Genomic DNA, 57,671 nt, shown 5'->3' with positions numbered 1-57,671 from the left:
TTGATATACCCAAAGAAGACTATTTGATATGGGTCGGTCGATTTAGCAAAGAAAAAAATCCTGAACTTTTTCTAAAAGCTTTTTCGTTAATGAAAAATAAAAAAATACTTGCAGTTATGCTTTGTGAAAATAAAGCTTCGGCAGCAAAGGTTGCATGCAGCTTGGGTATAAATGATAGAGTGATTTTACCTGATTTCCAGCAAAACCCATTTCCTTGGATTGTTGCATCAAAGGCATTAGTATTAAGCTCAGATTTCGAAGGCCTGCCCACCGTTTTAATTGAGGCATTAATATGCGGTACTCCTATCATTAGCACTAGGTGCATGTGTAAAGATGATGAAATTTTAAGTGGTAGTTTATCGAGATTCCTTGTTCCTAAAAATAATCCAGCTGAGTTGTCTTGTGCTATGGACAATATTCTTCTGAATCCTCCATCAAAAAAAGAGCTGTATTCGGCACCTATCTTGAATGATATTTCTTCAATTGAAGTAGCAAGACAATATATTAGAGTAATCTATGGGGTAGAAAATGATAACAACATTAATAGCATTGAATAAAATAGACAAATTTGTTTTTGATGCGATTAATAGCATAGTTGAACAAAAGATTAATGTTCCCCATGAAGTATTGATAATTGCAAATGGTGAAAACTATGAATTAGTTGCAAAATGGTTGGAGGATAAATTTAAAGAAAAAGTTAAAATATGCTGCACACCAATTGGACAATTGTCATATGCATTAAATTTAGGTCTTTCTTGTGCTAAATATGACTTGATCGCGAGAATGGATGCTGATGATATTTCTATTCCGAATAGACTGCAATTAAATTTAGAATTCATGCAAGAAAATGATCTCGATATGGTTGGTTCATGTCTTACTCTCATCAATGAACATGATGAAATAATAGGGCATAGAAAATATCCTAAGGCGGAAGGGATAAGTAAAATATTACCTTTTAGAAATCCATTTGCACACAACACTATTTTGATTAAAAAAGAAGTTATCTTAAAAGCTAGAGGTTATAATTCTGGTTTTAATTCGGAAGATTATGACCTTTGGTTTAGACTGCATCGACAGGGTATTAAATGGGATAATATGGATTTGGAGCTTGTAAAATATAGAATCCATTCGGATGCATGTCAGCGTAGATTGTTAGGGTATGCGGAATCAACCGGGCTTGCGATGCGGGAGTTTATATTAAATAAAACATTTGTGAACTTTCTAGCTGTTTTTTACCATTTCTTTAAATCTTGTGTTAGGGCTAGAAAAGAGTAATGAACCAGAAAAAAATCGCTTTCGTTGCCAACACTGCATGGTCTGTATTCAATTTTCGCCACTCTCTTATTAAAGAGTTATTGCGCTGTGGTGTGGAGCTGTATGTTATCGCCCCTGAGGATAAATTCTCAGCAAAGCTGACTGAGATGGGGTGCCAAGTGCTCGATTTGCCTATGCAAGCGAAAGGAGTAAATCCCATCGCTGATTTGGCTTTAATGCTGCGCTTATTACGCCATTACCGTGAAATAAAACCTGATTTTATTATTCACTATACGATTAAGCCCAATATTTATGGCTCCTTAGCGGCTAAATTAGCTGGTATTCCTTCTTTAGCGATCACTACAGGGCTAGGGTACACTTTTGTTAATCAAAATGTGGTCTCTCAGGTTGCTCAGCAGTTATATAAATTCGCCTTTCGTTATCCCAAAGAGGTGTGGTTTTTAAATGAGGATGATCGCAGCGTATTTTTAGAGCATCACTTAATTGAGCCCGATAAAGCAGTGTTGCTGCATGGTGAGGGGGTGAACCTTAACCACTTTGTACCGAGTGACAAACCACAATCTGATGAAAATATTCGCTTCCTACTGATAGCTCGTATGTTGCGAGATAAAGGTGTGTGTGAGTTTGTAGAGGCGGCGCGCCAAATTCGTCAGCGCTATCCGAATGCTATTTTCCAATTGTTGGGTGATTGCAGTGTGCTTAACCCAAGTGTGATTGGGCGCGAGGAAATTGCCCTGTGGGAAAAGGAAGGGATAGTAGAGTATCTGGGCACTACAGATGATGTGCGCCCCATTATTGCCCAAGCGGATTGTTTAGTTTTACCTTCGTACTATAGAGAAGGCATTCCAAGAACTCTTATGGAAGGTGCTGCGATGGCAAAACCTATTATCACGACAGATAATGTGGGTTGTCGTGATGTGGTGCTTGATGGTCAAACGGGCTATTTATGTGAAGTGAAAAATGCTAAGGCACTGGCGCAGCGTTGCGAGCAATTTTTAACACTCAGTGATTCAGAGAAACAAGCAATGGGTAAAGCGGGCCGTAGTTTTATGGAGGCTAAGTTTGATGAGAAATTAGTCATCAAACAGTATTTCGAAACGCTTAAAAAATATAAGGTGTTGTCTGTGAAAAATGAATTGTTTGTGTAACGATTTTTTCATTTGATGTATGTACAAAAAAACACCGCCTTGTGCGGTGTCATTGTTTGTAGACCAATCATTAGAAGTTGCTGATGGACTGTTCCATCTCTTTCTCGCCTCGACCAAAGATTCTGCGCAGGAAGCGGGTGATTCGCCAAACGTACGCGAGCAGTAGCGAATACACCAAGAAGCAGAGCATAAAGCTAAAGAACATCACAGGTTCTGGGATCTTTTTCATTTCGCCGTAAATACCAAACGCAGCAAATAAAGCAGCGAACGCACAAATTACCGCTAAGGTTTGGTGTGAGCTTAACCCTAAGCGTTGGAAAATGTGGTGCAGATGTTCGCGATCGGGTTTAAACGGAGAATGTCCGCGGCGAATACGGCGGATCATAATCGCGGCCATATCCATCAGTGGAATCGCAATCAACCATAATGCGGTAATTGGGCGCATGGTATGTTGGTTTTCATTCTGGCTTAACCCAAGCAGTAACCAGATTGCGGTAAAACCAATCATCATACTGCCCGCATCTCCCATAAACACTTTGCGTTTACGGCCAAAAATGCCCAAGTTGAACATGATGTAAGGCAGCATAGCGATGACGAGCAGAGCACAGAGTTGGCTAAAGCCGACGCTTCCATTCACAAACGCCAGAATACCAATCCCGCCGAAGGTCACCATTGAAAGGCCACCAAGCAACCCGTCAATACCGTCCACCATATTAAATGCGTTTATCGCGCCAATTACGGCCAATATGGTGACGACCGCAGCAAACATGCCAAGGTGGATATCACCCATCCCTAAGAGATTGCCAAGGTAGTTTAGATCGATCCCAGTCTGATACATCATCAAAATAGAGAGTAGCGCTTGTACCGTCATGCGGGCTTTAACACTGAGATCGTATTTATCATCTAACGCACCAACCAGAGTCAAAATAATAATCGACATCAGGTAGAGCGCTTGGTGCGGGAATAGATTAGGGTTAAACAGTAAATAAAGGCACAGCGTGGAGCAGATCGATATTCCGCCGACAAGGGGGATAACGCCTTGATGGAGTTTTCTTGCATTCGGCTTATCAACGAGCCCGATTCTTTTGGCGATTTTTCTCATTACAAAAAGTAATGTAGTAGAGAGCGCAAAGATGATTGATATTTCCATGAACATCGATTCTGCCAACTGGTTTTTATAAATTTTTAAGTGGCGCGATTTTAGTCTAATGCTTTTGGTTGATAAAGAGTTTTATCATCTATTAGTTATTGATTCTGGTGTCATTTTTGTCAGTTATTTTTGGCTAAAATGAGACTATCGCTAAGTTTTTTTATTTGAACTCAAGTTTTTTTTATGAACTTGGATTTTTTAGCTCAAAGAGTGACCACTTTGACGGTCGTTTGGTTAGAACCTAGTCTAAATAATGCGATGAATTTCATTGTTTACTGTTGTTTGTACGTAAACTGTTTCAAGATGGAGTCATTAATTGGGAAATTGATTTTGGTGTTATCTGTGTCGAAAGAATGAGCATTTCTATATTCTCAGTATTCTTGAGATTAATTTGTTTGGCTAAAAATTCACCACAATGAATGATTGTTGGTTGATTTCAGTGCTGCTCTACGGATGTTTATAAATGTGGGAATTAATGGGCTTCAAAAATCGAATTTTTAATATTAACGGTTCTAAACTTGCTCGCTACCTCGGTATTCTGGTGTTGGCTGCGGTGTGTTATCTCTCCTTTTCTCCGTCTTTAGTTAAGGTGATCGATGTGCCCTACATTGATAAGGCGGAGCACACTTTGGCTTATTTGGTGCTGACGCTGCTCGGGTGTGCAGGATTATCACGCCGAGTATGGATTGCGCCGCTGCTGCTGTTTGTTTTTGGTGTGGTGGCGGAGTTTGTTCAAGAATCGATTGGGCGTGAGTTCTCATGGGCAGATATGGCCGCCAATGGCGCGGGCGTGCTGTTGGGTGTGGTGATTTACGCACTGTTTTGTCGATGGGCTGTTGCTTATCGCTGAGTTTGTGGTGATTGGCTCGCACTTTGGTAGCTCGGTGCGTTGCTGAGGCGAGCTAACCACGGCAAGGTGGCGCAAAAAGTGTGGCGCAAAACAGGAGAAACAACATGGAAGTGGTTCATCACGGAGGGAAGGCGAGTGTCACGGGTTCATGCCATGAATTGCGAGCCGATGGGCAAGCGCTGCTGATTGATTGCGGCTTGTTTCAAGGGGCGGATGGACGCCCGTTGGCGGTGGAGTTTGCACTGGGGCATGTGGATGCTCTGATCTTAACCCATGCGCACATCGACCATATTGGCCGTTTGCCTTGGTTATTGGCAGCCGGTTTTAAGCAGCCGATTTACTGTACGGCGGCAACGGCGGAGCTGGTGCCATTGATGCTGGAAGATGGTTTAAAGCTGCAGTTAGGCATGTCTCCCAAGCAGAGTGAGCGCGTACTGACCGAGGTGCGCCGTTTGCTGCGGGTGCAAGATTATCAAAAGTGGTTTGCGGTGCAGCCTAAGCGTGCTGATTCGCTCTGGGTGCGCTTTCAGCCTGCGGGGCATATTTTGGGCTCGGCGTATGTGGAAATTCGGCGTCCGAATGGTGAGGTGGTGGTGTTTTCGGGGGATTTGGGGCCAAGCCATACGCCTTTGTTGCCCGATCCGCAGTCGCCAGAGCGGGCCGATTATCTGTTTATTGAAACCACTTATGGCGATAAGCAGCACGAGGATGTGCAGAGCCGAGGGCAGCGGCTGCGCGCGATGATTGAGCGCTCACTGACTGACGGCGGTGCGATTTTGATCCCGGCGTTCAGTGTCGGGCGCACGCAAGAGCTGCTCTTTGATATTGAGCAGCTTATCTTTTCTCAGCAAATTGATGCTAATTTGCCGATTATTCTCGATTCGCCGATGGCGCAGCGAGTGACGCGTTCTTATCGTCGCTTTAAGCAGTTATGGGGACGAGAAGCCAAAGCGCGGCTGCAAATGCATCGGCATCCGTTGGCGTTTGAGCAGTGTATTACGGTGGAAGATCACCGAACCCATGAGCGTTTGGTTAACCGTTTAGCCTCAACCGGAGAGGCGGCGATTGTGGTGGCGGCTTCGGGGATGTGTCAGGGCGGCCGCATTATGGATTATTTAAAGGCGCTGCTGCCGGATAAGCGAACTGACCTGATTTTGGCTGGTTTTCAAGCTGAAGGTACGCTTGGGCGCAGTATTCAAAGTGGTCAACCTTCGGTCTGGATTGAGGGGACTGAAGTGGAAGTCAACGCGCATATTCATACGATGTCCGGTTATTCCGCCCACGCCGATAAAGCGGATTTGCTGCGCTTTATTACCGGCATTCCTGAAAAGCCCAAGCAAGTGCACCTCATCCACGGTGAAGCCGCAGCCAAGCAAGCGTTCGCGGCTGAGCTTACTCAACTCGGATATTCGGTGCTTTGAGTTGGGAGCTTGGCTTGGTGTGAAATACCCCCTCCCGTCCTCCCCCTAGAAGGGGGAGGTGTAAGATCGATGCGCGCGAAGGGAGGGACTGTGTTTAGCCTCTCAGAGCGCGAAAGTCATTGCCTGTGGGGGCTTGCGAGACGCGCAAGTCAAACTCGGGCAGTACCGCGTAGATATGATCAAAAATATCCGACTGAATACGCTCATACTCCACCCACACTGTGGTGCTGGTAAAGCAGTACACCTCTAGCGAAATGCCATCGTGAGTGGGCGCTAACTGACGCACCATCAGCGTCATATCTTGGTGAATATTGGGGTGATTCCGCAGGTAGCGCTCTAAATAAGCGCGGAAACTGCCGATGTTGGTCAGGCGGCGGCCATTGATACGGCAGGCCAAATCCCAATGTTTTTGTTGGTTGTAGCTGCTGATCTCTTGCTCTTTCTCGACCAAGTACGGCTCAAGCAGTTGCGCTTTTTTCAGCGCTTGTTTCTCTTCTTCTGTTAAAAAATGCACGCTGGTGGCATCAATCAAAATGCTGCGTTTGATGCGGCGACCGCCAGACTCTTGCATGCCTTTCCAGTTTTTAAAGGAATCTGAAATCAGAGCGTAGCTTGGAATGGTGGTGATGGTTTTATCCCAGTTCTGCACTTTGACTGTGGTTAGGCTGATATCAATTACCGAACCATCCGCGCCATATTTGGGCATTTCCAACCAGTCACCGACCGAGAGCATTTTGTTGGCAGAAAGCTGTACCCCTGCAACTAAGCCGAGGATCGGGTCTTTAAACACCAACATAAAGACGGCGGTCATCGCACCTAAGCCGCTGAGCAGAATAACCGGCGACTTACCGATTAAAATTGAGGTGAAAAACAGCGCCGCGATAATAAACACAATCAGCTTGATACTTTGCAAAATACCGCGCGTGGGTAGGTTTTTACCCACTTGAGTTCTGCTCAGCAGCGTTTCCAATACGTTGAGTACCGAATATGTGGCCAGCATGCCAAACAGCACAATCCACAACGAAGTGATGGTGTGTAGCACATCGTAGGCAAAGGTATTGGGGGTGAGCCACAATTGGTTTTGTACCGAAATTACAATACCTTGGATGAGTAGAGCGGCGCGGCTAAACAGTTGTTCTTTAAACAGAGCATTGCGCCAAACGCTTTGCTCATGGTGAGTGTGACGCTTGAGCCAAATCAGGACTCCGCGGTGTAACACCAGATGAATGGCAATCGAAATAGCGGTGATCAATCCGAGCGCTTCGGCGATTTTAACCACGCGGTCAATATCAATATCAAACTGTTGTAACCACAAGGTTAATGTTTCAAGCATGGTTTACTCCTTAAGCAATATGTGCGCCATGGTACAGCAAAGCCTGATCGCTTGCTATGTAGCACCTTTAAGACGATCCTGCCGTTGTTTAGTAGCCTTTTTCAAAATCAATCTGATTACGCAGTGGCAAATTATCGCACCAACGTTGGTAGTTATCGGCGAAGATATCGACCACTTGCTCTGGAAAGCTGACCGCCGCGATGTGCGGTGTGATGGTGATCGCCGGATTGTCCCAGAATGGGTGATCTTGAGCGAGTGGCTCTTTGATAAACACATCCAAAAACGCGTGGCGAATGTGTCCTGCTGCAATTAAATCCGGCAGATCCTGCTCTACTAACGTTTTGCCACGCCCGACGTTAAACAGCAGCGCTTGGTGGCAGTGGCGAAGATTTTCTTGATTGAGCAGCCCTTCGGTTGCGGGGGTATTGGGCAGCGTATTCACCAGTAAGTCGGCGCGCATTAAAGCGGCTGGCAGCTCACTGATGTGATAAGTGGCATCAAAATGCCCTTCTTTGGCCGGAATGCCGGTACGATTGACGCCCACTACTCGCAGCCCAAACTGTTTAGCCACATGGGCTAAATGGCTACCAATCGAGCCGGTACCCAAAATCACTAGGGTTTGATTGGCAAGTGAAGAGTAAGGGCGCGGCTGCCAAAGGCGCTCAGCTTGTTGGGTTTGATACAGGCGAAAATCGCGCTGATATTGGATAGCGTAACCCATCACATACTCGGCGATCAGGTGCCCGAAGATGCCTTTGACGTTGGTCAGCAGATAGTTTTTGCGCAGTTTGGGGTCCATTAAGGTATCGACGCCGGCATAGGCGGAATGCAGCCATTGCAAGCGCGGAAACTCATCCAAACGGCGAGCGGCCATCGGCGGTGCGGCCAACAAAATCGTGGCCTTGGCGCGATCTTCTGTTAAGGCGAGCCCTTCCAGTTGGCGCTCAAGGATCAGCTCGCGGTAGTGTTCATCATGTTCAGTCAGAATATACAGCTGGTGGAAATTGTTCATAGGCGCGTCTTTTTTCCCTTATGGTTATCCAGTACACTTCCGCTGTCTTTTTCCGCAACGATTTGAAGTGACTATGTTACAAAACCCTCTACAGCTTCGTCTTGAGAAGTTTGAACCTTGGCAACAGATTACCTTTATGGCCTGTCTGTGTGAACGTATGTATCCGAATTACGCTATGTTCTGTGAGCACACGCAGTTTGCTGAGGCGCGTATCTACCGTGACATTCTCGACAGCGTGTGGGAATTGATGACGGTAAAAAATGCCAAAGTGAACTTTGAGCATCAGCTTGAAAAGCTCGAAGAGCTGATCCCAACTTCGGATGCGTTTGATCTGTACGCCGTGTATCCCGCGATTGATGCCTGTGAAGGCTTGGCCACCCTGCTGCATGGTTTGTTGGATCGTGATGATTTAGCGGAATCTATGATCAAAGTGAGCCAGATTTCGGTACAAACCGTCGCTCAACTGGAAGAAGCACAAACCGGTGAAGCCATCACCAACGATAACCAAAAAGAGAATGAAGCCGTGTGCGCCGAGTGGGATGTACAGTGGGCGATTTTCCGCCCGCTGCGTGAAGCCGTCGAGCGCGACATTGATCTCATCAAAGACCTACGCAAAGAGCTGCGCGAAGAAGGGGTCAGCAATATTGGGGTGGAGTTGTAATTTCCTCTTTATCATCATTCCCTCCCCTTGTAGGGGAGGGTTAGGGTGGGGTATTTGGCGCTCACCGATGCCTACGTTGCTTGGTTTGGCGTGAAATACCCCCTCCCATCCTCCCCCTAGAAGGGGGAGGGGCAAGATCGGTTGCTTAGGTTGCCCTATAAGGGAGAGGTGTAAGAGCCATTCTCTTTATCAATCAGCAAGATTAAGCTTGTTTCCCTCCCCTTTTAGGGGAGGGTTAGGGTGGGGTATTTGGTGCTCACCGATGCCTACGTTGCTTGGTTTGGCGTGAAATACCCCCTCCCATCCTCCCCCTAGAAGGGGGAGGGGCAAGATCGGTTGCTTAGGTTGTCCTATAAGGGAGAGGTGTAAGAGCCATTCTCTTTATCAATCAGCAAGATTAAGCTTGTTTCCCTCCCCTTGTAGGGGAGGGTTAGGGTGGGGTATTTGGCGCTCACCGATGCCTACGTTGCTTGGTTTGGCGTGAAATACCCCCTCCCATCCTCCCCCTAGAAGGGGGAGGGGCAAGATCGGTTGCTTAGGTTGCCCTATAAGGGAGAGGTGTAAGAGCCATTCTCTTTATCAATCAGCAAGATTAAGCTTGTTTCCCTCCCCTTTTAGGGGAGGGTTAGGGTGGGGTATTTTGATGCTCGAGGATGCAAGCCTGTAAATGACGAAAGATATCCTCAATAACATCTGTGAGCTGTTGTTCTACCTCTTGGTTTGTATAACGAACAACCCGAATACCATGCCGTTTCAAGTAGGCCGTACGTTGCTCATCATGAATTTTTCCACCTTCGGAAAAATGAGAATCGCCATCAATCTCTACCGCCAACTTGTATGTAGAGCAGTAAAAGTCCAGAACGTAATTACCAACCCCAAATTGGCGACGAAATTTAACGCCTAGCTGAAAATGGCGCAGGTGTTGCCATAAACGTTGTTCAGGATGCGTCATATTATTGCGTAAGTATTGACGAAACACTTTTGAACGTTGGGGGTTGGAGTCCATCCGTTTTTTATTCCACTTCGTCGCGGCTTTCGATCATGCGATGCTGACGCTTCCAGTGCTCCCAGCGTTCGGTGGCCAGTTGCTGCATATCGGTTGTGCGATCCGCCTCATCGATAATCTCTTCGCCGAGCAAGTGCTCGAAGATGTCTTCTAAGGTCAGCAAACCCTGCACTGAGCCGTATTCGTCTACCACGACCGAAAGTTGCAAGCGTTTTTGCATCATCTGATCGAAGGCTTTTGGTAGGCTCAAGGTGTTGAGCACCACATGGATTGGGCGCATCACATCGCCCAGTAGCAAGTTTCCTTGGCCATTTTGCTGCTCTTTAAACAACTCAAGGCGGTGCACAAAGCCGACAATGTTGTCTTTCTCTTCGCTGTAAATCAGCGGGCGCGAGAACGGAGTATCGCGGTGCTGCTCGATAAATTCATCAATCGTTAGATCCGCTGAAACGCGAAACAGTACCGGGCGCGGCGTCATAACTTGCGTTACTGGCACATTTTGAATCGCCAGTAAGTTGTTCAGCATTTTGGATTCGCCTTCAGCAAACTCACCGTTTTCATTGGCCAACATCGCCATCGCGGAGATTTCGTCACGTAGCTTTGGCGCTTCGACTTTGCGCGCGAGGCGCTTAGTGATCTGCTCTGAGAACCAGACGAACGGCGTCAGCGCCCATACCATCCAACGCAGCACGAGAGAAGCTTGGGGAGCGAGTTCACGCCAGTAGGTCGCACCTATGGTTTTGGGCACGATTTCCGACAGCACCAGAATGCCTAGGGTGAGCACAGCAGAGAACAGGCCAAGCCACTGGCTACCAAACACCACCGCCGCTTGTGCGCCCGCCGTCGCAGCACCTATGGTGTGCGCAATGGTATTGAGGGTCAGAATCGAGGCGAGTGGGCGGTCGATATCCGCCTTTAGGCCTGCTAGGCGATTAGCCGCAGGGTGGCCTTGTTGGCGTAACTGGGCTAGATAGCTTGGGGTAATACTTAAGAGTACCGCTTCTAAAACTGAACAGATAAACGATACGCCAATCGCGACAGAGATACATATCGCAAGCAGAAACATAAAATTCCTTGGTTTTAAAGTGCACGTTCGAACTCTTTTCTTCTCACTATCTTCGCGGTAAAAAAGGCTGCAAAGCACAGGGAGAATATGAAGAAAAATCGCTTCGCCTGAAGGAGCCGAAAGTGCTTTTTTCAGTCACTAAATCGATTGAAATGACAGGCTTCCCAGTCGATTAGCCCTTTTTAAATAAGGTTTCTCTCACTCAATTACAAGTAAACCTGTGGCTGGATTAGTAACAAATTGTGAGTTGTTACTCAGATTACGGTTAAAAGTGCGTCATAAAAGCGAAAGTTGCGCGACAAACCTTTGCCAGAGCGGGCATTTATGTTTTAGAGTGAGCTCGATTCGATAACCTATTGAGAAGGGAAACCTAAATGAACAAGACCCAATTGATCGACTTTATCGCAGAGAAAGCGGACCTGACTAAAGTGCAAGCGAAAGCAGCTCTTGAAGCGACTCTGGGTGCGGTTGAAGGTGCTCTGAAAGACGGCGACCAAGTACAACTGATTGGTTTTGGTACATTCAAAGTTAATCATCGTTCTGCTCGTACTGGCCGTAATCCAAAGACCGGTGAAGAGATCAAAATTGCGGCAGCTAACGTTCCTGCATTCGTAGCAGGTAAAGCGCTGAAAGACGCGATCAAGTAATTGCTTTATACTACGCCGAGATTGAACATCTCGGCGTTTTTGTTTATGAAGCAGCAGTTATCCTTTCTTTTTTTGCTCTCTGGTTTATTGGCCGGGTGCTCGTCTACTCCTAATCCCAATGTAGAGCAGATCAATCAATTTACTGGTGGTAAAACGATTGGTGATGCGACCAGTTTTTACTGGTATACCGAACGCTTTCAAAAACCGAGCTCAGCCTCAGACTACGTGACCTCCGGTGACTACGGCAGTTATCAAACCAGCTATCGCTGGGAAGAGGGACAAGTGCGTGAGATTCGCCGTGAAGGTGAGCATCTGGATGGTAAGAAGTTGGTGCCGTTTCGCGTCCATATTCGTTTTAGCAAAGAAGGCGAAGCGGTGTATCAGCAGTATCGGTTGGGCGGAAAAGTACTGCCGATGAATGAAGAGCAACTGGCTCACTACGTTTTGCAAGCCAAAGCGGTGGCAGAGGCAACCAAAGAGCAGGACAAACAAGGTTTAGAGCTGATCCAAGGCTACTGGAATGGTAAAACCTTTGAGACTTGTCAGGGCGCTGAGTATCAGCGCGTCGAGTTTAATCAAAGTTTGCCCAGCTTTGTGTTTAACCGCCTAGCTTCTATCGAAAGCTATGTGGCGTTTTTAGGCAAGATCCGTAACGGCAAAGTGCATATCGACGAGCTGCTGTTGCTCGATGATGCGGGTCACGATTGTGTGAAAGAGCCGGAGTTGCTTGATTAAATCGGCCCATGTTTGCCAATCCAATCGAATAAAAAACCTATCGAATAAGAAAGCGCGAAGTTCGCGCTTTTTTCTATTGATAAGAAGATGGATGCCCGCTTACTTGGCTTGCTCGCGTGCAATCGCGCGATAACCGATATCGCGGCGGCAGAACATACCATTCCAGTGGATTTGATCCGCCAGTTGGTAAGCGCGTTGCTGCGCTTCTAATACGGTATTGCCGAGTGCAGTGGCACACAATACGCGACCGCCATTCGTAACCACTTGGTCGCCTTGGGTTTCGGTGCCGGCGTGGAACACTTTTTGTCCTGCGCTTTCTTGAGTCGGTAGACCTGAAATCACCTCACCTTTAGCGTAATCGCCCGGATAGCCGCCGGCGGCGAGAACCACACCGATCGAGGCGCGTGGGTCCCACTTCGATTCCACTTGATCCAGCTTACCCGCAATTGCTGCTTGGCACAGCTCAACCAGATCCGATTGCAGACGCATCATGATCGGTTGGGTTTCTGGGTCACCAAAGCGGCAGTTGTACTCAATCACTTTCGGTGCGCCAGTGTTATCAATCATCAAACCCGCGTATAGGAAGCCTGTGTAGGTGTTGCCTTCGGCTGCCATACCGCGCACGGTTGGGTAAATCACTTCACGCATTACGCGATCATGGACGTCCTGTGTCACCACTGGTGCTGGTGAGTAAGCACCCATACCGCCGGTGTTCGGGCCAGTATCGGCATCGCCCACGCGTTTGTGATCTTGGCTGGTGGCCATAGGCAGGACGTTTTCACCATCAACCATGACGATAAAGCTCGCTTCCTCTCCATCAAGGAATTCTTCAACCACCACACGGCTGCCTGCTGAACCAAACGCATTACCAGCCAGCATGTCTTGAATTGCGTCTTCGGCCTCTTGCAGAGTCATGGCAACAATCACGCCTTTGCCCGCCGCTAAACCGTCCGCTTTCACTACAATCGGCGCACCTTTTTCACGTACATACGCTAGTGCTGGCTCAATTTCAGTGAAGTTAGCGTAAGCCGCAGTTGGGATGTTGTGACGCGCGAGGAAATCTTTGGTGAAGGCTTTGGAGCCTTCCAGTTGCGCTGCGCCTTGGGTTGGGCCAAAAATCGGCAGACCCGCTGCACGAAACGCATCGACCACACCAATCACCAGTGGTGCTTCTGGGCCAACAATGGTCAGCTCAATCGCTTTATCTTGGGCAAAGGCAACCAGTGCTGGAATGTCGGTGATGCCAATGTTGACGTTTTGCACCTTGTGCTCAAGGGCAGTACCCGCATTGCCGGGCGCGACGTAGATGGTGTCAACTTGTGGGTTTTGTGCCACTTTCCACGCCAGTGCGTGTTCGCGACCGCCAGAGCCGATGATGAGAACTTGCATTGTGAAATCCTTACTTAAACAAGATGGGGCGCGTGGCACCCCATACCAATCATGCCAATTAATGACGGAAGTGACGCATACCGGTGAAGATCATCGCCATACCGTGTTCGTTGGCGGCATCAATCACCTCTTGGTCGCGCATTGAACCACCCGGTTGGATCACACAGGTAATGCCTGCGGCGGCGGCTGCATCAATCCCATCACGGAAGGGGAAGAAAGCATCCGAAGCCATCACGCTGCCCGCGACTTCCAAGCCTTCATCGGCGGCTTTGATTCCCGCGATTTTCGCTGAATAAACACGGCTCATTTGGCCTGCGCCGATGCCGATGGTCATGTCGCCTTTGGCGTACACAATCGCGTTGGATTTCACGTATTTCGCTACTTTCCAGCAGAACAGGGCATCTTTCAGCTCAGCGTCGCTAGGTTGACGAGTCGAAACCACTTGTAGGTCATCTTGTGCCACCATGCCTTGGTCACGATCTTGCACCAATAAGCCACCATTCACGCGCTTCAAATCAAATCCTGTGGTTTGGCCTTGCCATTCACCACATTCCAGCAAACGTACGTTTTGTTTGGCTGCGACGACGTCGATCGCGGCTTGCGAGACTTTCGGCGCAATGATCACTTCCACAAACTGACGCTCGATGATCGCTTTTGCGGTTTCGCCGTCCAGCTCGCGGTTAAAAGCAATGATGCCGCCAAATGCTGAGGTTGGGTCAGTTTGATAAGCGCGGTTGTAGGCTTGCAGAAGATCATCGCCCAACGCTACACCACATGGGTTCGCGTGTTTGACAATCACACAGGCTGGCTGGCTGAACTCTTTGACGCACTCCAGTGCGGCATCGGTATCGGCAATGTTGTTGTAAGAAAGGGCTTTACCTTGGATTTGGTGCGCGGTTGCCACTGAGGCTTCTTGTGGGTTGGCTTCAACATAGAAAGCGGCTGCTTGGTGGCTGTTTTCGCCGTAACGCATATCTTGCTTTTTGATGAACTGCGCATTGAACGTGCGTGGGAATTTACTTTTTAAAGAAAGCGATTCTTCATCGCCTTCTTTGTTATCACCATAAGAAGGCACCAGCGTGCCGAAGTAGTTGGCAATCATGCCATCGTACGCCGCGGTATGTTCAAAAGCAGAGATGGCCAGATCAAAACGCGTGGCTAAGGTCAGGGAGTTGTGGTTGGCATCCATTTCGCGGATCACACGCTCGTAATCGTGCGCATTCACCACAATGGTCACATCTTTATGGTTTTTCGCCGCAGAGCGCACCATGGTTGGCCCGCCGATATCGATGTTTTCCACCGCATCAGCCAGCGTGCAATTTGGATTGGCTACGGTTTGGGCGAAAGGATAGAGGTTCACCACCACCATATCGATCGGCTGAATGCCGTGGGTGTTCATCACCGCATCATCTTGGCCGCGACGGCCTAAAATACCGCCATGCACTTTCGGGTGCAGGGTTTTGACGCGTCCGTCCATCATTTCTGGGAAACCGGTGTAATCGGAGACTTCCGTTACCGTCAGGCCTTGTTCAGCCAATAGACGAGCGGTGCCACCGGTGGAGAGAAGTTCAACGCCGCGCTCTGCAAGCGCTTTTGCGAACTCAACAATGCCGGTTTTATCTGATACGCTGAGAAGCGCACGGTGAATAGGACGAGCGTTGTTCATGCTTCCATTTTCCTTTAAAAGATATTTGCCGAAAGTGATCTGCTGTGCGGTGTTGGGGAAGCTCGCTGCAAAGCCTCACTGCGCAAAAAACAACAGAGCCATTTGGGGAAATACCTTATCCGCCGCGATTTGAATGGCGCGTATTCTAACCAATTTATTACAAAAGATCTCGCGCAATCGTTTGGCATGGGAAAAATAATCGCTAAAAAACGGTTTTTCAAGCACAAATTTTAACGAAAGCTTAAATTTCCCCAAACTACTCCAAGTAGTCAGGGAGGAGGAGGAGTGATGTTTCAGATTGGAGAGTTAGCCAAACGCTGCGGCGTTTCTACCGATACACTGCGTTTCTATGAAAAAAATGAGCTGATTGCTCCGGCAACGCGCACCGAGTCGGGCTATCGACTGTACGATGAAAAGAGCCAGCAACAAGTCACGTTTATTTTAAAAGCCAAAGAGTTAGGGCTGAGCCTCGAAGAGATTAAAGAGCTGCTCGAAATACGTTTGGAAGCGACCGAACACAGCTGCGCCGAGGTGAAAGCGATCACCAGCGCTAAGCTGGCGGTGATCGACCAAAAGATTGAAGAGCTGACCCGTATTCGCAGCGCGCTGAAAAAAATCAATGATGCCTGCTGCGGGCATGTCGAAGATAACGCCAGCCACTGCTCGATTTTAGCCGCGTTAGAGTAGAGAAATAACACCTAATTTATATTCTGATTGATAAGGGTAATTTAGTTTTTACCACTAGGAATGAGGTTGTCTGATGGTTAAACAACCTAAGTTTGCAATTTTTAGCCTTATCAATAGTAGGTGAAATAGAGTAGTGCACTTATAATTTCGCTCTTCATCGGTGCGTACTGCCATCGCGTATTGTGCTGCTTACCGATGCTATCTTCCTGATACAAAGAGCTATTCTATGATTGGAATCTGTTTTCAAATCAATGACTGGGTTCTGTGCATTGATGAGAATAAGCTGTATCGCCAAGATAGGGAGGTCTCGGCCGAGCCGCGTCTTATTAACTTGCTGCATTTTCTTGCGGAGCATGCCGGAGAGGTATTCGGCCGTGAGGAACTCATTCAACATGTCTGGGACGGGGCGATTGTCACCGACCAAGTGGTCACTCAATCCATTTTTGAGTTGCGTAAGCTATTGCGCGACGGACGCGAAGAAAACCTCAGCTATGTGGTGACGGTGCCTAAGCGTGGCTATAAGTTAGTCGCGAATGTGCAGCGTCTCGATGGCAATCCTTACGTTTCTCGCCAAGAAGAGTCGGCAGCCAGTGATGTCGGTTTGACGGACGATATCGACGACGTGGAAGACGCCGTTCCCGAGATTGTATTTCCTGCCGGCCCGTTAACGCGCGCCGTGTGCCAAAGTCAGCAGCCGAAGAAATCAAGCAAGCCGAATGTCAGCCGTTGGCGCTTAAACCTGCTCAATGCGATCTGGATTGGCTTGGTGATTGTAGCGATGGGCTTTTTTACTGTGCAGCAGTCTCAAGTGCGCATCACCCAAGTGGTGGATACCCATCTGATTGAATTTAAGTTCCAAGACGGTTTTCATGCTCAGGCGCTCACGCATGAGCTTGCCGATGGTATCGCACAAAAGCTGATGGCCGATCTGACCCAGGTGAGTGATTATCGAGTGATTCTCGGCAAAACGGCTTACAGCTCAGGCATTTTGCCCGGTAAGTCGATCATGGTGCGAGTCAATGACAAAGATGGACATGAGTTTTTAGATCTTGAGCTTAAGAACAACTCTTCCGATGCGGTGCTGTTTAGTCGCCAATATCCGCTCGATAGCCAACATCTGGCCTCTGTGCTGAAAAGTGCCGAGTGGGATGTAATGCAAGCGTTGAAAATCCCGAATGCAGAGCAGCAAGCGCAGCGTTTGTTGGTGGATTTTCCGCGTCAACCGGCGGCATTGGGGCTGTATGTGCGCGCCAATCATTACTTGAATGTTGCCGATCGCCAGCAGTTCCAAAAAGGCATTTATTTATTGGAGCAAGTGCTGAAATTAGAGCCGGATAACCATTATGTCCAAGCCGAATTACTGATTGCCTACCATGTGCAGCAAGCGATCAGTCCAGATCAGGCGCTCAATCAAGATCGCATGCTGGTGTTGAGTGAGCAGTTGCAGCAGGTGAGTTACTCCCCCCAAACGGTGGTGCAGCCACGCATTTATGAGGCTTTAGCACTGCAAGCAACAGTCGAAAACCAAGTGGAAGCGGCCACGCGCTATTTGGCGCAAGCTCAGGGTTTGCGGGAATCGGTGCTTTCATATGTGCTGCAAGGCAAGCATGCTGAACTCAAAGGCGATCTGGATGGCGCAAGCGATGCCTACAGTGAAGCGTTTTATATGGACACGTCGCTGGAAACTTATCTGTTGTGCGAAAACTTGGTGTTCCACTCCAACTTAAAATCCATTGATTACGCCATGTACCGCTCGGTGCATCCTTCGGTGGTTCGTTTACTGTAACGCTCGTCTACGGTCAATTTCATCTCTCTATCCCCAAACGACTTGGAATGACTGGTAAGAAGGGTATAGAGCGAACTTGCGCCTTTTTTCTCCGAACTGGCTTTAGCACGGTTTAAAGGGGAGGGCGCGCCGCTTTATCTCTCGAATCCTTCTGACTGAAAAACGCCCGCTAATGACATCGAACGATGTCTATGTACTCACTAACCGTTTAACTTCTCATGGCCATTAATGGCCATTCGTTTGAGCCTATTCTCCAAGCCAAATTCAGTGAGCGTCATTGGCATTCTCTGCCAATGGATATCGCTTCATCGAGCGTCTTGCCAGTGGAGTGACAAATCTTATGGCAAGACCAACCGTTTTTTGGCGATAAACCTTCCTCCTGATACTTCCTCAGAGCAGCATTTAGCGTGATGTTTTCACCTTGATATTTTTAGTTGTCTCTCCTGATATTTTTAGGTTTTTTATTAATGATATGAAAATAAAGAGGTTTATTGGTGGTGTTTATCAGGTTGATATCAAGAAACTCATGCTTGGCTCATCATTTTATTGATAAGCGGAAGTTTATTTTTTTTCGTTTTTTTGGGCGTACTCTGCACTTCGAAATTTAGCGAGGTAGCGCAGGTGATTGCACTCATGACATCTCGCTAACCCATTCAGTTTGAGTTTTGTAACTTAAGTATCCCCTGGCTACTTGAAGCTGCAGCGGTGTTGGCTACGTTCGTTCACCCCAATCACATAGTTTATCTATGCTCATGGGGATGAACTCACTTGCCGCCTACCTGCAACTCCAAGTCGTTTGGGGATAGAATCGATTTGGAGATGTTATGTCATCAAATGCAAAAAAAATCGGCCTGATCGCCTGTACGGGTGTGGTGGCTGGCAACATGATGGGCAGTGGTATTGCGCTGCTTCCTTCTACGCTAGCGAGCGTAGGTTCAATTTCCATTTATAGCTGGCTGATCTGCATTGTTGGCGCACTCAGTTTGGCGTTTGTGTTTGCTCGTTTGGCAACCAAAAACCCGCAAGAGGGTGGCCCGATTGCTTATGCAGGGGAAGTGTCACCGGTGTTTGGTTTCCAAACGGGCGTGCTTTACTACCACGCTAACTGGATTGGTAATTTGGCGATTGCGATTACCGGTGTTTCTTACCTTTCGGTGTTCTTCCCGGTGCTGAATAACCCGATCCCTGCTGGTTTAGCGACCATTGCTTCGGTTTGGCTATTTACCTTAGTCAACTTGCTTGGTGGTAGCTGGGTAAGCCGCTTATGTACCATTGGTTTGGTGCTGATTTTGATCCCTGTAGTCGGTACGGCTCTGTTTGGTTGGACGCACTTTGACAGCGCGCTCTACAGCCAAAACTGGAACGTGTCTGCTGGTAGCGATGGCCATGCGGTGATCACCGCAGTGCTGATTTGTCTGTGGTCTTTCGTGGGTGTCGAATCGGCAGCGGTTTCTTCCGGTATGGTCGAAAACCCAAAACGCACGGTGCCACTGGCAACCATGTTAGGTACTGGTCTTGCGGGCCTTATCTATGTGCTATCAACTCAAATGATCAGCGGCATGTTCCCTGCGTCTGAAGTGGCGGCATCCGGTGCACCTTTTGCACTGGCGACCACTGCACTGTTTGGTAGCTGGACTGCGCCATTCGTGTCTGCCTTTACTGCACTAGCGTGTTTCACTTCACTTGGCTCTTGGATGATGCTGGTGGGCGAAGCGGGCAAACGTGCCGCTAACGATGGCAACTTCCCGAAAGTGTTCGGTGAAACCGATCGCAACGGTGTGCCGAAAAAAGGTCTGCTGATTGCCTCCAGCATGATGACACTGCTGATGCTGGTGCTGATGTTCTTCAGCTCAGAAACTGCGCACGCTTCCGATCTGTTTAACCAACTGACTACCGATGCGGTTCTGCTGACCATGCTGCCTTATTTCTACTCCAGCATTAACCTGATCCGCTTCGAAGGCATGACCACTCGCAATACGTTTGTAATGCTGTTCTCCGGTATTGCCAGCCTGTTCTGTATGGTGGCGCTGGCGGGAGCTGAAGGTTCAACCCTGACTGCAACCTTCATCATGTCGCTGATTATTTTGATGTTCTACAGCAAAAAAGCGGGTCTGGATAAATATCTTGAGACTCATCCACAACAAGCTTCGGCTCAGTTCTGATTGACCTTGCTGGCGTCTGCCACGCCAGCGTTCTGAATTCACTATGGCGCTCGTCTTACTCACTGTGCAGTGCACAGAGAGCGCCTTTTTTCGCCTTGGAGATGTCCAAATGAATATTTTCGCTATCTTGAACCACATGGGTGTGTTCTTTAAAGAAGAGCCTGTTCGCCAACTGCATGCAGCATTAGAAAAAGCCGGTTACGACGTGGTTTATCCGGTGGATGACAAAGATCTGATCAAGATGATTGAGATGAACCCACGCATTTGCGGCGTGCTGTTCGACTGGGATAAATACTCGCTAGAGCTGTGTGAGCGCATCAGTAAAGTCAATGAAAAACTGCCAGTGCACGCCTTTGCTAACGAGCAATCGACGTTAGATATTTCGCTAACCGACCTGCGCCTCAACGTGCATTTCTTCGAATACGCTCTGGGCATGGCCGACGATATCGCCATCAAGATCAACCAAGCGACTCAAGAGTACAAAGACGCGATCATGCCTCCGTTTACTAAGGCGCTGTTCAAATACGTGGAAGAGGGTAAATACACCTTCTGTACTCCGGGCCATATGGGCGGTACTGCATTCCAGAAAAGCCCTGTTGGCAGCATTTTCTACGATTTCTACGGTCCAAATACTTTTAAAGCGGACGTATCGATTTCGATGCCAGAACTCGGCTCGCTGCTCGATCACTCCGGTCCACACAAAGAAGCGGAAGAGTACATCGCGCGCACGTTCAATGCCGATGCCTCTTACATCGTGACCAACGGCACATCGACTTCGAACAAGATCGTCGGTATGTTCTCCGCACCGGCGGGCAGCACAGTGCTGGTGGACCGTAACTGCCATAAATCATTGACTCACTTAATGATGATGACGGACGTGACCCCCATTTACTTCCGTCCAACCCGTAACGCTTACGGCATTCTCGGTGGTATTCCACAGAGCGAATTCAGCCGTGAAGTGATTGCAGATAAAGTGGCAAACACTCCGGGGGCGAGCGCGCCAAGCTACGCGGTGATCACCAACTCGACTTACGATGGCCTGCTGTACAACACTCAGTTCATCAAAGAGTCTCTGGATTGCAAACACATCCACTTCGACAGTGCATGGGTGCCTTACACTAACTTCAACCGTATTTATGAAGGCAAGTGCGGCATGAGTGGTGAAGCGATGCCGGGTAAAGTGTTCTACGAAACGCAGTCAACCCACAAACTGCTGGCGGCGTTCTCGCAAGCCTCGATGATTCATGTCAAAGGTGAGTTTGATCGCGAGTCGTTCAACGAAGCGTTCATGATGCACACCTCAACCTCACCACAGTACGGCATTGTGGCATCAACGGAAACCGCTGCGGCTATGATGCGTGGCAACACCGGCCGTAAGCTGATGCAAGATTCGATTGATCGTGCGATTCGCTTCCGTAAAGAGATCAAACGTCTGAAAGGCGAGAGCGAAGGCTGGTTCTTCGATGTGTGGCAACCCGAGAACATTGAGACTACTGAGTGCTGGAAACTCGATCCAAACCAAGATTGGCATGGCTTCAAGAATCTTGATGACAACCACATGTATCTTGATCCCATCAAAATCACTCTGCTCACTCCGGGAATGAGCAAAGATGGCGAATTGGAGCAGAGCGGTATTCCGGCATCACTGGTCTCTAAATACCTTGATGAACATGGCATCGTGGTTGAGAAAACCGGCCCTTACAACCTGCTGTTCCTGTTCTCTATCGGTATTGATAAGTCAAAAGCAATGCAGTTGCTGCGCGGCTTGACGGAGTTCAAACGCGGTTATGATTTGAACCTGACCATTCGTACCATACTGCCTTCACTGTATCGTGAAGACCCAGCTTTCTACGAAGGCATGCGTATTCAAGAATTGGCGCAAGGCATTCACGATTTAACCCGTAAATACCAACTGCCAGAGCTGATGTACAAAGCGTTCGATGTGCTGCCAGAGATGAAAGTCACGCCACACGTGGCATGGCAACAAGAGCTGCGTGGTCAAACCGAAGAGATCCTGCTTAACGAGATGGTGGGTCGCGTGAGCGCCAATATGATCCTGCCTTATCCTCCAGGCGTGCCATTGGTACTGCCAGGTGAAATGGTGACAGATAGCTCTCGCCCTGTGTTGGATTTCTTGGAAATGCTGTGTGAAATCGGCGCGCATTACCCAGGATTTGAGACCGACATTCACGGTTTGTATCGCCAAAAAGATGGCTCTTACACCGTAAAAGTGCTGAAAGACTAAGCGCGCTTGAATCACCCTATAAAAACAGCGTAATTCCCCAATGGACGCTGATACACAGAGAGAGCCTCACGGCTCTCTCTTTTTTCATGGTGCAATCTGGGCTGAAAAGCGTGGTCGCGGTGTCAGATTTTAAACACCGCTAAGCTGCGAGCTAGATGCTGGCCATTTTCCATCAACTGTTCACTGGCGGCTGCCACTTGGTTGGCTTGAGCTGAGGCTTGGGTGCTGTGCTCGGCAATCTGGGTGAGGTTACGGGTAATTTCGTCGGTAGCCTCGGATTGCTGGGCGCTTGCGCCTGCGATATGTTGGTTGAAGGACAAAATGGTTTTGATCTGCGCTTCAATCTCATTGAGCATCTGCTGTGCTTGCTCGGCTTGCTGTTGCGTCACCCTTGATTGCTGCTGGGTTTGTGTCATGGATTGGCTGACGCTCTGCGCTTTTTTCTGTAACTGAGCAATGATTTGCTCAATCTCATTGGTACTGGCTTGGGTGCGAGTGGCGAGGGTGCGCACTTCATCGGCGACCACAGCAAAGCCGCGGCCTTGCTCACCCGCGCGCGCGGCTTCAATCGCTGCATTCAGTGCCAGTAAGTTGGTCTGCTCGGCCACACCACGGATCACTTCCAAGACCGCACTGACCGATTGCGTTTCACTGGCCAGCACTTGAGTTTCTTGTTCGGTACGGGTCAGTTGATCGCGCAAGCTCTGCATTTGAGTTGAGGTGAGTGTGATCATTTCGCGCCCTTGGCTGGCTGCTTGATTGGCACTGTGCGCCGCTTGTTCAGCCTGATGGGCAGATTGCGCGACTTCTTGATTGGACGCATGCAACTGATTCATGGCGGAAGCGACGGTATCCACCGATTGGTGCTGGTCATACGCTTTGTTGGATGCGCTTTGCGCTACTTGAGTCAGCTCATCGGCAGAGCCCGTCACGCTCTCGGTGATTGGAGTAATTTCTTGAATAATATGTCGAATTTTATTGGTGAACAGGTTAAAGGCTTGCGCGATTTGTGCCAGCTCATCTTTTCCCGTCACGGTTAATTGGCGAGTGAGATCCCCTTCACCTTGGGCGATATTTTTCAGCGTTGCGAGTGTCTCTTCGCAAGGTTGAGTGATGCTGCGCCCAATCAAGCTGGCAAGCGCAATCAATACCAGCAGCGTGCCCACAACCCAAACCAGTATTGAGCTCAGGCGCTGCATCACCAGCGCATTCACATCATCGACATAGATGCCTGTGCCGATAATCCAACCCCAAGGTTTAAACAGTTTGACGTAAGAGACTTTATCGACAGGTTGCTGGGCACCCGGTTTAGGCCATTGATATTCGACCACACCTTGTTGATTTCTTTGGGTGACATTGACCATTTCGACGAACAAAGCTTTACCGTTCGGGTCTTTAAAGTTACGTAAACTCTGGCCGTCCATCTCTGGTTTCATCGGATGCATGACCATGTTGGGCTGTGCATCATTAATCCAAAAGTAGTCGTTCGCGCCGTAACGCAATTGAGCTATCGCTTGTTTCGCTGTGTTTTGCGCTTGTTCGGTCGTGAGTGTGCCTTGGGTAGCTTGCTGAGCATAGTGCTCAAGCAGCGTGTAAGCACTTTCGACTAAATGCTGAGTTTGAACTTGCTTTTCTAGCATCAAGTCGTGTCGATAATCTTTGACCATAATGGCAAACGGTATCGCCAGCAGTACCAGAATCACCACAGTGAGCAGAAATAAGCGATTACGGATTGAAAGGTGGCGCAGGCTAACGGAAGTCATAAACATCACTCCTTGAGATATGACACCCATGATGAGTATTTCATGGTACGCAAGACTGTAACAGATTGTTTTCAGAGCGGTAAATGCGACCAAAGAAGCAAAGTGGTGAAGTTGTGCACGATGTCGAGTTTCGCTTCAAATCCGCAGCAGAAATGTGAAAGCGCGCAGTCAGTGAGCGCCAGCGTCACGAAAGGTTACAGCGACGTGGGCTGCAACCTGTGTGGTTAGATTGTCGGGTGCGACGAGGTCGCCGAGGGTTGTCAGTTAACCAAAGATGGCGAACAGTGTGGTCGCGACACTGCCACCTATCAATAGCCATCCTGCTCGTTTCGGGGAGCCGTGGAGTTTGGTCCACATCAGTAAACTGGTCAGGGCAAGCAGGAGCATGGCAACCGCCGCAAGGTCGGAAAACAGCTGCCAGCCAAGACCGGTTCCCATTCCGCGATGTAAGCGGTTGAGCACAGCGGCCCAGTTGGCTTTTTGATGCTGAGCTTGAATGACTAAGGTACCGGGTACGTATTGGGCGCTAAAGGTATCGGTCACGCTGGTGGCGCGCGCTTCCCAGCGGGCTGGGATCAATAACGGCTGTTGTGGCGTGGGCAACTGCTGCGCGGCGATTTCGCGTATCGTCCACTCATGTTTGCCATATTCGGTATTGAGCTGTGCTTGAAAAGTACTGACTGAATCGATGGGTTCAGTGAGCGAGAGTTGCCATTCACTTTTGCTGGTGTGTGGCCCGGGCAGTGGCCAGACTGCACGGTGAGATAACCAAAGGCCAGTGAGGCCATACAACAGCATTAAGAGTAGGGTGAAGAAGCCGCACCATGCATGAAGGCGGCGGATCCATTTATTGTTATGTAGAGGCAGGCGTCGACGTTGCATAATCAAGCTGGCCGTTAGGCCAGCTCTCCTGTGGTTATCCCCTTTGACTTGCCGCTGCATGCCAAATGGGGATCAATCGTTTAGAACTGGTAAGACGTAGTGAGGTAGAACTCACGCGGTGCACCCGGCTGAATTTGTGTGCTGCTAGTGGCACTCAGGTAGTAATCCTTATCGAGCAGGTTTTCTACGCTCAGTTGAGTGCGCCAAGCTTGCCATTGGTAGCCGAGACGTGCATCAAAACGGGCATAACCGGGCAGTTTGGTGGTGTTAGTACGATCGGCATAGCGATCGCCGACCGCCACAAAACCGGTCTCACCAAACCAGCCATCGCTTGCTGATTGATAAGCGACAAACAGCTCACCATTGAGGCGCGATACGTTGGTTGGGCGTTTACCTTGCTCACTGGCATCAGCTTCGACGTATTTTGCATCTTGCAGGCCAATGCCGCCACGCAGAGAAAATTCATCGGTGAGAAGCGCACGGCTGCTCAGCTCAATACCATCGGTACGTTGTAATCCGGTGAGAATAATACGCTCCTGATCATTCGGATCACGCATACGGCGGTTATACATTTCTAAGCGATAGACGGATAAAGTGGTTGAGATGCGCCCCTCTAGCCAATCGCTTTTGACGCCAGTTTCATACAGGCGTGAGTGCTCAGGATCGAGGTGGTTATGTTTGTCTCCCGGCGTAATGCCAATAACGCCACCACCAACCGGAGAATAGGTTTGTGAGTAGGAAGTGTACAACGCATGCTCTTGCACAGGGGTCCATACCACACCTAAACGTGGGCTTAAGCTGTTGGATGAGATGGTCTCTTCTTTATGGGTATCGTGGCGATGAGTCGTGACGGTGAAATCATCGTGACGCAGACCTGCCAACACAATCCAATCTCCCCATTGCAGTTGATCTTGGACATAAATACCGTAGCTCCGCACTTTATGAGTGGCATCACTAGATACTGACATAGGTCCGTTGTAGGTCGGCAGTGACTCAGGTTGGTACAGGTTGCCACTCGGGATGTTGTTGGCGTTGCGATACAGTTTCGGCGAACGCTCTTGCCAGCCCTGCTCTAGACCGAACAGAATTCGGTGAGCAATCGGGCCTGTGTTGAAGGTGCCTTCTGTTTCGGTATTGCTGATCAGGTTGTTGGCTTGCAGATCTTGTTGGAAGCGTTGACGCGTGACTTGGTCGCCACTGACGCGAGCTATGTAAGTGTTATCAAACTGACTATCGAGCTTGGTGTAGCTTAGTTGTTGGCGCAGTTGCCATTCTGGGTGGAAGGCCCAAGTAATGCGCGAACGCGTGGTGGCCACATCATCATCAATAAAGTCGCGGCTGGTATCGCTGTAAACACTGCTCGCAGGAACCTCAGCAGGAGAGCCGTTCACCGCCGGAATACCACGATCTGGCACGCGATTATGAGAGTGTTGCTCATACTGGATAAGCCAGCTCACATCATCATTGATGTCCCAGTTCAGAGACGGAGCAAGCAAAGTGCGTTTGCCTTCCACGCCATGGCGGAAACTGCCGTAATCTTCTTGAGCAATATTGAGGCGAACTTGTACTTGCTGATTGACCTCACCATTGAGATCCGCGGCAAGGCGTTGGTAATCATGGCTGCCAATGCGTGCAGAAACGCTCGCGGCATCACCTGCGTGTGGCACTTTGCTGACGCGGTTGACGATACCCCCTGTACTACCACGGCCATACAACACCGCCGCTGGGCCTTTGAGAACTTCGATACGTTCTATGTTGCCGAGATCGCGGGTGTACTGCATATCATCACGAAAACCATCGAGGTAAAAATCGTTGCTGGCGGAAAATCCACGAATATTGATGCCGTCAAAACGGGTATCGCCGTTGGCGTTGACCCCAGGTACCCCGGCTAAGGCTTCGCTTAGGCTGGGAGCGCCAAACGCGGTCAGCTCTTCCGCTGAAAGTGAATCAATGGTTTGCGGCACCAGTTTCGCCGGTGTGGCGGTGCGGGTTGCAGTGGCGACTTCCGGCAGTTGGCTTTGTTGACTGGTGATGACCAAGGTTTCTTGTTCGGCATGGGCGGGGGCACAAGCGGCGAAAACGGCCAGACTGACCCAGGTTCTTGAGCGAGTAAAATGAGACATGAAGGATTAACTCTATTTATTATTGACGAATAATGTCAGTGGCAAACATTCGCCACAAAAATGAATCGCAAATGATAGTAATTTTCATTATTGATTCAAGTATTATTTGTGCATTTCATCCTTGTAGGTGATATCTCATTCTGCTCAACGAGTTAACGCGCAATATAAAAAAAGACCAAACGGAGCGTTTGGTCTTTGGTGGGGGAACGAGCCGAAAAGGCTTATACGTTGCGTACGAGTTCGGCGAGGGTGTCCCAGTCGCCTTTGTCCATCAGGTCAGTCGGTACCATCCAAGTGCCGCCACACGCGACAACCGATTTGAGCGCCAGATACTCTTGCGCATTGTTTGGATTGATACCGCCCGTGGGCATAAAGCTCACTGGGTACACCGCGCTCAGCGCTTTCAGCATCGCAATGCCGCCAGATGGCTCGGCCGGGAAGAACTTCAGGGTACGCAGACCCATTTCCATGGCCTGTTCCACCAAACTTGGGTTGTTGACGCCCGGAATGATCGCGATATTGCGCTGCTGACAATATTTCACTGTGGTCGGGTTCAGACCCGGGCTCACGATGAAATCAGCTCCCGCCGCAATCGCTTCATCCACTTGCGCTGTCGTGAGTACAGTGCCTGCGCCAATCAGCAGGTCTGGATACGCCTCACGCATGATGCGAATCGATTCCGCGGCCGCAGCGGTGCGGAAAGTGACTTCTGCACAAGGCAAACCGTTTTCAACCAGCACTTTGGCCAGTGGCAGTGCGTGGGCGATATCATTAATCGCAATAACAGGGACAATTTTGATCGCTCGTAAGCGTTGTTCAATGGTCATGAGTCCATACCTCTACAGAATAAAGCTGAGTGTTGCCACAATCAGGAAGGCGATACCGCCCAAAAGGGTTTCCATCACAGTCCACGTTTTTAGAGTGGTTTTCTCATCCATCTCCATCAAACGCGACACCAGCCAGAAACCAGAATCGTTAAAGTGTGAAAGCACAGTAGCACCGCCGGCAATCGAAATCACGATAAAGCACAGGTCAAGCTCAGACAGGCCGGTGGTCGCCGCCACCGTCGGTGCAATCAGGGCGGCCGTCGTGGTCAGAGCGACCGTGGCCGAACCTTGCGCGACGCGTAAACAGGTCGCAATCACAAACGCGGCGACCACAACGGGCATACCGGTATCCGACAGCACGCCAGCCAGTGCGCTACCAATGCCGCTCGCGCGCAGTACGCCACCGAACATGCCGCCCGCACCGGTGACTAAAATCACCGCGCAGATGGGGGCAAGCGAATCACCACATAGTTTTTCTAGGCGTGCCATGCCGTAATCTTTGGCGAACGCTGCGATACAGACGAGCAGAGTGATCAGCAGAGCAATAGGCGTTTTACCCAGCATACGCAGGAATTCGACTGCGGGAGCTTTACCATCAATCATGCCCGCGACCGCAAGGGTGTTCAAACCGGTATCCATAAAAATCAGCAGCACTGGCAGTACCAGAATGGTCATGACCGTAGCAAATTTTGGTAGCTTGGCTTCGTCAATGATCGCATCGGTATTGAAGAAGGCTTTAGACAGTGGGATGTCGAATTTCTTACCGGCATACAGACCAAATAGGTAAGCGCCCAAGTACCAAGTAGGAATAGCCACAAGCAAACCAACAATCAGCAGCAAGCCGATGTTTGCGCCGAGCAGTTCTGCCGCTGCAACCGGTCCCGGATGCGGTGGCACAAAGGCGTGCATGACCGCAAACGCACCTGCTGAAGGCAGCGCGTATTTAAGGGGTGAGCCACCAAAGCGTTTCGCGACGCTGAAGATGATCGGCATCATCACAATCAGGCCCGCATCAAAGAAGATGGGGAAGCCAAACAGCAGCGATGCCACACCGAGTGCAAACGGTGCGCGCTGCTCGCCAAAGCGGCCGATCAGCGTGTCTGCCAGCACTTTCGCACCGCCCGTCACTTCCAAAATTTTACCAATCATTGCGCCAAGGCCGACCAGCAGCGCGACTGAAGCCAGCGTGCCACCAAAGCCTGTCATCATGGTCGACACCACTTTGTCAGACGCCACGCCAGTCGCAATCGCAGTGCCTAAACTGACTAAGGTCAGTGAAGCAAAAGCGTGGATTTTAAAACGAATAATCAGCAGCAGTAGCGCAATAATGGCGACTGCCGCCACGGTTAATAGATACGTAGGATCAGAGGTTTGTAGTAAGGGGTCCATGAGTTCACCGTCCAGATTTATAGTTTGTGTTATAGCTCACATTTAGTGAAGTTACCGGTAACATGTTACCCATAACATGAATAAGATAAACCCATATTTCGAAGTGAATTTTAAAAATGCGATCACGCGCAAGTTTGGTTTTAAGGAGTCGTTATGGCCGGTAGTAGCATCATTGTGATGGGGGTTTGTGCTTGCGGTAAAAGCACCATTGGTGAGTTATTGGCAAAGCAGACTGGGCGAAAATTCATTGATGGCGATGATCTTCATCCGCGTGCCAATATTCAGAAAATGGCCTCCGGCCAGCCGCTCAATGATGAAGATCGTAAACCTTGGTTAGAGCGCATCCGCGATGCCGCTTACAGCCTCGAAAGCAAAAACGAACATGGGGTGATTGTCTGCTCGGCACTCAAAAAGCAGTACCGCGACCAGATCCGCGAAGGCAACCAAAATGTGACCTTCTTGTTCTTGGATGGCTCGAAAGAGTTGATCATGGAGCGCATGCGCGCTCGCCAAGGCCATTTCATGAAAGAGAACATGGTCAACAGTCAGTTTGAAACCTTAGAGCGCCCTGATGGTGAGCCGCAAACCCTGATTATCCCTATTGATTGTTCAGTGCAGGAAGTGGTGAGCTGTGCCATTCAAGCGCTGCAAGAGCAGGAGGGGCTATGATTCATCCTATTTTAGCCAAGGTCACTCACAACCTGATTGAGCGTAGCCGTGAAGCACGTGCGGCGTTTATTGCACGCAGTCAAGCACAAGAAAAAGCCGGCAAAGGTCGCACCTCACTCTCTTGCGGTAATTTAGCCCACGCAGTGGCGGCTTCTTGCAGCACAGAGAAAAAAGCGATCCTCGATTTCACGCGCAGTAATGTGGCGATTGTGACTTCCTATAACGATATGCTCAGTGCGCATCAGCCTTATCAGCACTATCCAGACCGGATCAAGATGGTGTTAGCCGAGTACGGCCATACCGCGCAGGTCGCCGGTGGCGTACCCGCCATGTGCGATGGCGTGACCCAAGGTCAGCCGGGGATGGATATGTCTCTGTTTTCCCGTGATTTGATTGCGCAGGCGACCGCACTCTCCCTCAGTCACAATGTGTTTGATGCCACTTTACTGCTCGGTATTTGTGACAAAATCGCGCCGGGGCAATTGATGGGCGCGCTTTCTTACGCCCATCTGCCGACCGCGTTTATGCCTGCGGGTTTAATGGCAACCGGCATCAGTAACGAAGAGAAAGTGGATATTCGCCAAAAGTATGCGGCGGGTGAAGTGGGGAAAGAGGCGCTGCTCAATATGGAGTGTCAGGCTTACCACGCGCCGGGTACGTGTACTTTCTACGGCACTGCCAACACCAACCAATTGGTGTTTGAAGCCATGGGGCTGATGTTGCCGGGCTCGGCGTTCGTGCATCCGCATTCTGCGCTGCGCCAAGCTCTCAACGATGACGCGACGGTAAAAATTGCCAGCATGACCCAAGGCTCAGCGCAGTATCGTCCGCTCTATCAAGTCGTAACCGAGAAAAGTCTGCTCAATGGGATTGTCGCTCTGATGGCTTCTGGTGGCAGCACTAACCACACCATTCATATGTTGGCGGTGGCACGTGCCGCGGGGATTTTGCTGACCTGGCAGGACATCAGTGATCTGTCGGATGTGGTTCCACTGCTGGCGAAGGTTTACCCGAATGGCCCCGCGGATATGAATGCCTTCCAACAAGCGGGTGGTGTCCCCGCACTGATGAAGCGTTTGCATGAAGCCAAGTTGCTGCACTCGGATGTCACACCGGTGTTTGGTGAGTTTAGTGATCAGCTGACTCTGCCTGAGTTGGTGGCAGGGGAGCTGTGTTGGACGGCGTGCGAAGGCACGCGTGATGCGCAGGTGATCGCGGCGAGTGGCGAGTGCTTCCAAACCACTGGCGGCACTAAAATGCTGAACGGGAACTTAGGCCGCGCGGTGATCAAAGTTTCGGCGGTGAAAGAAGAACAACGCATCATTGAAGCGCCGGCGGTAGTTTTCCAGTGCCAGCACGAAGTAGAAGCGGCTTACCAGCGTGGTGAACTGAATAAAGACTGCATTGTGGTGGTGACCCACAATGGCCCGGCAGCCAATGGTATGCCTGAGCTGCACAAATTGATGCCGATTTTGGGCAACGTGCAAAAAGCTGGATTCAAAGTCGCGCTGGTGACCGATGGCCGTTTGTCGGGCGCGTCAGGTAAAATTCCATCGGCGATTCACGTGTCACCAGAAGCGGTACGCGGCGGTGCGATTGGTTTAGTGCGTGATGGGGATTTGTTGCGCTTGGATTGTACAACAGGCACGCTTGAGAACTTAACCGACATGAGCCATCGCCAAGCTCTCGCCTTAGATACCGAGCGCGATCAGCAAATGTGGGGACGCGAATTGTTTAAAGTGATGCGCCAAGCGGTCTCTTCCGCCGAACAAGGTGCGAGCTTTATTGTTTAATCTGAACTGAACGACAAGCAATCTGCTGTTCATTGTAGAAAAATCCCCCTGTAGGATGGTTCCTACGGGGGGTATATATGGCAGTCAATAGCTGGCTATACCTTTGCTACTTGAAACTGCAGTGGTGTTGACTATGTTCGTTCACCCCCAATCACATATTGGCTTATGCTCATTGGGATTCACGCATTTGCTGTCTACCTGTAACTCCAAGTTGTTTGGGTATAATCTTACCGAATACAGCTCATTTTAGTGCTGAGTAACAGCATCGGTTACCGGTGCTTCATCTTCATGCCAGAGTAAATCGGCGCGATTGGCATAACGTTCCTCAAACGACATCTCTGGACTCAAATCGTATTTGAGGGTGACCTTGAGTCGTTCAAACGCTTGTTTTGCCACCTCTGGTGTTGCGGTTGCGTGGGGATTGATCAGCAGTTCAGCGGTACGCTGATTTGGCTCATGCACCAGATCGAAGTAGCCAATATCTTCACCCGTCAATGGACCTACGGCGAAGATAATATCCTCAGGTGGAATATTCAGGGTTGCAATCTCATGCAGTGTTTTACCGCGCAGGCTGGTGTCGACAGCAACGCCACCTTGATTTAATTCAACGGCATACACGTAGCCTCGCTGATGGCCGAGCGCATAATTGACGGCCACAGATTGTTCCGTACTGGTTGAAATCACCCCACGGATCGCACGAGTATGCTCAGCCAATCGAATATATTCGACAGGACCCACTCGACGATTAAAACCGGAATGGAATAATTCATCCGGTAAACGAGTATCACCCCGGAACACTAAACTTCCTTTTAGCTCGGGCTGATAGGAGCGCAAGAAGGGGATATTGAGGATCTCTTGCTGCGCTTGTTGATTCACTCTGTGTAGTGCTTTGACATCGGTTAAATAGGCTTGTGGATCGACTTGCTGCTCCAATTCCCAGAAATCGCGAGCGGCTTCTAAATCACGCCCACCTGCCATGTCGGCATAGCCAGAACCGCCCAAGCCGGGACGCTTAGGTAAATCTTCGGGCAGTAAAATATCCGGTAAATCACTACGATGACTGTTGGTTGCCGAATCGACCTCGCTCTCCAGATCATCGCCTCCCCCTTGTAATCCGGCATTTTCTAACCACTGTGGTTCGCCCGTTTCCATATCAAGCGCTCGACGAATCGGTTTACTGTTTAGTACTCGGCCACTGGCAGCATCCACTTCGCGGTAATAACCCCAACCATCAGGACGCAGCAGCGCTCCGCGACCACTTTGGGTCAGTTTAACCCCAATCAGTTCTTCACCGGTTTGTGGATGAGTGACGATACGCGGCATAGCCACAAAGTTATGCAGCTCTTCAGCTGGGAAGCCGCGATTGACGACTATGGTATTTTCTAAAGCATGATTGGCAACGTTCACCGATTCACTGAGTGAGCGGCCATATTGGGCGAGAGCTGGCACAAGTGTTGTCGCGCCAAGAATAGCACCATTGATGGCGCTCATTCGCGTACCTTCCAATCGTTCAGCTAACGTATCGCCATGTACTGCTTTATCGAGACTTAAGCCAAATTGAGTACTGCTGAGCCCGATACTGAGGGGAATCCCTACCTCCGGTGCGATAAGATCAACCACGGGGAATAAGGTCATGACACTGTAAGTGAGCGAGAGAAAGTAATCGCGCTGCGCTTCACTGTTGGATTTGATCTGAGTGTCGCCATCGCTTTCTAAACGACTCTTCACCTGCTCGGTGATGCGTGCAAACACATCGCCATATACAGCATGATGCTTGAGCATCAAATAGCTCTCGTCCCATGTCCCCGATGCGAAGCCTTTCAGCGCCGTATCGATGCCTGAGTAAGTCACCCCATCTTGTCTTAGTGCCAGGCTGAAATGTTTGGCTAAGGCTTGGCGGTTACTGGTGTTTTTCAGGCTTTTAAATAGGATTTTTTTGAGTTGGCGCTCATCACTATAAGGTAAGAAGGGCTGAGGTGCGCCGGGGATGTACAGCAGCCCAGCATTATGCCCCTCTTGTTCGATCAATAAAATATCGGTCGAATCGTAACCGTAAATGTCAAAACGGTAGACATGAATATCTTGTGGACGCTGATGTCTTAGTAATGAAGTTGCCAGTTGATATTGAGCTTGGTCGAGTAAGCCAAGACGATACTGCTGATGAGCAGAAAAGGCATAGCTGTCGCGCAGTAACTGGGTGTAGCGTTTGCTGTATTGTGTCCAAAACTGATTCAGCGCTTGGCTGTAACTTTTTTGAATATCGAGATTGTAGTAAGCAATATTCCATAATTCAGAAGAGAGCAGGCGGACTTCATTATGTTCGTCGTACTGCTTGGCTGCCGCTCCTTGGGTGTATACCCCAGTTTCGACATCAATCGTATTGGGTGGGGTATCTCGAAACTGATTAAACACATTGAGCATGACCGCTTGCGTCAAGGTATATGACTCAACAGGCGTTTCATCATGTGCCCAGCCATTGTAGGTGCGAGGGCTGCTCATAGCACCATTGAAGCGATGATAGAACACCTTATCGGGATCAATGTTTGGGTAACCATGCTTGACTAAAGCCGCTTTCAGCTCACGTGAGGCGACGCCGACTGGGTCCGGTATAGCCTGAATCAACTCGGCATAATCTTGGGTGAAATGCAGCTGCCACGCCTTATCAAAAGGCGCTTGCTGAATGGAGGCTTCATTACCATTAGGCAGAGTATTGGTAGCCAAAGAGACATGGGGCAAGGCCAATGCCACAGCGAGAAAAAGGGGAGTTATGATTTTATTGTGCATCATTCATCTCTAAAAGGTTAAGAGTTAGAAGGGATGCTAAGTGATTTAAGAAATTCTAATATAATCAAATTCTTATAAATATATTTACCTAGCCTATGAATGCTAGCACGATTATTCATGCGGATTAAAAGCTTTGTAAAACTCGTTTGGTGTCTGGAATAAATATCACGACGTGAGAATAAAGATGATGTGTTTGGATAGGCGTTTCCTATTTGAAGTTGCAGCAGTGTTGGTTACATTCGTTCCTCCCCAATCACATAGTATCGCTATGCTCATGGGGATTTACTGATTTGTCGCCTGCCTGCAAATTCCAACAGTTTGGGTATGGCGAGGAGGCTTCAATATCGGCTTAGTCGATGAAGCTTTGGGGACTTCAAAGCTGTCTGGGATTTGGGTGCAGTGCGTCTTCCAACTTTGGGTTCATCGCATCAAGCGAGCGTTACACACTCTCACCGGCAGTAAATCGATAGCCCATATCGACGACTTGCTGCTCGGCACGTTCACCTTTGAGTGCGGCAATCAGTAGCTCAGCACTTTTCTCACCAATCGCATAACGTGGCGAATCAACGCTAGTCAGCTTTGGCGTGATGGTGCGGCCGATGTCCAGCGCGTTATAGCCAATCACGGAAAGCTGTTCGGGCACCCGAATCCCACGCTGCTGCGCCACCAGTAGAGTACCAATCGCGATGTCATCATTGGTGCAGAACACACCATCCAGATCGGGGTAACGCGCGAAGGCTTCATCAAGCAACTGAGCGGCGAGGGAGAAACTGGAGTGTGAGCCAGTCAGCACGTGCTTGATAGGCAGCCCGGCTTCTTGCATCGCTTGGTCATAGCCCTGCATACGCAGTTTGGTGCGGGTATCAAGCCGTGCACCGAAATAGGCAATCGAACGTTTACCCGCCGCGATAATTTTTTTCACCGCTTGATATGAGGCTTCGATGTGATCCATGCCTACTGCCATATCAATCGGGTTAGCAGGCAGCTCCATGGTTTCGACCACGGGCACGCCAGAGCTGGCAATCATCTGCAAAGTGCGCTGAGTGTGATGACTTTCGGTGAGAATAAGACCATCGACTTGATACGCGAGCAGAGAAGCAATTTTGCGCTCTTCTTCCTCCTCATCGTAACCAAAGTGGGCGAGTAGGGTTTCATAGCCATTGGCTTTGGTCACCGCTTCAATCCCTTGCACAAAAGAGGCAAAAATTTGGTTCGACAAGGAAGGAAGCAAAATACCAATCGCCTTACTGGATGATTTAGAAAGCATCGCAGGGGCGCGATTTTCAATGTATCCCAAAGCCTCAACGGCGAGCGCTATCTTCTCCCTCGTGGCCGCAGCCACGGAATCCGGGCTTCTCAGATAACGCGACACAGTCATTTTTGTTACGCCAACTTGATCCGCCACATCTTGCAATGTCACGCGCTGTTTTTTTGTCATAGGTTATTGAGTCTTTTATAAAATGTTATGAGTAACATTATGAAGAAGTGACGGTATGGGTACAACCATTGATTGAATTGTCTAAAATACGGATGGGCATAAGATGAGCCACTGCGTCTAATTCGCAGTTGTGTGTTTCATTATGAGTTTGAATTCATTCACCCATTCTCGGATGGAAATGGACGCATGGGCAGGCTTTGGCAAACCCTGATATTGTCCGAATGGAATCCTCTCTTTGCCCACTTACCAGTTGAAAGTTTTATTTATGATAATCAACAGGCTTACTATGATGCGATTAATCGCAGTACGCTGAAAGCCGATTCAGAGCCGTTCATTTCCTTTATGTTGCAGATGGTCTTGAACGCTTTGCAAGAAACAGAAGCGACCACCCCTCAAGATGCCCCCCAAGTTACCCCTCAAGTTAAACAACTGCTAGAAGTGTTAGAAGGGGAAATGCTCAGAGAAGAAATTCAAGCGATATTGGGGCTGAAAGATAGAAAATCCTTTCGTGATCGCTACTTAAAACCTGCACTTGAGGTTGGCTTAATCGAAATGACCCTCCCAGACAAACCCACCAGTAAAGTGCAGCGTTATAGGAAGAAAAAAGTTTGACGTAGCGTCGGCATACTATGGTTTTTTCTAACCAGTTTTCACTGAGTGGAAAATGAAAATTCGACGTTCTTATAACAAAAAAGCCGCTTCCCATTAATGAAAAGCGACTTTTAAATCAGTAAGTTAACTAATGTTAATTAGTTCATGCCGTATTTTTTCAGTTTCTTACGAAGAGTGCCGCGGTTGATACCCATCATAGTTGCTGCGCGAGTTTGGTTACCGCGAGTGTATTGCATGATGGTGTCCAGAAGTGGTTGTTCAACTTCAGCTAGAACTAATTCATACAGTTCAGTCACTTCTTGGCCGTTCAGTTGAGCCAAGTAGTTTTTAAGAGACGCTTTAACAGAGTCACGCAGTGGCTTTTGCGTGATTTGGTCTTGTGAAGTTACGGTAGTAACGGTTAAAGCTTCTGAAGTCAGATTTTGTTCGAACATATTCGGTCTAGCTCTTCTCTTAATTATGATGCAACGTTATCAAAATACCCTTCGAGCGCATCGAGTTGCTGGTCAGCAGTCTCAATGGCGTTGAAGGTACGGCGAAACGCACTCGCTTGTTCATGCTCTTGCAGGTACCAACTCACGTGTTTGCGCGCAATCCGTGGGCCTAAGTACGCTCCATAAAACTGATGGAGTGCGGTTACATGACCAAGCATGATGTCTTTCACTTCCGAAATCGGAAGTTCTGGCATTGTGGTGCCGTGTTCCAAAAAGTGTTGGATTTCCTGAAAAATCCATGGTCGTCCTTGGGCAGGACGGCCAATCATTAAAGCGTCTGCACCAGTGTACTCCAGTACGTAGCGTGCTTTCTCCGGGCTATCGATATCACCGTTAGCGATAACCGGAATGCTCACAGCCGCTTTGACCGCTTTAATGCTGTCGTATTCCGCCTCACCTTTGTACATGCAGGCACGAGTTCGTCCATGGAGAGCCAGTGCTTGTATGCCGCAGTCTTCGGCTAATTGAGCAATCGAGAGACAGTTTTTATTGTCTGTATCCCAACCCGTTCGGGTTTTGAGTGTGACTGGCACATTCACTGCATTCACTACCGCTTTCAAGATGTCTTCAATCACATCCGGATAGCGCAGCAGTGCAGAGCCCGCGAGCTTTTTATTTACTTTTTTGGCTGGGCAGCCCATGTTGATATCGATGATTTGCGCACCGTTTTCAACGCTGAACTGCGCGGCTTCGGCCATCAGCTGTGGATCGCTGCCCGCAATTTGTACTGAGCGAATGCCCGATTCGCCTTCATGTACCATGCGGTTTTGCGATTTGGCCGTTTTCCACAACGCAGGATTGCACGACATCATTTCACTGACCGCCATTCCTGCCCCGTAGCGTAAACACAACTCTCGAAAGGGTCTGTCGGTGACACCCGCCATTGGGGCGACGATCAGATTGTTCTTAAGTTGATAGTTTCCGATTTTCAAAACGTCTTCACAGCTTCGTACCAGCAAGGGCGCGCATTTTACGCATTTTTTTGATGCCTGAAAAGACTAATATTTGAGCATTGGCAAATTGTTTTGCCAAATAGTCGATTTATCAGTCAATTAGGCCGCAAAGTCTTATCTAGCCTAGCTTGCGGCCAGAAATGCGACACCATTCGCTCTTTTCTGCGATGGGGTCAAGCTTCAGATCGTCACGGTAAAATTCCGCCACGCTTTCGGCTTGCGTATCTAAGATGCCAGACATTGCCAGTTGGCCGCCGGGCTTCAGGAGTCCTTTGATGATCGGAGAAAGCTCACGCAGTGGGCCGGCCAGAATGTTCGCGACCACTACGTCAGCCACCAAGCCTTCGGGTTGATCTTTTGGCAGGTAAACTTCGATTTGATCTTCCACGCCGTTACGCGCAGCGTTGTCTTTGGACGCGAGTAGTGCTTGTGGATCGATATCAATCCCGATCACTTTCGCGGCACCAAGTTTGATGGCGGCAATCGCCAGAATGCCCGAGCCACAACCAAAATCGATCACAGTTTTACCGCTCAGGTCGAGGTTATCCAGCCACTCTAGGCACAGTGCGGTCGTGGGGTGAGTGCCGGTACCAAAAGCCAAGCCAGGGTCGAGCATCACGTTCACCGCTTGTGGGTCTGGCACTTCACGCCAGCTTGGGCAGATCCAGAGGCGACGGCCAAATTGCATTGGGTGGAAGTTATCCATCCATTCGCGTTCCCAGTCCTTGTCTTCCACTTGCTCCACTTTGTGCGCAAAACCTTCCGCGAGCATGTTGCTGGCTTTGATTTGCTGAAGGATCAGCGAGGTATCCATATCCGCTTCGTACAGTGCGACCACATCGGTATCGCCCCATAGGCGGGTTTCGCCCGGTAGAGGTTCAAATACAGGGGTATCTTTGGCATCGAGGAAAGTGACTGACACAGCGCCAGTTTCTTCCATCAGCATATCGCCAATCGCTTCTGCATTGTCGTTGGTCGCATTGAGTTTAATTTGAATCCAAGGCATGGCTTAAGATCTCATCGGGTTTAGATTGGCGCAGAGTGTAGCAGATTTGCCACTGATGTTCAGGCCAGAAAGTGGGCGGATTTAAAACAAAAAGCAAAACAAAAAGCAAAACAAAAAGCCCACCGAAGTGGGCTTCATCCCCTGCCTACTTGAAGTTGCAGTGGTGTTGGCTACGTTCGTTCACCCCAATCACATAGTTTGCCTATGTTCATGGGGATTCACTCACTTGCCGCCTACCTGCAACTCCAAGTAGTTTAGGGAGTGTTGATTGGGTTATGCGCGATGAGAGTAAAAACGGCGGCTTACTTGATGCCGAGTTTTTTCTCCAGATAGTGGATGTTGGTACCGCCTTTCTGGAAGTTTTCATCTGCCATGATAGCTTGTTGTAGTGGGATATTGGTTTTGATCCCTTCAACAATCATCTCATTGAGTGCGTTACGCATACGGGCAATCGCCACATCGCGGTTTTCACCGTAAGTGATGAGTTTGCCGATCATCGAGTCGTAATGCGCTGGCACGGTGTAGCCAGAGTAAATGTGAGATTCCCAACGTACACCCATGCCGCCTGGTGCATGGAAGCGTTCAATCTTGCCTGGACTTGGCAAGAAGCGCTCTGGATCTTCCGCGTTAATACGACACTCAACGGCATGGCCGCGAATTTTGATGTCTTCTTGTTTGAAAGACAGCGGTTGACCGGCGGCGATACGCAGCTGCTCTTTGATCAGGTCAACGCCAGTGATCATTTCTGTTACTGGGTGCTCAACCTGAATACGCGTGTTCATCTCAATGAAGTAGAACTCACCGTTTTCGTACAGGAATTCAAAGGTACCGGCACCGCGGTAGCCGATTTCGATACACGCGCGGGTACAACGTTCACCGATGAACTTACGCATCTCTTCAGTGATACCCGGTGCTGGTGCTTCTTCCACCACTTTCTGGTGACGGCGCTGCATTGAACAGTCACGCTCACCGAGGTGAATCGCATTGCCTTGACCGTCAGCGATGACTTGCACTTCAACGTGACGTGGGTTTTCTAGGAATTTCTCCATGTACACCATGTCGTTGTTGAAGGCGGCTTTCGCTTCCGCACGCGTCATCTGAATAGATTTGGTCAATTCGGCTTCGTTACGTACGACACGCATACCGCGACCACCGCCGCCGCCAGAGGCTTTAATGATAACTGGGTAGCCGATGCGTTTTGCGTGCGCTTTGTTTTTCGCTTCGTCGTTATCCAGTGGGCCGTCTGAACCAGGTACACAAGGTACGCCTGCTTTTTTCATCGCGTTGATCGCGGAGACTTTGTCACCCATCAAACGGATGGTTTCGGCGCGAGGGCCGACAAAAATGAAGCCGCTGCGCTCCACTTGCTCAGCAAAATCCGCGTTTTCAGACAAAAAGCCGTAACCCGGGTGGATAGCTACTGCGCCCGTCACTTCCGCCGCAGAGATAATGCGTGGAATGTTCAGGTAACTGTCGATGCTTTTGGCAGGACCGATACAGATAGACTCATCCGCCAGCAGTACGTGTTTTAAGTCGCGGTCAGCCGTGGAGTGCACGGCAACCGTTTTAATGCCTAATTCTTTACAAGCGCGAAGAATACGAAGCGCAATTTCGCCTCGGTTCGCGATGACAACTTTATCTAACATAAAGGTGGCCTCGATTATTCGATAACAACAAGCGGTTGGTCGAATTCAACGGTCTGACCATCTTCAACAAGAATCGCGGTCACAACGCCAGATTTGTCGGCTTCGATCTGGTTCATCATTTTCATCGCTTCAACGATACATAGGGTATCGCCAACAGAAACGCTTTGACCCACTTCGATAAACGCTTTGGCATCTGGGCTTGGTGAACGGTAGAAAGTGCCTACCATTGGAGAAAGCACTTTATGGCCTGCTGGCACTTTCGCTGCTGCTGGTGCTTCTGCTACCGCGGCTGCTTGAGCTACTGGTGCTGGTGCAGCCACTGGTGCTGGTGCGACTGCGTAGTGCACTTGAGGTGCTGGAGCTGGTTGGCCATAACGACTGATGCGTACTGACTCTTCACCTTCAGAAATTTCCAGTTCTGCGATGCCAGACTCTTCAACTAACTCGATAAGCTTCTTGATTTTGCGGATATCCATGTTTCTTTCTCTTTTATCTTGTGAATAAGACAGCCCAAATGGGCCGCAGAGTGTCTTTATTGCTTGGCCTGCAATGCTCGGATTGCAGCAGACAAAGCGAATTCGTAACCTTGGGCACCTAAACCGCAAATCACCCCTTGTGCTTTATCAGACAAGTAAGAGTGATGACGGAAGGGCTCGCGTGCATGAACGTTGGACAAATGCACTTCAATAAAAGGAATCGCCACCCCAAGCAGTGCATCGCGTAACGCCACACTGGTATGAGTAAAGGCCGCCGGATTGATAATGATGAAATCCACTTTGCCGAAGGCCTGGTGAATGGCTTCAATCAACTCATATTCGCGGTTAGATTGCAGATGTTCTAACTCAATGTCTGCTTTTTGCGCTTGATCGCGCAATGTTGCTACGATCTGTTCTAAGGTTTGTGAGCCGTAGTGGATAGGTTCACGCAAACCTAATAAATTGAGGTTTGGTCCGTTAAGAACAAGAATGCGAGATTTTGCAGTCATTGTGTAGTCATCTTCCTTTATTGTGTGGTGAATAAGCAGTTTCCCACAAATTTACTTATTCGACATAAAGTTTTTGTCAAAAGTTCGCGGATTTTATTAAATTGCCCACGATTATAGCCAATTCATAACAAATGGCAGCAATTTACTGGTCTAATCACCTAGTTTCGGGCGTGAAATGGGTAAGGAAGTGAACAAAATAGGGGGCTAGAGGGATTTGCCATCGCCTAATCGGCTTGAACAGGAAAGTTCAGCGCATGTTCCCAGAAGATAGGCGAGAGAAAACAAAAACTCCGGCCATGAGGTGCACCGGAGTTTGAAATCGCAAGCAAAGGTGTATTCCCTTGTGACTTGAGGCTACAACCTCAAGCCACAGGGTTTGTTATTTAAGTTGTGCTTTTTCGGCAATCAGGCGGTCAACCACGCTTGGATCGGCCAGCGTTGAAGTATCCCCCAAGTTGCTGGTATCGCCGGTGGCAATTTTACGCAAAATACGGCGCATAATTTTACCTGAACGGGTTTTCGGTAGCGCATCGGTCCAGTGTAGGACATCCGGTGTCGCGATAGCGCCAATCTCTTTGCGTACCCAATCTTTCACTTCTTTATGCAGTTCAGCGCTCGGATACACCCCATCATTGAGTGTGATGTAAGCGTAAATCGCTTGGCCTTTGATATCGTGTGGAACACCGACCACGGCGGCTTCTGCAATCTTATTGAATGCCACCAGTGCGGATTCAATTTCTGCCGTTCCCATACGGTGACCCGAAACGTTGAGTACGTCATCGACACGGCCTGTGATCCAGTAGTAACCGTCTTCATCGCGACGCGCGCCGTCACCGGTAAAGTACATGCCTTTAAAGGTAGAGAAGTAGGTTTGTTCAAAGCGGTCGTGATCGCCATACACAGTGCGCATTTGACCCGGCCATGAATCGAGCAGCACCAAGTTGCCTTCAGTTGCGCCTTCCACAATTTCGCCCATGTTATCGACTAACGCTGGCTGCACACCAAAGAAGGGGCGTGTGGCCGAACCCGGTTTCAACGCCGTTGCCCCCGGCAGTGGCGTGATCAAGATACCGCCGGTTTCGGTTTGCCACCAAGTATCGACAATCGGCGATTTTTCGTTACCGATCGTGCGGTAGTACCATTCCCACGCTTCTGGGTTAATCGGTTCACCCACAGAGCCCATGATGCGCAAGCTGTCACGGCTAGTGCCTTTAATCGCTTCATCACCTTTGGCCATCAGCGCACGGATCGCCGTTGGCGCAGTGTAAAGGATATTGACCTTATGCTTGTCTACCACCTCGCTCATACGTGCGGTGGTGGGGTAGTTTGGCACGCCTTCAAACAGAATGGTTTTTGCGCCATTCGCCAGTGGTCCATACACCAGATAGGAGTGACCCGTTATCCAACCCACATCAGCGGTACACCAGAACACTTCATTGGGCTGATAGTCGAATACATATTTGAAGGTCATGGTCGCATAAACCAAATAACCGCCAGTGGTGTGCAATACGCCTTTCGGTTTACCGGTTGAGCCAGAGGTGTAGAGGATAAACAGCGGATCTTCGGCTTTCATCTCTTCTGGTGGGCAGTGGTCAGACGCTTTTGCGGTTGCTTCATGCCACCAAATGTCACGGTGTTCATGCCAAGCGACATTGCCACCAGTACGCTTAAGAACCATCACTTTACTGATGTTTTTGACTTCTGGATTGCACAGTGCTTCATCGACGTTTTTCTTTAGGGGAACGGCGCGGCCGCCGCGAACACCTTCGTCGGCAGTGATCACTAATTTGGCGTTAGAGTCGATAATGCGTCCAGCCAGTGCTTCTGGCGAGAAGCCACCAAAGACGATAGTGTGTACTGCGCCGATGCGAGTACAGGCCAACATAGCAACCGCCGCTTCTGGCACCATAGGCATGTAGATACAGACAACATCACCCTTGCGTACGCCTTGCTCTTTCAGCGCATTGGCAAAACGGCACACTTCTTGGTGCAGTTGCTTATACGTCAGGGTTTTGTCTTGAGTCGGGTCATCGCCTTCCCAAATGATCGCGACTTGGTCGCCACGGGTTGCCAAATGGCGATCAATACAGTTGGCAGAAACGTTTAACGTGCCATCTTCAAACCAGCGGATATCGATGTGCCCTGGGTCAAAAGAGGTGTGCTTCACCTTGGTGAAAGGTTTAATCCAGTCGACGATTTTGCCGTGTTCGCTCCAAAAGCCTTCCGGATCTTTGATGGACTGTTGATACATCGCCAGATAGGTGTCGTTATCGGCATGCGTATTCGCTTTGATGTTCTGTTTGACCGGATAAATATGGGCTTCACTCATTACGGGTTCTCCTTGTGAATTCGGCAAATTTCCTGAAAGGGCGCGTTTCAAACACGAGAGGAGGAAATTCGTTTCGTTTATAACTCTCAGTCAGAGCAGGGATTTCTACAATTAGACTTTAGGATGAAAGCCTGATGGGATATGTGTGCAAGGCGAATAAGCGGCAAACAAGCGGGAGAGATCTCGCCGCCGACTTTCGGCGTTACACACCCGGTGCAATAAATTGTGGCAGATCGCCTTTGGTTAAACGCACAAACACCAAAGCGGCGGCAATCGCATCTTGCAGCGCATCATGTTTGTCTTGCAGTGGCAGATCCAGATGGCGGCAGATCGCCTCTAAACTGAGATCGAAATAGGCATTGGGCAGATGTTTTTCCAGTTTATCGTGATAGATCTGGCTCACCTCAATCAGTCGGTTGGGGAGTGGAAACCCGAGATGTTTACGACAGGCGATATCCAAAATCGTCTTATCGTAACGAATGTGGTAGCCGACCAAGGGACGATTGCCAATAAACTCAATCAGTTGGAGAAGTGCCTCTTTTTCGCTCAGACCATCGTGCAGATCTTGGTGGCGGATACGGTGAATCCGCACTGAACCCAAGTCGAGCGATTGTGGCGCGCACAGGCGCACCTCAAAGGGTTGGCTGGTGATAATGCGGTTATCAACGATCTTGGTTGCGGCGATGGTCACTAACTCAGCGCGTTTAGGATCTAAGCTGGTGGTTTCACAGTCGAGCGAGACGTACTCGTGATGGCGCGCGGTTTCAAACAGCCGTTGATAGGGAGAACCTTTGAGTTTCGCGTGCCAATAACGGCGTAATAACCAGTTCATTAGTCACCTCAATCGCGAATTTGATAGTGATAACCGAGCCACTGCTTAAATTTTTTCACCACATGCAGGCTATGGCGCAATAAATCGCGTTCAGTACGGTCGAGTTGTTTGAAGTCGAGTTGGTTGGTGCTGTGCTGATTGCCAAGCTGCTGGGCGAGGCGCAGTTTTAAAAACAGCTTAAAGGCTTCACTTAAGTTATCGCCAGTCTCTTGTTCTAAAACCCGTTTTTTGACTAAAGCTTCAATCCGATCAAAGGTGTTATTGGCATCAATTGCGTGTTCCAAGCTTAAGGCGCGCACGCCGTGTACGATAGGGAAAATCCCCCCTTGCTTGATATCAATCCCTTGCTTGCTGCTTTTTACGTTACCAAACAGGGTCAGCGGTACCGAAAAATTGAGTGCTGGGCGAGTAAATTCCGCCAAGATGAGCTCTTGATCGGCCATCAAGTGCTGCAAATGCGCTTTCACAGGCGCAAGCAGCGTACGATTTCCTGCCACCGCATGCGCGTCAGCAAAAATGGCAATATCCATCACTTGTTCGGGGCGCGCGGCTTTCACCCAATCAGACAGAGTGCGTTTCCACTCGCTCTGGCTGCGCACCCATTTCGGGTTATTGACCATCACTTTGCCGGGACACAGGGGATAGCCGAGCTGCAGCAGGGTATGGGTGAGCGTCTCCATGATGGGCTGGCACTGGTGCCATTCCAAACCATCTTGAATGATGAGCGCGTTGTCTTGATCGGTTTTGAGGATCTGCTCGCCACGTCCTTCCGAGCCGAGCACCACTAAGCAGCACTGATCGTGCAACGCTGGAGGAACCACTAACTCAAAGGCTTTCTCGATGATCTGCTCATTGACTGCGGCAATCAGTTCCATCACAAAACGGGTGCGAACCCCTCGTAACATCAGGCTTTCGACCAGTTCGCGCTGTTTGTTGGCAGCGAGTGCCAGCTCATCAATCGAGGCTGCACGCGCAATCGCCAGTGTCAAAACATGAGAGTGAGTAGAGAAGGCGCTCAGTATTTGAATGAGAGACAGAATACCTACTGCTTGATTGCCATGGCACACCATGACTCGCTTGATGCGTTGGCGCGTCATCATCACCATGGCATTGAACAAGAAGTCACCCTCGTCCACGTGCAATACCGGAAAAGTGGCAATCTCGCCGACGGGCGTATCCAAAGGGCGGCCTTCAAGCATCACTGCATGCAGCATATTGGTTCGCGTTACAATCGCATAAGGGTGAGCGTGGTTGTGCGCCAATCTTGGATCGCTGGGATGCAGTGCGACTAAAGCCGCATCAATCCCGCGCTCTTTGAGTTGTTGCGTGACGCTGTGGATCGGCTGCTCCGGCGACAGAATAAAAGGCGGGTGATAAATCGAGCGGTCGACCTTGGTCAGAATGAATTCGGCAATGTTTTTCTGCTGAGCGGCGGCTTCAATCAACTCTTGCCGTTTGGCGAGGTTATTATCGAAATAGGCAGCGAACTCGCTATTTTGCTCGTACAGCTGCAAAAAAATCGATTTGGGCAGCAGGTAGGAGAGGGTGTCTTCGAGCGCCATATATTGATGTTTGCTCTGTTCTTCAAACATGGCGCGCACATCAAACAGGTCATCATTGGCGTAGTGTGCAAACACCTCTTTGCCGTCAGGGCTGCGTTCCTCAACCGTGCCTTTAATCAGAACATGTAGATGAGTCACAGGTTGTTGCCCATCAATCAAGACATCGCGCTGACGAAAATAGGCAACATCCAAGCCACTGCGCAATTGATGCTGCTGCTCAGTCGTTAGTCGATTAAACGGTGGCGACTGCATATTGAATTTATCAGGCATGAGGTGGCACTCATCATCGGGACAGGTTCACTAAGTGTGACAAATTTCCCCAGCCCCTCCAGACGACTTTGGTCTAATGCAGGCAACAAAGGCTTTTCTAAGCTGCGATGATCCGCCGATTGACTCCGGCAATTTGAGGGGGAATCTGTTGATATAAGCAATCGGGAAACGATGAGTTGCTTAATCTTCCCTTTTTTAGACGCGAATCCACATGCATAATGTGCGCGCTTTAAACCTCCCCTTTTGATTAGGAACGATCATGTTTACCCCCACTCCCTACGGTTGGATTTCGCAATATTTCATCGGTTTTTTCTTTGCTTACGGCGTTTATTTGCCATTTTGGTCACTCTGGTTTGAAGACCAAGGTGTTTCAGCGACCGACATAGGTGTCTTAGTTGGGATAGGTTTTGCGACGCGCTGTGTAGCGAATTTGCTGCTGACGCCGCGTTTACACCGTGTTGAGCAACTGATGCCCGCGCTGCGTTGGCTCAGTTTCGCGGCAATGCTGTTTGTCGGTTTTCACTTTTTTACGGGCGGCAGTTTTTGGCTGATGGCGCTGGCCACTGTGCTGTTTAACCTATGCTGCGGCCCTGTGGTGCCGATTTCTGATGCTATGGCCAACTACTACGCCAAGCTGAAAATGCTCGACTATGGCCGTACTCGTTTGTGGGGGTCGATCGCGTTTATTGCCGGCTCGACTGTGGTCGGATTCTTGGTCGCCAAGTGGGGCAGTTCGATGATTCTGTACACGGCGCTGGTTGGTGTGGCCGTCTCTTGGCTGCTGAGTTTGCGCCAAATTACACCGATGCCAGTCACCGAGCACGAGGCTCATGCGGTGCGCCCGAAGCTGAAGGAGCTTCTTACCGAGTGGCCTGTGGTGAAATTTCTGCTGCTGGTGGCCTTAATCCAAGGCAGTCATGCGGCGTATTACAGTTTCGGCTCGATTTATTGGAAACAAGCGGGTCACTCAGAAGACATCATCGGCTACTTATGGAGCTTAGGTGTGGTCGCGGAAGTTTTGGTGTTTGCTTTCAGTAAGCGCTGGTTCGCGGGTTGGAGTCTGCGGACGCTATTCTTAGTGGCGTCGTTGGGAGTTATTGCGCGTTGGGGTTTAACTGCCTCCACGACCACCATTCTGGCCTTAGTGGCGATTCAACTACTGCATGGGGTCACGTTTGCTATCGCGCATATCGCGGCGATTCAGTACATCCAGCATGCGCCGCAAAATAAAATGGTGGCACTGCAAGCCCTGTATAACGCGATTCCACTCGGCGCGGTGATTGCGGCGGTGACCACCTTAAGTGGATGGGGTTACGAGCACTGGGGCTCTGCCGTATTCTGGGCGATGGCCGCAATGGGCGGATTGGCATTATTGATCCGCATTGATACCCCGCCTTCAACGGTACAAGATGGCAATGCACTGAAAGCGGAGCCTGAAGCACAGAATTAAGTCGTGCTGATTGAGTTCAAAAAACAACCTCGTTTTAATAGAAGCCTCTCAATCGAGAGGCTTTTTTCATTTCGCAACAGCAAGGATGTCTGATGCAAGGTTGGTTGGTAATTCCCGTTTCGCTCGCGTATCTCGGCGTGCTGTTTTTGATTGCGTGGTATGGTGACAGGCAAACTCGTTGGCTCGCCAATTGGCGGCCGTGGATCTATAGTTTGTCGATTGCGGTTTACTGTACCTCGTGGACGTTTTACGGCACAGTTGGGCAGGCGAGTGTCAATCCTTGGTCGTTTCTGCCTATCTATATCGCCCCGATCTTGATGTTTGTGTTTGGTTGGCGAGTTTTAGCGCGACTGATTTTGATTGCTAAACGTGAGCACATTACTTCGCTCGCCGATTTTATTGCTGCCCGTTATGGTAAATCGCAGGGTTTGGCCGTGGCGGTGACGGTGATCGCGGTCTTGGGTATTTTGCCGTATATCGCGCTACAACTGCGCGGCATTACTATGGGATTGAACATTGTCGCTCCCGATTTAATGACAGTGTACGGCTATCAAGAATCGCATGTATCTTGGTTTGTGGTGTTGGCGCTGGCTCTGTTTACCATGCTGTTTGGCACTCGGCATATTGATAATACCGAGCACCACCGCGGCATGATGATGGCGATCGCGTTTGAATCGATCGTCAAATTGGTGGCCTTTCTCTGCGTTGGGGTGTTTATCGTTTATCTGGCGTGGCGTACCGACGGTTTAGAGCTTTCAACGATTGCGTCCAGCACTTACCAAGCCCCAAACTGGCCGACCTTATTGATTCATACCTTGCTGACCATGATTGCGATTGTGTGTCTGCCGCGCCAGTTTCATACCATGGTCGTAGAAAATGAGCGCCCGCAAGATCTGCACACCGCGCGCTGGCTCTTCCCTGTTTATCTTCTCTTAATGAGCCTGTTTGTGTTGCCGATTGCTTGGACGGGACAAGGTTTGCTACCCAACTCTTCGCCAGATACTTTCGTGATTAGCTTGCCAGTACTCGCCAGTGCGCAAGATATGGCGCTACTGGCTTTCTTGGGGGGCACATCGGCAGCATCGGGGATGGTGATTGTGTCGACTATCGCACTATCCATCATGGTGTCGAACGATCTAGTGATGCCGCTACTGCTGCGCCGTATGCGCCTGTCGCAGCGCACTCATCGTCATTTTTCCGGTTTGTTGGTGGTGATCCGCCGCACCTTAATCTTACTTTTGCTGTTCGGTGCATGGGGTTTTTATCTGGTACTCGACAGTATTCCTTCGTTATCGGCGATCGGGTTTCTATCGTTTTCGGCGATTACCCAGTTTGCCCCTGCGATTTTTGGCGGTATGTACTGGCGAGAAGGTAATCGTAAGGGAGTGTATGTCGGCTTAGCCGTCGGTTTTGCCCTGTGGCTTATCACCTTAATGAGTGCCACCGATATGCTGGCGGGCGATGCCAGCAATAACGTCTTGCTGTGGGTGATCACTCCGCCAGATTGGTTGGTGGCTCTGGGTTTAAAAAGTGCGGATTGGGGTATGCTACTGAGCGTGACCCTCAATACCTTGTGCTATATCGGTGTGTCTTTGGTGACACGAGCCAGCTTAAGTGAGCGTTTGCAAGCTGCGGCGTTTGTCGGTACTCCGCTGCCCGAAAACGAAAACATGAGCCTTTACCAAAGTCGCGTGACTGTGGGTGAGCTGGAAATGTTGGCCTCACGCTTTGTGGGGCGGACTCGGGTACGCAACGCCTTTGCTCAATACTGGAGTCAGCAGCGTGAAACCTTGCTACCGAATCAGCAAGCCTCTTCCTCCTTGATCCGCCATACCGAACGTGTACTGGCTGGGGTATTTGGTGCTTCGTCCGCTAAGTTGGTGCTCACCTCGGCGCTGCAAGGACGCAAAATGCAACTTGAGGAAGTGGCGACCATAGTCGATGAGGCGTCTGAGCTGTACGATTTCAGCCGCGGCTTGTTGCAAGGGGCGATTGAACACATCGGTCAAGGCATTGCCGTGGTGGATAAACAGTTGCGTTTGGTGGCATGGAACCAGCGTTATCTTGAGCTGTTTGAGTTTCCACCAGGGTTGATTCAAGTGGGACGGCCGATTGCGGATGTGATCCGCCATAACGCGCAGCAAGGTTTATGTGGGCCGGGCGATCCGGAAGATCACGTACGGCGACGGGTCTATCACTTAGAGCAAGGGACAAGTCACACCTCCTCGCGAGTGCGAGCGGATGGGCGAGTGATTGAGGTGCAGGGGAACCCGATGCCCGGCGGTGGGTTTGTGATGAGCTTTACTGACATTACGGTGTTTAGAGAAGCGGAACAAAGCCTGAAAATGGCCAACGAAACGCTGGAAGAGCGCGTACTACAGCGTACCTTGGAGCTAGAAAAGCTCAATAAACAACTGGTCACCGCGACCCAACGTTCTGAGCGCGAATCGCAATCCAAATCGCGCTTTTTGGCGGCGGTCAGTCATGATTTGATGCAGCCATTGAATGCCGCACGCCTGTTTGCCTCATCCTTGTCTGAAGTGGCTAAAGAGGCAGAAGTGCAGAAACTTGCCCACCATATTGAAAGTGCTTTGGGCGCGGCGGAGGATTTGATCAGCGATTTGCTGGATATTTCGCGTTTAGAGTCCGGCAAAATCGATCTGCATCCGCACAGTTTTGCGATTATGGATGTATTGTCGAATCTCAATGCCGAGTTTAGTGCCCTCGCCGCCAAACAAGGTGTGCAATTTAGCTTAGTGCCTTCATCACTTTGGGTGCATTCTGATCCCAAATTGCTGCGCCGAGTGATCCAAAATTTCCTGACTAATGCGTTTCGTTATAACCCGAACGGCAAAGTGATTCTCGGGGTGCGCCGAGTCGCCACTGGGCAAGTGCGTATTGATGTGTGGGATAACGGGATTGGTATTGAGCAAGATAAGCAGCAGGAAATTTTTGAAGAGTTTAACCGCGGTGGGCAGGTACGCTCCGACCAAGGTCTAGGGCTTGGGCTGGCGATTTCGAAAGGGATTGCCCATGTACTGGGTAATCACATTTCGATGCGCTCTTGGCCGGGGCAGGGCAGTGTTTTCTCGATTACTTTAGAGCGTGCTCAGCCAATTCAGCCGTCACTCACTCAGACGGTTGCGATGGTCAATGAGAAAGGTTCAGAGCTGCAACATCTGCGTGTGCTGTGTGTCGATAACGAGCCGGATATTTTGGTTGGGATGCGTGATTTGCTGGAGCGTTGGGGGTGTGAAGTCAAAACTGCGACCGATATTTATGGCAGCCTCAAAGCGTTAGAAGGGCAATGGATCCCCGATGTGATTTTGTCTGATTACCGCTTGGATAACGGACGGACAGGGCTTGAAGTGCTGCAGCAGTGTCGCTTGCGTTTGGGGGATTGTTTCGCTGGCGTGATCATCAGTGCCGATCGCAATCCCGATATCTTGGATGGGATTGAATCAAGCGGTTTTCGCTTTATGGCTAAACCGATTAAGCCCCTCAAACTGAGAGCCTTACTGAATAGTCTGTCTTGAGCCGATGGTCTGTTTAAAACAGCTGTCTATACGCTGCCTACTTGCAACTTCAAGTCGTTTGGGAATATTGAAGGTACAGTAAGCATTAAGCCCTCAGATGAGGGCTTAATGCTTATGAGTGCTTAGTGACATTCAATCGACAGAGGCCAGCCAATATCGGTTTGACGGTTGGCTTCTAACTCTAACTCTGTGCGAGTCAGTGGATTCTTTGCTAGCCATTCGCCGTCAAGCGTGAGCGTAAGCTTGTCGTCTTCTGCGGTCAGTGTCACGTTCGGTTCTAATGCGGTACTGCGTCTATGACTCAGGAGTACCGCTAGACGCAAAATACGTAGCACGCGCTTACCACTGGTGCCTGACAGTGCATATTGTTCAGGTAAAGATGTTAACTGTTCGCGATAGCGACGTACGACTTCACCTAAAAAGTGTTTCTGTGCACGGGTATAACCAGGCAAGTCAAGGTTTTGTAGGAGGTAAGCGCTATGCTCACCACCTTTCTTAAAATCTATACTAAGGCCTATTTCATGCAATTTAGCGGCAGTACGTAGCAGCATCTCTGCTTGTGGCTCACTGATCCACGCTTCACCGCCACATTGCGCGAGTAATTTACTGGAGAGAGTGGCAACTTGATCGCCATAAGCGCTATCGAGCTGATAACGGGTTTGTACGCAGCGAATGGTGCGCGCTCGAATATCTTCTTGGCGTAGGTCTTGAACCATCTCATAAACGAGACCTTCCCGCAGTGCACCGCCCGCCAGCGTCATCGCTTCGATGTTCAGTGATTCAAAAATCGCAATCAGAATCGACAGGCCACTTGGGAAAACCAGAGCACGTTCCAGCGTTAACCCTTCGATATCCAGCTCTTCGAGATGATCAGCAAGCATAGCCTGCTTTTGTAAACGCTTGAGTTTGGTCAGAGTAATGACTTCATCCATACCCTGCACCAGCATGATCTCTTGTAACGCTTGCACTGTACCACTGGCTCCAACACACACATTCCAGCCAAGCTCAGTGTATTTGGTGAGGATAGGATCCAGCATCTGTTTGGCGGCTAAAATGGCGTTATTAAAGTTGGTGGCCGTCAGCTGACGATCTTTGAAATGGCGTTCTAACCAAGTCACGCAACCCATTTTCAAACTGGTGAGGGCTTTGGCTTCAAAACCTTCACCAATAATCAGCTCGGTACTCGCACCACCAATATCCACAACCAAGCGACGCCCCAAACCACCCGAAGTGTGTGCGACACCTTTATAGATAGTGGCCGCTTCTTCTTCACCGGAAATGACATCGATATGATGACCTAAAATCTGGTTTGCTTTATCGATAAACTCACCGGCATTTGTTGCGGTACGCAGGGTCGCAGTCCCAACAATTCGGATATTCTCAGCGGGAATATCTTGCAGTCGCTCGGCAAAAAGGTTGAGACAATCCCACCCTCTTTGCATTGCATCTAAGCTCAAGGCGTTATGTTCATCCAGACCAGCAGCTAGACGTACCTTACGTTTGATTTTTGCCATCGTTTGTACACTGCCATCGATATGACGCACGACCAACATGTGAAAACTGTTGGAACCTAGATCAATGGCAGCATACAAGGGTGAAGAAACGGCTTGGCTCATAGCGAAATCAGGCTTCCTTTTTTGGACGTGGTGCGCGTGGGCGGCGTTGCTGAGGTTTACGATTGCCACCATTATTATTGCGAGAACCTACGGTATTCGTACGGCGTTGTTGCGGTGACGAACGTAGGCTCAGAGGCGCAGGTAGGTCAGTCAGCAGAGCCGAAGGGTCGTAGTCTGAGGTTGGAATCGCATGCTCAATGTAGCTTTCGATTGCCGGCAAATTAATCGCGTACTCTTCACACGCAAAGCTTATCGAGTGACCACTCGCGCCCGCACGACCAGTACGACCAATACGGTGTACATAGTCTTCACAATCGTCAGGCAAATCGTAGTTAAACACGTGAGTCACTTGAGGAATGTGTAAGCCGCGCGCCGCAACGTCGGTCGCGACCAGAATGTCCACATCACCTTGGGTGAACTGCTCTAAAATACGTTCACGTTTTTTCTGTGGTACATCACCGGTCAGTAGACCAACACGGTGGTTATCGCCCGCTAAATGTGCCCAAATCTGTTCACAGCGGTGCTTGGTGTTAGCAAAAATGATTGCGCGATCTGGCCACTCTTCCTCGATCAGAGTCTGTAGCAGCGCCATCTTATGTTCATTTGACGGGTAGAACAGCTCTTCTTGAATGCGATGACCAGTTTTTTGCTCAGGCTCTACCACCACATGTTCAGGATTGTTCATGTGTTCAAAAGCTAGCTCTTGCACGCGGTAAGATAGGGTGGCAGAGAACAGCATATTGAGACGATCTTTGGGCTCTGGCATACGGCGGAACAAGAAGCGAATGTCTTTAATAAAGCCGAGATCAAACATGCGATCCGCTTCATCCAGTACTACAGCTTGAATGTGATTGAGGTTGAATACACGCTGTTTGTAGAAATCGATAATTCGTCCGGTAGTGCCGATCAGAATATCCACGCCGCTTTGCAGTTTTGCGAGTTGCTTATCATAGCTTTCGCCACCGTAAGCCAAAGCGGCTTTCAGACCGGTCGAAGCCAACAAAGGTTCTGCATCATTAAAGATCTGAATTGCCAGTTCGCGAGTCGGGGCCATAATAATGGCGCGCGGCTGAGTTTCCGCTCGGCCTTCAGCCGCTGGCGTGGTCAATAAATGGTTAAAGGTAGCAGTGAGAAACGCGAGCGTTTTACCAGTCCCTGTTTGGGCCTGGCCTGCGATGTCTTGGCCGGAGAGCAGTACCGGCAACGCCAATGCTTGGATAGGGGTGCAGTAAACAAACCCCTTTTTTTCCAGCCCATCAATAATTTGAGGCTGTAAACCAAAGTCAGCGAACTTATGCTCTGTGATATGCGTCTTTTTCATGGCTATAGAATATCAGCTTACGCTTGCAATACGGAAGTAAATACATTCCAATAGAGCATCTATTTACTGGTTGAGTTATCACCAGTGCAGAAAATCACATTGGAGTGAAAGATGAGTGACAAAATTTTGCAGCTGACCGATGACGGTTTCGAGAACGATGTAATCAAAGCTGCAGGCCCGGTTCTGGTTGACTTTTGGGCGGAGTGGTGTGGTCCTTGTAAGATGATTGCACCGATCCTAGATGAAGTGGCTGACGAATACGCAGGCAAACTCACTATCGGTAAACTGAATATTGACCATAACGCAGGAACACCGCCTAAGTTTGGTATCCGCGGTATTCCAACACTGCTCCTGTTTAAAGATGGCAGTGTGGTAGCGACCAAAGTTGGTGCGCTATCGAAGACTCAACTGAAAGAGTTCTTAGACGCGAACCTGTAATGAGTCAGACCGCCAAGCCGTACATAGCAATATGTACGGTTTTGTTTTTGGCAAAAAACAATTTCTAGACTAGGCTAATATTTAGTGCTAGTTTATCGCACGTTAATTAAACAGTTGTTCACTTCTTGGTCAATCCTGAGACCATATCCATCTTAACTTAACAACGATCCTTTTTGACTAACTAAGTATCCACCACAATGAATCTAACAGAACTCAAGAACACCCCTGTGTCTGATCTGGTTAAGCTTGGCGAAAGTCTGGGCCTTGAAAACCTGGCACGCCTACGCAAACAAGACATTATTTTCGCAATCCTCAAAGCACACGCAAAAAGTGGTGAAGACATTTTTGGCGATGGGGTTCTGGAAATTCTTCAAGACGGTTTTGGTTTCTTACGTAGTGCAGACAGTTCATACCTAGCTGGCCCAGATGACATCTATGTGTCACCTAGCCAAATTCGTCGCTTTAACCTACGTACAGGCGACTCAATTGCCGGGAAAATTCGTCCGCCGAAAGAGGGTGAACGTTACTTTGCATTACTCAAAGTGAACACTGTAAACGATGACCGTCCAGATAACGCCCGCAACAAAATCCTTTTCGAGAACTTAACTCCTCTACACGCCAATGAACGTATGGTGATGGAACGTGGCAATGGCTCCACGGAAGACATCACGGCTCGCGTTCTCGATCTGGCAGCACCGATTGGTAAAGGCCAGCGTGGTTTGATTGTTGCTCCGCCAAAAGCGGGTAAAACCATGCTGCTACAAAATATCGCTCAGAGTATCGCGAGCAATCACCCTGAGTGTGTGCTGATGGTACTGCTGATTGACGAGCGTCCAGAAGAAGTTACCGAGATGCAGCGTTTAGTAAAAGGTGAAGTGGTTGCTTCAACCTTTGATGAGCCAGCATCGCGCCACGTACAAGTGGCAGAAATGGTGATTGAAAAAGCCAAACGTCTGGTTGAACACAAGAAAGACGTGGTGATCTTACTGGATTCGATTACTCGTCTAGCGCGTGCCTACAACACTGTGGTTCCTGCGTCAGGTAAAGTACTGACCGGTGGTGTGGATGCGAACGCATTGCATCGTCCTAAGCGTTTCTTTGGTGCAGCACGTAATGTAGAAGAAGGCGGTAGCTTGACCATCATCGCTACTGCACTGGTTGATACCGGTTCTAAGATGGATGAAGTGATTTACGAAGAGTTCAAAGGTACAGGTAACATGGAACTGCACTTGAACCGTAAGATTGCTGAAAAGCGTGTTTTCCCGGCTATCGATTTCAACCGCTCTGGTACGCGTCGTGAAGAGTTACTGACTAAGACCGATGAGCTACAAAAGATGTGGATTCTACGCAAGATTGTTCACCCAATGGGCGAATCCGATGCGATGGAATTCCTGATTGATAAATTAGCTATGACTAAAACTAACGATGAATTCTTTGACGCAATGCGCCGTCAGTAATCGAGCGTTCTCTCAAACACCACCCTTGCGGTGGTGTTTTTGTTTGCGTTCTAGGCCAGTGGTGTCCACACTGATGTAGAACGAACAAGGAGGAATGTATGCAACAAGGATGGTTGTGCCTCGTTCTTCTCTTTTTGTTAGGTTTGCCGAGTTACGCCATTGGTGGTGATATCACAGCAACAGAGCGTGAACTTTGGCTCGCCGAGTCACAGACCCAACAGAAAGTCGAAGAGCTTTATCTGCTCGCACTGCACAATGAAGTGGATCGCTTACAGTTCAATTTGCAGCGTATCAGTTATCCCGCACAAGAAGTCGTGCGTTTTCTTCTATTGCAAAAATTTGAACAAGGCCAGTTGATCCTAACGGAAGAGCTCGCCGTATTCATTGCTGCCCAAAAATCACAGACTCCCAACTATTTGATTGCTGAACGGGGCGACGGTTATGAGTTTTCTGTTCCCGCTTTTGATTATGCCGCTATCGCCCATCGACTGTTAAAGCAAGCACAGCAGCAACAAGATATCGTAATGTTTGTGTTACAAGTAGAAAATGGCGAACTCAATTTGCGTGAGTGGCTGTCTGGTTCTTTGGCTCAATCAGAAGCTCGTCAGCGCTTACTACTCACAGAGTTGCATCGTTTATCACCGCAAGCCATGGAGCGTTTGATTGGCCAAATCACCACTGAGCAAGTAACGAGTTGGCTGCCTTCGGCAACGGTGATGGTGCAACTTGCGCGGCATAGTCAAAGCCATGCCTTGTATCAAAGGCTTTGGTTAATGAAGGCCAATGATGACATTAGGCAAGAGGTTGCTCGTTTAGCGGCGCAAGCCGATGCTTTTGCTAAGCAGCAATTAATGCTTGCTGTCGAAAATCCCAGTCTTAAGCAAGAGGCACTGCAAGCATTGGTCGAAATACGCCCTATGTCGATGGAGGTGGAGCAATTCTTAATTGAGAAACTAGGACAAAGTGAAAATGCCTCTCAGGTTGCGAGTATGCTTGCTCAATCAGGTTATCAAGGATGGTTGCAGGAGCTAGTCAGCTCGAATCACGCGGTGAAACAACAAGCGATTTTAGCAGTACTGAATCCATAACCAACAAATGTAAGAAAATGGCGCAGAACAATCTTGAGGTTTGTTATACTGCCGTCATTGCTGTCAACGAGTAGTAGACCTATGAATTTTAAGGACTTACGGGATTTTCTTGACTATTTAGAGCAACGTGGGGAGCTAAAGCGTATTACCCATCCGATTGATCCGCATT

General features: G+C 49.4%; 46 protein-coding genes and 1 pseudogene (1 of these 47 running past the window's edge). 20 read left to right on the top strand and 27 right to left on the bottom strand.

The genetic code is table 11. From position 1 onward, the window contains the following. The 3 genes in view from R4537_RS17590 to R4537_RS17580 are tightly spaced (each overlapping or abutting the next) and all read left to right on the top strand, a layout consistent with a single transcriptional unit that may run on beyond the window. Positions 1-557, top strand: the final stretch of a protein-coding gene (locus R4537_RS17590; RefSeq protein ID WP_071178600.1) for a glycosyltransferase. It extends 601 nt beyond the left edge of the window; the window shows 557 of its 1,158 coding nt (coding positions 602-1,158); its start codon lies off the left edge, out of view; its stop codon occupies positions 555-557. Then, the gene (locus R4537_RS17585) at positions 529-1,275 is read left to right on the top strand and encodes a glycosyltransferase (protein WP_071178601.1); all 747 of its coding nucleotides are present in this window, start codon (positions 529-531) and stop codon (positions 1,273-1,275) included. Before R4537_RS17590 ends, R4537_RS17585 begins: the two co-directional genes overlap by 29 nt. Further along, positions 1,275-2,423, top strand: coding sequence for a glycosyltransferase family 4 protein (locus R4537_RS17580; protein WP_071178602.1), 1,149 nt, complete (start codon positions 1,275-1,277; stop codon positions 2,421-2,423). Before R4537_RS17585 ends, R4537_RS17580 begins: the two co-directional genes overlap by 1 nt. 70 nt (positions 2,424-2,493) lie before the next feature. Here the strand turns inward: R4537_RS17580 and wecA are convergent, their stop codons facing one another. Further along, entirely contained in the window at positions 2,494-3,579 is a 1,086-nt protein-coding gene (gene wecA / locus R4537_RS17575) for a UDP-N-acetylglucosamine--undecaprenyl-phosphate N-acetylglucosaminephosphotransferase (protein WP_032467994.1), read from the bottom strand. Positions 3,580-4,048: 469 nt separating this feature from the next. On the opposite strand from wecA, the gene R4537_RS17570 reads away from it, so the two are divergent. Together R4537_RS17570 and R4537_RS17565 are read left to right on the top strand one after the other, a co-directional pair. After that, complete coding sequence (locus R4537_RS17570; protein WP_057573463.1) at positions 4,049-4,423, top strand: VanZ family protein; 375 nt, start codon at positions 4,049-4,051, stop codon at positions 4,421-4,423. Positions 4,424-4,527: 104 nt separating this feature from the next. Further along, positions 4,528-5,844, top strand: coding sequence for an MBL fold metallo-hydrolase (locus R4537_RS17565; RefSeq protein WP_071178603.1), 1,317 nt, complete (start codon positions 4,528-4,530; stop codon positions 5,842-5,844). Between the two features lie 94 nt (positions 5,845-5,938). Here R4537_RS17565 and R4537_RS17560 read toward each other — a convergent pair whose 3' ends face one another. Together R4537_RS17560 and R4537_RS17555 are read right to left on the bottom strand one after the other, a co-directional pair. After that, entirely contained in the window at positions 5,939-7,177 is a 1,239-nt protein-coding gene (locus tag R4537_RS17560; RefSeq protein ID WP_071178604.1) for a mechanosensitive ion channel family protein, read from the bottom strand. Between the two features lie 88 nt (positions 7,178-7,265). Next, positions 7,266-8,189: a D-2-hydroxyacid dehydrogenase gene (locus R4537_RS17555; RefSeq protein ID WP_001058655.1), complete on the bottom strand. Its 924-nt coding sequence runs from the start codon at positions 8,187-8,189 to the stop codon at positions 7,266-7,268. A gap of 73 nt (positions 8,190-8,262) precedes the next feature. Here R4537_RS17555 and R4537_RS17550 point away from each other — a divergent pair, with 73 nt between their 5' ends. Further along, a complete protein-coding gene (locus R4537_RS17550) occupies positions 8,263-8,850 on the top strand; it encodes a YjaG family protein (RefSeq protein ID WP_000941132.1) in 588 nt (195 codons plus the stop codon). 625 nt (positions 8,851-9,475) lie between these two features. Here R4537_RS17550 and R4537_RS17545 read toward each other — a convergent pair. Then, positions 9,476-9,856 (bottom strand): endonuclease domain-containing protein, encoded by a 381-nt coding sequence (locus R4537_RS17545; RefSeq protein ID WP_071178605.1) that lies wholly within the window; start codon positions 9,854-9,856, stop codon positions 9,476-9,478. Between the two features lie 7 nt (positions 9,857-9,863). Next, positions 9,864-10,922 carry a CNNM domain-containing protein gene (locus R4537_RS17540; RefSeq protein ID WP_071178606.1) on the bottom strand — a complete coding sequence of 353 codons (1,059 nt, stop codon included), beginning with the start codon at positions 10,920-10,922 and terminating at the stop codon, positions 9,864-9,866. Between the two features lie 374 nt (positions 10,923-11,296). Between R4537_RS17540 and hupA the strand changes: the two genes are divergently transcribed. Together hupA and R4537_RS17530 are read left to right on the top strand one after the other, a co-directional pair. Next, entirely contained in the window at positions 11,297-11,569 is a 273-nt protein-coding gene (gene hupA / locus R4537_RS17535) for a nucleoid-associated protein HU-alpha (protein WP_001044507.1), read from the top strand. Positions 11,570-11,614: 45 nt separating this feature from the next. Then, positions 11,615-12,304 carry a DUF1481 domain-containing protein gene (locus tag R4537_RS17530; RefSeq protein ID WP_000813299.1) on the top strand — a complete coding sequence of 230 codons (690 nt, stop codon included), beginning with the start codon at positions 11,615-11,617 and terminating at the stop codon, positions 12,302-12,304. Between the two features lie 99 nt (positions 12,305-12,403). On the opposite strand, the gene purD is transcribed toward R4537_RS17530, so the two are convergent. The 3 genes from purD to R4537_RS17515 form a co-directional block, all read right to left on the bottom strand. Continuing rightward, positions 12,404-13,693 (bottom strand): phosphoribosylamine--glycine ligase, encoded by a 1,290-nt coding sequence (purD, locus tag R4537_RS17525; RefSeq protein ID WP_071178607.1) that lies wholly within the window; start codon positions 13,691-13,693, stop codon positions 12,404-12,406. A gap of 58 nt (positions 13,694-13,751) precedes the next feature. After that, a complete protein-coding gene (gene purH / locus R4537_RS17520; RefSeq protein WP_071178608.1) occupies positions 13,752-15,359 on the bottom strand; it encodes a bifunctional phosphoribosylaminoimidazolecarboxamide formyltransferase/IMP cyclohydrolase in 1,608 nt (535 codons plus the stop codon). A 75-nt stretch (positions 15,360-15,434) separates the two neighbouring features. After that, positions 15,435-15,614, bottom strand: a complete 180-nt coding sequence (locus tag R4537_RS17515; protein ID WP_000514449.1) for a hypothetical protein — start codon at positions 15,612-15,614, stop codon at positions 15,435-15,437. A 33-nt stretch (positions 15,615-15,647) separates the two neighbouring features. On the opposite strand from R4537_RS17515, the gene zntR reads away from it, so the two are divergent. From zntR to R4537_RS17495, 4 genes are all read left to right on the top strand, one after another. Further along, positions 15,648-16,046, top strand: a complete 399-nt coding sequence (gene zntR / locus R4537_RS17510) for a Zn(2+)-responsive transcriptional regulator (RefSeq protein WP_000486335.1) — start codon at positions 15,648-15,650, stop codon at positions 16,044-16,046. Positions 16,047-16,272: 226 nt separating this feature from the next. After that, on the top strand, positions 16,273-17,832 hold the full coding sequence (gene cadC / locus R4537_RS17505) for a lysine decarboxylation/transport transcriptional activator CadC (RefSeq protein ID WP_071178609.1): 1,560 nt from the start codon (positions 16,273-16,275) through the stop codon (positions 17,830-17,832). An 824-nt stretch (positions 17,833-18,656) separates the two neighbouring features. After that, positions 18,657-19,994 carry a cadaverine/lysine antiporter gene (gene cadB, locus R4537_RS17500; RefSeq protein WP_000097429.1) on the top strand — a complete coding sequence of 446 codons (1,338 nt, stop codon included), beginning with the start codon at positions 18,657-18,659 and terminating at the stop codon, positions 19,992-19,994. A gap of 109 nt (positions 19,995-20,103) precedes the next feature. Then, positions 20,104-22,239, top strand: a complete 2,136-nt coding sequence (locus tag R4537_RS17495; RefSeq protein ID WP_071178629.1) for a lysine decarboxylase CadA — start codon at positions 20,104-20,106, stop codon at positions 22,237-22,239. A 122-nt stretch (positions 22,240-22,361) separates the two neighbouring features. On the opposite strand, the gene R4537_RS17490 is transcribed toward R4537_RS17495, so the two are convergent. From R4537_RS17490 to R4537_RS17465, 6 genes are all read right to left on the bottom strand, one after another. Further along, entirely contained in the window at positions 22,362-24,002 is a 1,641-nt protein-coding gene (locus tag R4537_RS17490; RefSeq protein WP_071178610.1) for a methyl-accepting chemotaxis protein, read from the bottom strand. Between the two features lie 71 nt (positions 24,003-24,073). After that, on the bottom strand, positions 24,074-24,190 hold the full coding sequence (locus R4537_RS17485; RefSeq protein WP_001971323.1) for a hypothetical protein: 117 nt from the start codon (positions 24,188-24,190) through the stop codon (positions 24,074-24,076). 76 nt (positions 24,191-24,266) lie between these two features. Next, positions 24,267-24,944 (bottom strand): PepSY-associated TM helix domain-containing protein, encoded by a 678-nt coding sequence (locus R4537_RS17480; RefSeq protein ID WP_071178611.1) that lies wholly within the window; start codon positions 24,942-24,944, stop codon positions 24,267-24,269. A gap of 20 nt (positions 24,945-24,964) precedes the next feature. Continuing rightward, complete coding sequence (locus tag R4537_RS17475; protein WP_071178612.1) at positions 24,965-27,007, bottom strand: TonB-dependent receptor; 2,043 nt, start codon at positions 27,005-27,007, stop codon at positions 24,965-24,967. A 221-nt stretch (positions 27,008-27,228) separates the two neighbouring features. Then, on the bottom strand, positions 27,229-27,834 hold the full coding sequence (locus R4537_RS17470) for a bifunctional 4-hydroxy-2-oxoglutarate aldolase/2-dehydro-3-deoxy-phosphogluconate aldolase (protein WP_053034545.1): 606 nt from the start codon (positions 27,832-27,834) through the stop codon (positions 27,229-27,231). Positions 27,835-27,846: 12 nt separating this feature from the next. Continuing rightward, entirely contained in the window at positions 27,847-29,223 is a 1,377-nt protein-coding gene (locus R4537_RS17465) for a GntP family permease (protein ID WP_000371414.1), read from the bottom strand. A gap of 153 nt (positions 29,224-29,376) precedes the next feature. Here R4537_RS17465 and R4537_RS17460 point away from each other — a divergent pair, with 153 nt between their 5' ends. Together R4537_RS17460 and edd are read left to right on the top strand one after the other, a co-directional pair. After that, positions 29,377-29,892, top strand: a complete 516-nt coding sequence (locus R4537_RS17460; RefSeq protein WP_000919108.1) for a gluconokinase — start codon at positions 29,377-29,379, stop codon at positions 29,890-29,892. Next, the gene (edd, locus tag R4537_RS17455; RefSeq protein ID WP_071178613.1) at positions 29,889-31,685 is read left to right on the top strand and encodes a phosphogluconate dehydratase; all 1,797 of its coding nucleotides are present in this window, start codon (positions 29,889-29,891) and stop codon (positions 31,683-31,685) included. Before R4537_RS17460 ends, edd begins: the two co-directional genes overlap by 4 nt. 246 nt (positions 31,686-31,931) lie before the next feature. Here edd and R4537_RS17450 read toward each other — a convergent pair whose 3' ends face one another. Both R4537_RS17450 and R4537_RS17445 read right to left on the bottom strand, forming a co-directional pair. Further along, entirely contained in the window at positions 31,932-34,472 is a 2,541-nt protein-coding gene (locus R4537_RS17450) for a dermonecrotic toxin domain-containing protein (RefSeq protein ID WP_001934618.1), read from the bottom strand. Positions 34,473-34,908: 436 nt separating this feature from the next. Continuing rightward, positions 34,909-35,907, bottom strand: coding sequence for a substrate-binding domain-containing protein (locus tag R4537_RS17445; RefSeq protein ID WP_071178614.1), 999 nt, complete (start codon positions 35,905-35,907; stop codon positions 34,909-34,911). Positions 35,908-36,024: 117 nt separating this feature from the next. Between R4537_RS17445 and R4537_RS17440 the strand changes: the two are divergent. Next, positions 36,025-36,519 (top strand): annotated as a pseudogene (locus tag R4537_RS17440) (Fic family protein); the annotation flags it as partial. A gap of 137 nt (positions 36,520-36,656) precedes the next feature. Here the strand turns inward: R4537_RS17440 and fis are convergent. The 9 genes from fis to R4537_RS17395 form a co-directional block, all read right to left on the bottom strand. After that, positions 36,657-36,953 carry a DNA-binding transcriptional regulator Fis gene (gene fis / locus R4537_RS17435; protein ID WP_000462885.1) on the bottom strand — a complete coding sequence of 99 codons (297 nt, stop codon included), beginning with the start codon at positions 36,951-36,953 and terminating at the stop codon, positions 36,657-36,659. A gap of 23 nt (positions 36,954-36,976) precedes the next feature. Then, positions 36,977-37,945, bottom strand: coding sequence for a tRNA dihydrouridine synthase DusB (gene dusB / locus R4537_RS17430; RefSeq protein ID WP_032474156.1), 969 nt, complete (start codon positions 37,943-37,945; stop codon positions 36,977-36,979). A 139-nt stretch (positions 37,946-38,084) separates the two neighbouring features. Beyond that, positions 38,085-38,972, bottom strand: a complete 888-nt coding sequence (gene prmA / locus R4537_RS17425) for a 50S ribosomal protein L11 methyltransferase (protein WP_071178615.1) — start codon at positions 38,970-38,972, stop codon at positions 38,085-38,087. A gap of 302 nt (positions 38,973-39,274) precedes the next feature. Continuing rightward, entirely contained in the window at positions 39,275-40,618 is a 1,344-nt protein-coding gene (gene accC / locus R4537_RS17420; RefSeq protein WP_000884891.1) for an acetyl-CoA carboxylase biotin carboxylase subunit, read from the bottom strand. Positions 40,619-40,632: 14 nt separating this feature from the next. Then, positions 40,633-41,094, bottom strand: a complete 462-nt coding sequence (gene accB, locus R4537_RS17415) for an acetyl-CoA carboxylase biotin carboxyl carrier protein (RefSeq protein ID WP_071178616.1) — start codon at positions 41,092-41,094, stop codon at positions 40,633-40,635. Between the two features lie 56 nt (positions 41,095-41,150). Continuing rightward, entirely contained in the window at positions 41,151-41,603 is a 453-nt protein-coding gene (aroQ, locus tag R4537_RS17410; protein WP_071178617.1) for a type II 3-dehydroquinate dehydratase, read from the bottom strand. A 379-nt stretch (positions 41,604-41,982) separates the two neighbouring features. After that, a complete protein-coding gene (acs, locus tag R4537_RS17405) occupies positions 41,983-43,932 on the bottom strand; it encodes an acetate--CoA ligase (RefSeq protein WP_071178618.1) in 1,950 nt (649 codons plus the stop codon). Positions 43,933-44,134: 202 nt separating this feature from the next. Then, entirely contained in the window at positions 44,135-44,764 is a 630-nt protein-coding gene (locus R4537_RS17400) for a 3'-5' exonuclease (RefSeq protein WP_071178619.1), read from the bottom strand. 8 nt (positions 44,765-44,772) lie between these two features. Further along, complete coding sequence (locus R4537_RS17395; RefSeq protein WP_071178620.1) at positions 44,773-46,596, bottom strand: CBS domain-containing protein; 1,824 nt, start codon at positions 46,594-46,596, stop codon at positions 44,773-44,775. Between the two features lie 259 nt (positions 46,597-46,855). Here R4537_RS17395 and R4537_RS17390 point away from each other — a divergent pair, with 259 nt between their 5' ends. Both R4537_RS17390 and R4537_RS17385 read left to right on the top strand, forming a co-directional pair. Beyond that, positions 46,856-48,046, top strand: a complete 1,191-nt coding sequence (locus R4537_RS17390) for a 3-phenylpropionate MFS transporter (RefSeq protein WP_071178622.1) — start codon at positions 46,856-46,858, stop codon at positions 48,044-48,046. A gap of 92 nt (positions 48,047-48,138) precedes the next feature. Next, the gene (locus R4537_RS17385) at positions 48,139-51,582 is read left to right on the top strand and encodes a hybrid sensor histidine kinase/response regulator (RefSeq protein ID WP_071178623.1); all 3,444 of its coding nucleotides are present in this window, start codon (positions 48,139-48,141) and stop codon (positions 51,580-51,582) included. Positions 51,583-51,704: 122 nt separating this feature from the next. On the opposite strand, the gene gppA is transcribed toward R4537_RS17385, so the two are convergent. Together gppA and rhlB are read right to left on the bottom strand one after the other, a co-directional pair. Continuing rightward, complete coding sequence (gene gppA / locus R4537_RS17380) at positions 51,705-53,198, bottom strand: guanosine-5'-triphosphate,3'-diphosphate diphosphatase (RefSeq protein ID WP_071178624.1); 1,494 nt, start codon at positions 53,196-53,198, stop codon at positions 51,705-51,707. Between the two features lie 7 nt (positions 53,199-53,205). Then, positions 53,206-54,519, bottom strand: a complete 1,314-nt coding sequence (gene rhlB / locus R4537_RS17375; RefSeq protein WP_071178625.1) for an ATP-dependent RNA helicase RhlB — start codon at positions 54,517-54,519, stop codon at positions 53,206-53,208. Between the two features lie 111 nt (positions 54,520-54,630). On the opposite strand from rhlB, the gene trxA reads away from it, so the two are divergent. From trxA to R4537_RS17360, 3 genes are all read left to right on the top strand, one after another. Continuing rightward, positions 54,631-54,957 carry a thioredoxin TrxA gene (trxA, locus tag R4537_RS17370; RefSeq protein WP_001280783.1) on the top strand — a complete coding sequence of 109 codons (327 nt, stop codon included), beginning with the start codon at positions 54,631-54,633 and terminating at the stop codon, positions 54,955-54,957. A 197-nt stretch (positions 54,958-55,154) separates the two neighbouring features. Beyond that, entirely contained in the window at positions 55,155-56,414 is a 1,260-nt protein-coding gene (gene rho / locus R4537_RS17365) for a transcription termination factor Rho (RefSeq protein ID WP_002030702.1), read from the top strand. A gap of 98 nt (positions 56,415-56,512) precedes the next feature. Further along, the gene (locus R4537_RS17360; protein WP_071178626.1) at positions 56,513-57,502 is read left to right on the top strand and encodes a hypothetical protein; all 990 of its coding nucleotides are present in this window, start codon (positions 56,513-56,515) and stop codon (positions 57,500-57,502) included. The last annotated feature ends 169 nt before the right edge of the window (positions 57,503-57,671 follow it).

The organism is Vibrio paracholerae (assembly GCF_037672085.1).
In the GTDB taxonomy this organism is placed as follows: Bacteria; Pseudomonadota; Gammaproteobacteria; order Enterobacterales; family Vibrionaceae; genus Vibrio; species Vibrio cholerae.
Note: the sequence above shows the minus strand (reverse complement) of the source record. Positions and strands in the feature narration are given on the sequence as shown.

Bases quoted from the DNA above. Each gene is read 5' to 3' on its own strand.
- R4537_RS17585 (WP_071178601.1), top strand. From the start codon at position 529: ATGATAACAACATTAATAGCATTGAATAAAATAGACAAATTTGTTTTT.
- R4537_RS17580 (WP_071178602.1), top strand. From the start codon at position 1,275: ATGAACCAGAAAAAAATCGCTTTCGTTGCCAACACTGCATGGTCTGTA.
- wecA (WP_032467994.1), bottom strand. From the start codon at position 3,579: ATGTTCATGGAAATATCAATCATCTTTGCGCTCTCTACTACATTACTT.
- R4537_RS17570 (WP_057573463.1), top strand. From the start codon at position 4,049: ATGGGCTTCAAAAATCGAATTTTTAATATTAACGGTTCTAAACTTGCT.
- R4537_RS17565 (WP_071178603.1), top strand. From the start codon at position 4,528: ATGGAAGTGGTTCATCACGGAGGGAAGGCGAGTGTCACGGGTTCATGC.
- R4537_RS17560 (WP_071178604.1), bottom strand. From the start codon at position 7,177: ATGCTTGAAACATTAACCTTGTGGTTACAACAGTTTGATATTGATATT.
- R4537_RS17555 (WP_001058655.1), bottom strand. From the start codon at position 8,189: ATGAACAATTTCCACCAGCTGTATATTCTGACTGAACATGATGAACAC.
- R4537_RS17550 (WP_000941132.1), top strand. From the start codon at position 8,263: ATGTTACAAAACCCTCTACAGCTTCGTCTTGAGAAGTTTGAACCTTGG.
- R4537_RS17545 (WP_071178605.1), bottom strand. From the start codon at position 9,856: ATGGACTCCAACCCCCAACGTTCAAAAGTGTTTCGTCAATACTTACGC.
- R4537_RS17540 (WP_071178606.1), bottom strand. From the start codon at position 10,922: ATGTTTCTGCTTGCGATATGTATCTCTGTCGCGATTGGCGTATCGTTT.
- hupA (WP_001044507.1), top strand. From the start codon at position 11,297: ATGAACAAGACCCAATTGATCGACTTTATCGCAGAGAAAGCGGACCTG.
- R4537_RS17530 (WP_000813299.1), top strand. From the start codon at position 11,615: ATGAAGCAGCAGTTATCCTTTCTTTTTTTGCTCTCTGGTTTATTGGCC.
- purD (WP_071178607.1), bottom strand. From the start codon at position 13,693: ATGCAAGTTCTCATCATCGGCTCTGGCGGTCGCGAACACGCACTGGCG.
- purH (WP_071178608.1), bottom strand. From the start codon at position 15,359: ATGAACAACGCTCGTCCTATTCACCGTGCGCTTCTCAGCGTATCAGAT.
- zntR (WP_000486335.1), top strand. From the start codon at position 15,648: ATGTTTCAGATTGGAGAGTTAGCCAAACGCTGCGGCGTTTCTACCGAT.
- cadC (WP_071178609.1), top strand. From the start codon at position 16,273: ATGATTGGAATCTGTTTTCAAATCAATGACTGGGTTCTGTGCATTGAT.
- cadB (WP_000097429.1), top strand. From the start codon at position 18,657: ATGTCATCAAATGCAAAAAAAATCGGCCTGATCGCCTGTACGGGTGTG.
- R4537_RS17495 (WP_071178629.1), top strand. From the start codon at position 20,104: ATGAATATTTTCGCTATCTTGAACCACATGGGTGTGTTCTTTAAAGAA.
- R4537_RS17490 (WP_071178610.1), bottom strand. From the start codon at position 24,002: ATGACTTCCGTTAGCCTGCGCCACCTTTCAATCCGTAATCGCTTATTT.
- R4537_RS17480 (WP_071178611.1), bottom strand. From the start codon at position 24,944: ATGCAGCGGCAAGTCAAAGGGGATAACCACAGGAGAGCTGGCCTAACG.
- R4537_RS17475 (WP_071178612.1), bottom strand. From the start codon at position 27,007: ATGTCTCATTTTACTCGCTCAAGAACCTGGGTCAGTCTGGCCGTTTTC.
- R4537_RS17470 (WP_053034545.1), bottom strand. From the start codon at position 27,834: ATGACCATTGAACAACGCTTACGAGCGATCAAAATTGTCCCTGTTATT.
- R4537_RS17465 (WP_000371414.1), bottom strand. From the start codon at position 29,223: ATGGACCCCTTACTACAAACCTCTGATCCTACGTATCTATTAACCGTG.
- R4537_RS17460 (WP_000919108.1), top strand. From the start codon at position 29,377: ATGGCCGGTAGTAGCATCATTGTGATGGGGGTTTGTGCTTGCGGTAAA.
- edd (WP_071178613.1), top strand. From the start codon at position 29,889: ATGATTCATCCTATTTTAGCCAAGGTCACTCACAACCTGATTGAGCGT.
- R4537_RS17450 (WP_001934618.1), bottom strand. From the start codon at position 34,472: ATGATGCACAATAAAATCATAACTCCCCTTTTTCTCGCTGTGGCATTG.
- R4537_RS17445 (WP_071178614.1), bottom strand. From the start codon at position 35,907: ATGACAAAAAAACAGCGCGTGACATTGCAAGATGTGGCGGATCAAGTT.
- fis (WP_000462885.1), bottom strand. From the start codon at position 36,953: ATGTTCGAACAAAATCTGACTTCAGAAGCTTTAACCGTTACTACCGTA.
- prmA (WP_071178615.1), bottom strand. From the start codon at position 38,972: ATGCCTTGGATTCAAATTAAACTCAATGCGACCAACGACAATGCAGAA.
- accC (WP_000884891.1), bottom strand. From the start codon at position 40,618: ATGTTAGATAAAGTTGTCATCGCGAACCGAGGCGAAATTGCGCTTCGT.
- accB (WP_071178616.1), bottom strand. From the start codon at position 41,094: ATGGATATCCGCAAAATCAAGAAGCTTATCGAGTTAGTTGAAGAGTCT.
- aroQ (WP_071178617.1), bottom strand. From the start codon at position 41,603: ATGACTGCAAAATCTCGCATTCTTGTTCTTAACGGACCAAACCTCAAT.
- acs (WP_071178618.1), bottom strand. From the start codon at position 43,932: ATGAGTGAAGCCCATATTTATCCGGTCAAACAGAACATCAAAGCGAAT.
- R4537_RS17400 (WP_071178619.1), bottom strand. From the start codon at position 44,764: ATGAACTGGTTATTACGCCGTTATTGGCACGCGAAACTCAAAGGTTCT.
- R4537_RS17395 (WP_071178620.1), bottom strand. From the start codon at position 46,596: ATGCCTGATAAATTCAATATGCAGTCGCCACCGTTTAATCGACTAACG.
- R4537_RS17390 (WP_071178622.1), top strand. From the start codon at position 46,856: ATGTTTACCCCCACTCCCTACGGTTGGATTTCGCAATATTTCATCGGT.
- R4537_RS17385 (WP_071178623.1), top strand. From the start codon at position 48,139: ATGCAAGGTTGGTTGGTAATTCCCGTTTCGCTCGCGTATCTCGGCGTG.
- gppA (WP_071178624.1), bottom strand. From the start codon at position 53,198: ATGAGCCAAGCCGTTTCTTCACCCTTGTATGCTGCCATTGATCTAGGT.
- rhlB (WP_071178625.1), bottom strand. From the start codon at position 54,519: ATGAAAAAGACGCATATCACAGAGCATAAGTTCGCTGACTTTGGTTTA.
- trxA (WP_001280783.1), top strand. From the start codon at position 54,631: ATGAGTGACAAAATTTTGCAGCTGACCGATGACGGTTTCGAGAACGAT.
- rho (WP_002030702.1), top strand. From the start codon at position 55,155: ATGAATCTAACAGAACTCAAGAACACCCCTGTGTCTGATCTGGTTAAG.
- R4537_RS17360 (WP_071178626.1), top strand. From the start codon at position 56,513: ATGCAACAAGGATGGTTGTGCCTCGTTCTTCTCTTTTTGTTAGGTTTG.